The sequence below is a fragment of the Hymenobacter segetis genome (genome assembly GCF_038448715.1).
GTDB lineage: Bacteria > Bacteroidota > Bacteroidia > Cytophagales > Hymenobacteraceae > Hymenobacter > Hymenobacter segetis.
The window spans coordinates 114,844-172,181 of record NZ_JBCEVZ010000002.1 but is presented as its reverse complement, the minus strand read 5'-3'; the positions used below and the strand labels follow the sequence as shown (position 1 = coordinate 172,181).

The 57,338-nt window shown below is 61.6% G+C and carries 46 protein-coding genes and 1 tRNA gene (2 of these 47 only partly in view); 23 read left to right on the top strand and 24 right to left on the bottom strand.

The genetic code is table 11. The features are described 5' to 3' along the window. The 4 genes from araA to AAFH49_RS01710 all read left to right on the top strand — a co-directional run. Positions 1-509: the 3' end of an L-arabinose isomerase gene (araA, locus tag AAFH49_RS01725; protein WP_342295519.1), read on the top strand. Its footprint begins 979 nt before the window's first position; only the last 509 of its 1,488 coding nucleotides appear in the window; its start codon lies off the left edge, out of view; the stop codon is at positions 507-509. A gap of 84 nt (positions 510-593) precedes the next feature. Next, entirely contained in the window at positions 594-2,666 is a 2,073-nt protein-coding gene (locus AAFH49_RS01720; protein ID WP_342295517.1) for an alpha-L-arabinofuranosidase C-terminal domain-containing protein, read from the top strand. Between the two features lie 64 nt (positions 2,667-2,730). Further along, positions 2,731-4,560, top strand: a complete 1,830-nt coding sequence (locus tag AAFH49_RS01715; protein WP_342295515.1) for an NPCBM/NEW2 domain-containing protein — start codon at positions 2,731-2,733, stop codon at positions 4,558-4,560. An 11-nt stretch (positions 4,561-4,571) separates the two neighbouring features. Then, positions 4,572-6,620, top strand: coding sequence for a glycoside hydrolase family 127 protein (locus AAFH49_RS01710; protein WP_342295514.1), 2,049 nt, complete (start codon positions 4,572-4,574; stop codon positions 6,618-6,620). A gap of 147 nt (positions 6,621-6,767) precedes the next feature. Here AAFH49_RS01710 and AAFH49_RS01705 read toward each other — a convergent pair whose 3' ends face one another. Beyond that, on the bottom strand, positions 6,768-7,730 hold the full coding sequence (locus AAFH49_RS01705; protein WP_342295512.1) for a glycoside hydrolase family 43 protein: 963 nt from the start codon (positions 7,728-7,730) through the stop codon (positions 6,768-6,770). A gap of 173 nt (positions 7,731-7,903) precedes the next feature. Between AAFH49_RS01705 and AAFH49_RS01700 the strand changes: the two genes are divergently transcribed. Next, positions 7,904-9,166: a zinc dependent phospholipase C family protein gene (locus tag AAFH49_RS01700; RefSeq protein ID WP_342295511.1), complete on the top strand. Its 1,263-nt coding sequence runs from the start codon at positions 7,904-7,906 to the stop codon at positions 9,164-9,166. Positions 9,167-9,321: 155 nt separating this feature from the next. Continuing rightward, entirely contained in the window at positions 9,322-12,867 is a 3,546-nt protein-coding gene (locus AAFH49_RS01695; RefSeq protein ID WP_342295509.1) for a T9SS type A sorting domain-containing protein, read from the top strand. A gap of 100 nt (positions 12,868-12,967) precedes the next feature. Here the strand turns inward: AAFH49_RS01695 and eutC are convergent, their stop codons facing one another. The 4 genes from eutC to eat all read right to left on the bottom strand — a co-directional run bounded on the left by eutC (position 12,968) and on the right by eat (position 17,068). Continuing rightward, positions 12,968-13,714 carry an ethanolamine ammonia-lyase subunit EutC gene (eutC, locus tag AAFH49_RS01690; RefSeq protein ID WP_342295507.1) on the bottom strand — a complete coding sequence of 249 codons (747 nt, stop codon included), beginning with the start codon at positions 13,712-13,714 and terminating at the stop codon, positions 12,968-12,970. A gap of 19 nt (positions 13,715-13,733) precedes the next feature. After that, positions 13,734-14,213, bottom strand: coding sequence for a cupin domain-containing protein (locus tag AAFH49_RS01685; RefSeq protein WP_342295505.1), 480 nt, complete (start codon positions 14,211-14,213; stop codon positions 13,734-13,736). A gap of 37 nt (positions 14,214-14,250) precedes the next feature. Next, entirely contained in the window at positions 14,251-15,639 is a 1,389-nt protein-coding gene (locus AAFH49_RS01680; protein ID WP_342295503.1) for an ethanolamine ammonia-lyase subunit EutB, read from the bottom strand. An 82-nt stretch (positions 15,640-15,721) separates the two neighbouring features. Continuing rightward, a complete protein-coding gene (gene eat / locus AAFH49_RS01675) occupies positions 15,722-17,068 on the bottom strand; it encodes an ethanolamine permease (RefSeq protein WP_342295501.1) in 1,347 nt (448 codons plus the stop codon). Positions 17,069-17,307: 239 nt separating this feature from the next. Between eat and AAFH49_RS01670 the strand changes: the two genes are divergently transcribed. After that, positions 17,308-18,225: a T9SS type A sorting domain-containing protein gene (locus AAFH49_RS01670; RefSeq protein WP_342295499.1), complete on the top strand. Its 918-nt coding sequence runs from the start codon at positions 17,308-17,310 to the stop codon at positions 18,223-18,225. Between the two features lie 184 nt (positions 18,226-18,409). Here AAFH49_RS01670 and AAFH49_RS01665 read toward each other — a convergent pair whose 3' ends face one another. The 3 genes from AAFH49_RS01665 to AAFH49_RS01655 all read right to left on the bottom strand — a co-directional run bounded on the left by AAFH49_RS01665 (position 18,410) and on the right by AAFH49_RS01655 (position 24,444). Further along, on the bottom strand, positions 18,410-19,801 hold the full coding sequence (locus AAFH49_RS01665; protein WP_342295497.1) for a TolC family protein: 1,392 nt from the start codon (positions 19,799-19,801) through the stop codon (positions 18,410-18,412). Positions 19,802-19,996: 195 nt separating this feature from the next. Then, positions 19,997-23,104: an efflux RND transporter permease subunit gene (locus tag AAFH49_RS01660; RefSeq protein WP_342295495.1), complete on the bottom strand. Its 3,108-nt coding sequence runs from the start codon at positions 23,102-23,104 to the stop codon at positions 19,997-19,999. Positions 23,105-23,232: 128 nt separating this feature from the next. Then, positions 23,233-24,444, bottom strand: a complete 1,212-nt coding sequence (locus tag AAFH49_RS01655; protein ID WP_342295494.1) for an efflux RND transporter periplasmic adaptor subunit — start codon at positions 24,442-24,444, stop codon at positions 23,233-23,235. A gap of 199 nt (positions 24,445-24,643) precedes the next feature. Here AAFH49_RS01655 and AAFH49_RS01650 point away from each other — a divergent pair, with 199 nt between their 5' ends. After that, the gene (locus AAFH49_RS01650; RefSeq protein WP_342295492.1) at positions 24,644-24,997 is read left to right on the top strand and encodes an MGMT family protein; all 354 of its coding nucleotides are present in this window, start codon (positions 24,644-24,646) and stop codon (positions 24,995-24,997) included. Positions 24,998-25,016: 19 nt separating this feature from the next. On the opposite strand, the gene AAFH49_RS01645 is transcribed toward AAFH49_RS01650, so the two are convergent. Next, complete coding sequence (locus tag AAFH49_RS01645) at positions 25,017-26,393, bottom strand: hypothetical protein (protein WP_342295491.1); 1,377 nt, start codon at positions 26,391-26,393, stop codon at positions 25,017-25,019. 291 nt (positions 26,394-26,684) lie between these two features. On the opposite strand from AAFH49_RS01645, the gene AAFH49_RS01640 reads away from it, so the two are divergent. Further along, complete coding sequence (locus AAFH49_RS01640) at positions 26,685-29,417, top strand: TonB-dependent receptor (RefSeq protein ID WP_342295490.1); 2,733 nt, start codon at positions 26,685-26,687, stop codon at positions 29,415-29,417. Positions 29,418-29,503: 86 nt separating this feature from the next. On the opposite strand, the gene AAFH49_RS01635 is transcribed toward AAFH49_RS01640, so the two are convergent. The 6 genes from AAFH49_RS01635 to xseA form a co-directional block, all read right to left on the bottom strand. Beyond that, positions 29,504-29,920, bottom strand: coding sequence for a response regulator (locus AAFH49_RS01635; RefSeq protein ID WP_342295489.1), 417 nt, complete (start codon positions 29,918-29,920; stop codon positions 29,504-29,506). Then, a complete protein-coding gene (locus tag AAFH49_RS01630) occupies positions 29,917-30,720 on the bottom strand; it encodes a sensor histidine kinase (RefSeq protein ID WP_342295487.1) in 804 nt (267 codons plus the stop codon). The genes AAFH49_RS01635 and AAFH49_RS01630 overlap by 4 nt, the downstream gene beginning before the upstream one ends. A 189-nt stretch (positions 30,721-30,909) precedes the next feature. Beyond that, entirely contained in the window at positions 30,910-31,575 is a 666-nt protein-coding gene (locus AAFH49_RS01625) for a hypothetical protein (protein WP_342295486.1), read from the bottom strand. Between the two features lie 98 nt (positions 31,576-31,673). Next, a complete protein-coding gene (locus AAFH49_RS01620; protein WP_342295485.1) occupies positions 31,674-31,994 on the bottom strand; it encodes a hypothetical protein in 321 nt (106 codons plus the stop codon). A 101-nt stretch (positions 31,995-32,095) separates the two neighbouring features. Further along, positions 32,096-32,383, bottom strand: coding sequence for an exodeoxyribonuclease VII small subunit (xseB, locus tag AAFH49_RS01615; protein WP_342295484.1), 288 nt, complete (start codon positions 32,381-32,383; stop codon positions 32,096-32,098). 23 nt (positions 32,384-32,406) lie between these two features. Continuing rightward, a complete protein-coding gene (gene xseA, locus AAFH49_RS01610) occupies positions 32,407-33,798 on the bottom strand; it encodes an exodeoxyribonuclease VII large subunit (RefSeq protein WP_342295483.1) in 1,392 nt (463 codons plus the stop codon). Between the two features lie 175 nt (positions 33,799-33,973). Here xseA and AAFH49_RS01605 point away from each other — a divergent pair, with 175 nt between their 5' ends. The 3 genes from AAFH49_RS01605 to AAFH49_RS01595 all read left to right on the top strand — a co-directional run bounded on the left by AAFH49_RS01605 (position 33,974) and on the right by AAFH49_RS01595 (position 40,569). Then, a complete protein-coding gene (locus AAFH49_RS01605; protein WP_342295482.1) occupies positions 33,974-36,046 on the top strand; it encodes a M13 family metallopeptidase in 2,073 nt (690 codons plus the stop codon). 159 nt (positions 36,047-36,205) lie between these two features. Then, complete coding sequence (locus AAFH49_RS01600) at positions 36,206-38,311, top strand: M13 family metallopeptidase (protein WP_342295481.1); 2,106 nt, start codon at positions 36,206-36,208, stop codon at positions 38,309-38,311. Positions 38,312-38,469: 158 nt separating this feature from the next. Then, positions 38,470-40,569, top strand: a complete 2,100-nt coding sequence (locus AAFH49_RS01595; RefSeq protein WP_342295480.1) for a M13 family metallopeptidase — start codon at positions 38,470-38,472, stop codon at positions 40,567-40,569. 309 nt (positions 40,570-40,878) lie between these two features. Here the strand turns inward: AAFH49_RS01595 and AAFH49_RS01590 are convergent, their stop codons facing one another. Both AAFH49_RS01590 and AAFH49_RS01585 read right to left on the bottom strand, forming a co-directional pair. Then, positions 40,879-41,622, bottom strand: a complete 744-nt coding sequence (locus tag AAFH49_RS01590) for a peptidylprolyl isomerase (protein ID WP_342295479.1) — start codon at positions 41,620-41,622, stop codon at positions 40,879-40,881. Between the two features lie 126 nt (positions 41,623-41,748). After that, positions 41,749-42,954 (bottom strand): zinc dependent phospholipase C family protein, encoded by a 1,206-nt coding sequence (locus AAFH49_RS01585; protein ID WP_342295478.1) that lies wholly within the window; start codon positions 42,952-42,954, stop codon positions 41,749-41,751. A gap of 136 nt (positions 42,955-43,090) precedes the next feature. Here AAFH49_RS01585 and AAFH49_RS01580 point away from each other — a divergent pair, with 136 nt between their 5' ends. Beyond that, on the top strand, positions 43,091-43,672 hold the full coding sequence (locus tag AAFH49_RS01580) for a hypothetical protein (protein WP_342295477.1): 582 nt from the start codon (positions 43,091-43,093) through the stop codon (positions 43,670-43,672). An 86-nt stretch (positions 43,673-43,758) separates the two neighbouring features. Here AAFH49_RS01580 and AAFH49_RS01575 read toward each other — a convergent pair whose 3' ends face one another. Next, positions 43,759-45,057 carry a metal-dependent hydrolase family protein gene (locus AAFH49_RS01575; RefSeq protein ID WP_342295476.1) on the bottom strand — a complete coding sequence of 433 codons (1,299 nt, stop codon included), beginning with the start codon at positions 45,055-45,057 and terminating at the stop codon, positions 43,759-43,761. A 69-nt stretch (positions 45,058-45,126) separates the two neighbouring features. On the opposite strand from AAFH49_RS01575, the gene AAFH49_RS01570 reads away from it, so the two are divergent. The 4 genes from AAFH49_RS01570 to AAFH49_RS01555 all read left to right on the top strand — a co-directional run bounded on the left by AAFH49_RS01570 (position 45,127) and on the right by AAFH49_RS01555 (position 49,853). Beyond that, positions 45,127-45,384, top strand: coding sequence for an acyl-CoA-binding protein (locus AAFH49_RS01570; RefSeq protein WP_342295475.1), 258 nt, complete (start codon positions 45,127-45,129; stop codon positions 45,382-45,384). A gap of 161 nt (positions 45,385-45,545) precedes the next feature. Then, complete coding sequence (locus AAFH49_RS01565; RefSeq protein ID WP_342295474.1) at positions 45,546-46,586, top strand: hypothetical protein; 1,041 nt, start codon at positions 45,546-45,548, stop codon at positions 46,584-46,586. Positions 46,587-46,624: 38 nt separating this feature from the next. Continuing rightward, a complete protein-coding gene (locus tag AAFH49_RS01560) occupies positions 46,625-47,125 on the top strand; it encodes a GNAT family N-acetyltransferase (protein ID WP_342295473.1) in 501 nt (166 codons plus the stop codon). 82 nt (positions 47,126-47,207) lie between these two features. Next, the gene (locus AAFH49_RS01555) at positions 47,208-49,853 is read left to right on the top strand and encodes a hypothetical protein (RefSeq protein ID WP_342295472.1); all 2,646 of its coding nucleotides are present in this window, start codon (positions 47,208-47,210) and stop codon (positions 49,851-49,853) included. A 73-nt stretch (positions 49,854-49,926) separates the two neighbouring features. On the opposite strand, the gene AAFH49_RS01550 is transcribed toward AAFH49_RS01555, so the two are convergent. Further along, positions 49,927-50,157, bottom strand: a complete 231-nt coding sequence (locus AAFH49_RS01550; protein ID WP_342295471.1) for a CDGSH iron-sulfur domain-containing protein — start codon at positions 50,155-50,157, stop codon at positions 49,927-49,929. Positions 50,158-50,278: 121 nt separating this feature from the next. Continuing rightward, on the bottom strand, positions 50,279-50,806 hold the full coding sequence (locus AAFH49_RS01545; RefSeq protein WP_342295468.1) for a GNAT family N-acetyltransferase: 528 nt from the start codon (positions 50,804-50,806) through the stop codon (positions 50,279-50,281). Between the two features lie 117 nt (positions 50,807-50,923). On the opposite strand from AAFH49_RS01545, the gene AAFH49_RS01540 reads away from it, so the two are divergent. Continuing rightward, entirely contained in the window at positions 50,924-51,382 is a 459-nt protein-coding gene (locus AAFH49_RS01540; RefSeq protein WP_342295467.1) for a hypothetical protein, read from the top strand. Positions 51,383-51,476: 94 nt separating this feature from the next. Here AAFH49_RS01540 and AAFH49_RS01535 read toward each other — a convergent pair whose 3' ends face one another. Continuing rightward, positions 51,477-51,902 carry an STAS/SEC14 domain-containing protein gene (locus AAFH49_RS01535; RefSeq protein ID WP_342295465.1) on the bottom strand — a complete coding sequence of 142 codons (426 nt, stop codon included), beginning with the start codon at positions 51,900-51,902 and terminating at the stop codon, positions 51,477-51,479. A 125-nt stretch (positions 51,903-52,027) separates the two neighbouring features. Between AAFH49_RS01535 and AAFH49_RS01530 the strand changes: the two genes are divergently transcribed. Beyond that, positions 52,028-52,651 (top strand): deoxynucleoside kinase, encoded by a 624-nt coding sequence (locus tag AAFH49_RS01530; protein ID WP_342295463.1) that lies wholly within the window; start codon positions 52,028-52,030, stop codon positions 52,649-52,651. 85 nt (positions 52,652-52,736) lie between these two features. On the opposite strand, the gene AAFH49_RS01525 is transcribed toward AAFH49_RS01530, so the two are convergent. The 3 genes from AAFH49_RS01525 to AAFH49_RS01515 form a co-directional block, all read right to left on the bottom strand. Next, the gene (locus AAFH49_RS01525) at positions 52,737-53,414 is read right to left on the bottom strand and encodes a DUF2461 domain-containing protein (RefSeq protein WP_342295461.1); all 678 of its coding nucleotides are present in this window, start codon (positions 53,412-53,414) and stop codon (positions 52,737-52,739) included. Positions 53,415-53,504: 90 nt separating this feature from the next. After that, complete coding sequence (locus tag AAFH49_RS01520; RefSeq protein ID WP_342295459.1) at positions 53,505-54,329, bottom strand: MOSC domain-containing protein; 825 nt, start codon at positions 54,327-54,329, stop codon at positions 53,505-53,507. 75 nt (positions 54,330-54,404) lie between these two features. Next, positions 54,405-54,965, bottom strand: coding sequence for a hypothetical protein (locus AAFH49_RS01515; protein WP_342295457.1), 561 nt, complete (start codon positions 54,963-54,965; stop codon positions 54,405-54,407). A gap of 282 nt (positions 54,966-55,247) precedes the next feature. Here AAFH49_RS01515 and AAFH49_RS01510 point away from each other — a divergent pair. From AAFH49_RS01510 to AAFH49_RS01495, 4 genes are all read left to right on the top strand, one after another. Next, positions 55,248-55,323, top strand: a tRNA-Lys gene (locus AAFH49_RS01510). A 131-nt stretch (positions 55,324-55,454) separates the two neighbouring features. Next, the gene (locus AAFH49_RS01505; RefSeq protein ID WP_342295455.1) at positions 55,455-56,402 is read left to right on the top strand and encodes a hypothetical protein; all 948 of its coding nucleotides are present in this window, start codon (positions 55,455-55,457) and stop codon (positions 56,400-56,402) included. Between the two features lie 75 nt (positions 56,403-56,477). Continuing rightward, the gene (locus AAFH49_RS01500; RefSeq protein ID WP_342295453.1) at positions 56,478-56,804 is read left to right on the top strand and encodes a helix-turn-helix domain-containing protein; all 327 of its coding nucleotides are present in this window, start codon (positions 56,478-56,480) and stop codon (positions 56,802-56,804) included. Between the two features lie 370 nt (positions 56,805-57,174). Next, positions 57,175-57,338: the start of a VapE domain-containing protein gene (locus tag AAFH49_RS01495; RefSeq protein ID WP_342295452.1), read on the top strand. The gene runs 1,063 nt beyond the window's last position; the window shows 164 of its 1,227 coding nt (coding positions 1-164); the start codon lies at positions 57,175-57,177; its stop codon lies beyond the right edge, outside the window.

Genomic DNA, 57,338 nt, shown 5'->3' with positions numbered 1-57,338 from the left:
ACTCCTTCATGGAGGACTACACCTACCACTTCGAGCCCGGCAACGAGCAGGTGCTCGGCTCGCACATGCTGGAAATTTGCCCGAGCATCGCCGCCGGCAAAGTGAAGGTGGAAGTGCACCCGCTGGGCATCGGCGGCAAGGCCGACCCAGCCCGCTTGGTATTCAACTGCCCCGCCGGCCCGGCCCTGAACGCCACCATCGTGGACCTCGGCAACCGCTTCCGCCTGATTGTGAACGAAGTAGAAGCCGTGCTGCCCGCCGCCGACCTGCCCAAGCTGCCCGTGGCCCGCGTGCTCTGGAAAATCAAGCCCGATATGGCTACCGGCGCGGCTGCCTGGATATTAGCTGGTGGGGCCCACCACACCGGCTACAGCCAGAACTTGACCGCCGAGTACCTCGAAGATTTCGCCGAAATGGCCGGGATTGAATTCGTGATTATTGATGCTGATACCAAGCTGCGGACCTTTAAGAACGAGCTGCGGTACAACGAAGTAGCTTTTCGCGGGTAGGGGCGGAGCTTGCTAAAACAGGCCTTCATGCTGAGCGAAATCGAAGCATGACGTTCTTTTTGAGACTTACAACCCATTATCATCATGCGAATTCCTACCGCTGGCCTGCCCGCATTTCTGGTTCTGCTGGGCCTGTTGACCGGCCCCGCTGTCCTGGCCCAAACGGCCCCCGCCACCCTCACCGTGCAGGTGAACAAGCCCGGTGCACCGGTGCCCAAAAACATGTACGGCCTGTTTTTCGAAGACATCAACTTCGCGGCCGATGGCGGGCTGTACCCCGAGCTGGTGAAGAACAAGTCGTTTGAAACCGACGACCACCTCATTGGCTGGAAGGCCATTCGGGGCGCGGCCGGCCTGGCCGATTACCGCGTGTCGGGCGACCAGCCCATTGGCAACACCAACCGCCATTTCCTGCGCCTGAGCGTGAAAACCGCCAGCCCCGATGCCGGTTTTGTGAACGAAGGCTTCCGGGGCATGGGCCTGAAGCAGGGCGCGGAATACACCTTCTCGGTGTACCTGCGGCGCGGTCCCGGCAGCATATCGGCCCTGAACGTGGCGCTGGAGGAGCCCGGCCGCCGCGCCGGCGGCCCCGAAATCGCCGCATCAGGCCAGCCGCTGGCCCAGGCCCAAATTACGGGCCTCACCGGCGAGTGGAAGAAGTATAGCGTGGTGCTCCGGCCTACAGCCACGGCGGCCAAAGCCCGTCTCAAACTGACCGTGGAAGGCACCGGCACTGCCGATATCGACGTGGTTTCGCTCTTCCCGAAGGACACGTACCTGAAGCGTGAGAATGGCCTGCGGCCCGACCTCGTGCAGCTGCTCAAGGACATGAAGCCCGGCTTCCTGCGCTTCCCCGGCGGCTGCATCGTGGAGGGCATGACGCTGGATAACCGCTACCAGTGGAAGGAAACCATTGGCGAGGTAGCCAGCCGCCAGCCCATGATAAACCGCTGGAACAAAGAATTTAAACAGCGCTACACGCCCGATTATTACCAGTCGTTCGGGCTGGGCTTCTTCGAGTATTTCCAGCTTTCGGAGGACATTGGGGCTGAGCCGCTGCCTATTCTGAACGTGGGCATGGCCTGCCAGTTCAACTCGGCCGAGCTAGCCCCCCTCGGCAGCGCGGCCAAGGGGCCGAACGCGGCCGGGCCGGGCGACGAGCCCACGTTGGATACCTTCATTCAGGACGCGCTGGATTTGGTGGAATTCGCCAACGGCCCCGCCACCTCCACCTGGGGTGCCAAGCGCGTGGCCATGGGCCACCCCGCGCCGTTCAACCTGAAGATGATTGGCATCGGCAACGAGCAGTGGGGGCCGCAGTACCTGGAGCGCTACGAGCCGTTTGCCAAAGCACTGAAGGCCAAATACCCGACTATTCAGATTGTGAGCAGCGCCGGGCCGTCGCCGGAGGGCGAGCTTTTTGACAAAGCCACAGCCACGCTGCGGGCGCAGAAGGCCGAGTTTATCGACGAGCACTACTACGCCCGGCCGGAGTGGTTCCGTCAGCACGTGGACCGCTACGACAACTACCCACGCACCGGCTCCAAAATCTTCGCCGGCGAGTACGCCGCCCAGAGCGCCGGCATTGCCAGCCAGGAAAACAAGAACAACTGGGACTGCGCCCTCTCCGAAGCCGCCTTCATGACGGGGTTGGAGCGCAATGCCGATGTGGTAGCTATGGCGTCCTACGCGCCGCTGTTCGCCCACGTCGATGCCTGGCAGTGGACGCCGAACCTCATTTGGTTCGACAACCTGAACGCCTACGGCACGGTGAATTACTACGTGCAGCAGCTTTTCAGCCAGAACAAGGGCACCACCATGCTGCCCGTGCAGTTGCCCGCCAACGCCAAAAACGGCACCGATAACCTCTTCGCCAGCGCCGTGGCCGACGATGCGGCCGGCGACATCGTGGTGAAGCTGGTGAACTACTCCGCTACGCCCCGCGCTGTGAAAGTGAGCCTGACCGGGGCCAAAAAGCTCGGCAAAACTGGCCGCGCCCTGGTGATGGCCTCCGACGATTTAAACACTCAGAACAGCCTCCAGGAGCCGAAGAAACTCACGCCGCAGGAATCGAAATTCGCCGTGGCTGGGTCGGTGGTGAGTTATACGCTGGCCCCGAACTCGCTCACGGTGCTGCGCATTCCGGGCAAGCGCTAGGGGCGGGGGCAAGCCCTACCGGGTACGACCCCGCCCTTACACTGTCCGTAGCGACACATCATCCATGAAAAAAAATAAAACGCTATTGGCTGCCGGTTTGCTGCTGGGCATCGTTCCCTGTCACGCCCAAAAAGCCGCCTCGAAAACCGACTTCCACCAGTGGGCCGCCACGCCGCCCATGGGCTGGAACAGCTGGGACTGCTACGGCCCCACCGTGACCGAAGCCGAGGTGCGCGCCAACGCCGATTACATGGCGAAAAACCTCAAAAGCAGCGGCTGGGAATACGTAGTGGTGGATATCCGCTGGTACGTGGGCAACGACACGGCCCACGGCTACAACGAGAAAAACCCCGACTGGAACCTCGACGAATACGGCCGCTTCATCCCGGCCGTGAACCGATTTCCCTCGGCGGCCGGCGGCAAGGGCTTCAAGCCGCTGGCCGATTACCTGCACGCCAAGGGGCTGAAATTCGGCATTCACATCATGCGCGGCGTGCCGGTGGTGGCGGTGCAACGCCGGCTGCCCATCCTCGGCACCAAGCTGACGGCTGCCGACATATATAGCAAGGAAAGCCTAGCCCGCTGGCTGCACGATATGTACACGGTGAAAGCCGGGCCGGGCGCGCAGGAATACTACGATTCGCTGTTCAAGCTCTATGCCGCGTGGGGGCTGGATTTCGTGAAAGTCGATGACCTTTCGGAGCCCTACCACAAGCCGGAAGTGGAGATGATTCGGCGGGCCATTGATAAGTCGGGCCGCAAAATCGTGTTCAGCACCTCGCCCGGTGAAACCCCGATTGCGGAAGCCAAACACGTTGCTGCCAATGCCAATATGTGGCGCACCGTGGGCGACTTCTGGGACAGCTGGGAGCAACTCAAGGAGCATTTTGAGGTCTGTAACCGCTGGGCACCTTACATCCAACCCGGCGCTTTTCCCGATGCGGATATGCTGCCGCTGGGCCGCCTGGGCATCCGCGCCGAGCGGGGCGACGACCGCCAGACCCGCTTCACGCCCGACGAGCAGCGCACCCTGATGACGCTCTGGAGCGTATTCCGCTCCCCGCTGATGTTCGGCGGCGACCTGCCCAGCAACGACGCCGCCACGCTGGCTTTACTCACCAACAAAAATGTGCTGGCCGTGAACCGCAGCAGCACCCACAACCGCCAGCTGTTCCGCGGCGGCGACCTCGTGGCCTGGACCGCCGACGACCCCACCACCGGCGATAAATTCCTGGCCCTTTTCAACGCCCAGGACCAGGAGCTGGCCCCCGCCAGCGAAGCCGTGTGGGCCAGCGGACTAATAAATCGACAAACCCCAGGCAATGCGGCCGACGTGGACATCACCGGCGCCACCAAGCTCTACCTGAACGTGCGCGACGGCGGCGACGGCACCGCCTGGGACCACGCCGACTGGCTAAACCCCACGCTGAGCGGTGGCGGCAAAACGGTGGCTTTGACGACGCTGCCGTGGCGCAATGCCAGCGCCGGCTGGGGCAAGTCTACAGTAAACAAAAGCGTATCAGGCGCGCCGCTGCTGGTGGCCGGGAAAGCCTATGAAACCGGCATCGGCACCCACGCCAACTCCATCATCGAATACGACCTGCCGGCTGGCTCCACGCACCTCAGCACCACAGTTGGGCTCGATAATGCGGCGGCCGTGCAGAACACCGGCGGCACGCTCGATTTCCTGGTTTTCACCAAATCGCCTTACCGGCCGGCCCCCGCCGATTCGGTGCGCGTGCCGGTGCTGCTGAAGGAGCTGGGAATTGCCAGCGAAGCAACCGTAACCGACCTGTGGAGCGGCCGAAAAATTGGTGAATTCACAACGGAGTTTGCGCCTTATATCCGGCGGCACGGGGCGGCGCTGTATCGCATTTCTGCTCGCAAAAAGTAACAGCATCCATCATGATGACTTCGAAGCTATTCCTGTTGTTTTTGGGTTTGGGCGTGGCCGGCCCGGCCGTGGCCCAGCACACCGATTACCCCATTCAGGCCGTCCCCTTCACTAAAGTGAAGCTGACGGACAGCTTCTGGCTGCCGCGCCTCAAAACCAACACCGACGTCACCATTCCCGCATCCTTCGCCCGCTGCGAAGCCACCAATCGGGTGAAGAACTTCGAGATGGCGGCGGCAAAATCGGGCAAGTTTGCCACGGGTTACCCTTTCGATGATACCGATATCTACAAGACCATCGAAGGCGCATCATATTCCATGAGCGTGTACCCCGACGCCAAGCTGGACGCTTACATCGACGGCCTGATTGCCAAAGTAGGCGCGGCCCAGGAGCCCGATGGCTACCTCTACACGGCCCGCACCATCGACCCCGCGCACCCACACGCTTGGTCAGGCAAAGAGCGTTGGGAAAAGGAGCGCGAGCTAAGCCACGAACTCTACAATTCCGGCCACCTCTACGAGTCGGCAGTGGCTCATTACGAGGCCACCGGCAAGAAAACCCTGCTCAACATCGCCCTCAAAAATGCCGATTTGGTGTGCTCCGTTTTCGGTCCCGGCAAGCGCACCGTGGCGCCCGGTCACGAAATCGTGGAAATGGGTTTGGTGAAGCTCTACCGCGTCACGGGCAAGCCTGAATACTTGAGCACGGCGAAGTTCTTTATCGAGGCGCGGGGCCAGTACAAGGGCTACGACGCCAAGAGCCACGACCCATTCAAAAACGGCCAGTACTGGCAGGACGACAAGCCGGTGTACAACCAAAAAGAAGCCGAAGGCCACGCCGTGCGCGCCGAATACCTCTACTCGGCCATGGCCGATGTGGCCGCCCTCACCGGCGATAAGAAGCTGCTGGCCGCCGTGGATACCATCTGGAATAACATGGTGGCGAAGAAATTATACGTAACGGGCGGCACCGGCGCGGTGCCCGGCGGCGAGCGGTTTGGGGCCAACTACGAGCTGCCCAACGCCACGGCCTACAACGAAACCTGCGCCTCGGTGGCCGACGTGTACTGGAACCAGCGTATGTTCCAGCTCCACGGCGATGCCAAGTATGTCGACGTGATGGAAAAAGTGCTCTACAATGGCCTGATTTCCGGCGTGGGCCTCGATGGCAAAAGCTTTTTCTACAGCAACGCGATGCAGATTAAGAGCAGCGCCAGCTTTCCCCAGACCGAGCCGGCGCGGGCGGGCTGGTTCGAATGCTCGTGCTGCCCCACCAACCTGGCCCGCCTAATGCCCGCTCTGCCCGGCTACGTCTACGCCCAGAACGGCCGGGATTTGTACGTGAACCTCTTCGTGAGCGGCACCAGCAACCTAAGCATCGGCAAGCAAAAAGTTAGCATCATTCAGCAGAACAACTACCCATGGGACGGCGGCCTGAAATTCACCGTGAACCCGGCTGCCACCACCGATTTTACCCTGCTGCTGCGCATTCCCGGCTGGGCGCGCAACGAGGCCATGCCCTCGAATCTGTACACCTTCGCCACACCTTCCGGGCAGGCGGCCACCCTCAAAATCAACGGCAAGCCCGTGGCCTACACCCTACGCAACGGCTACGCCGTGCTGGCCCGCAAGTGGCACAAAGGCGACGTTATTGACCTGACTTTGCCCATGGAAGTGCGCCGCGTGCTGGCCAATGCCAAGGTGAAGGACGACCTCGGTAAAGTGGCTTTGCAGCGTGGCCCGGTCATGTACTGCGCCGAGTGGAAGGACAATAATGGCAAAACCAGCAACCTCATCGTGCCCGTCGGCGCGGCTTTCAGCACCATCTACCAGCCCGGCCTGCTCAACGGCATGATGACCCTGACGGCCACCGTTCCGGCGGTGGAGGTAGATGCCAGCGCCACGGCCATCCGCACCGTGCCGCAGACGCTCACGGCCATCCCGTACTACGCCTGGGCCAACCGCGGCAAGGGCGAAATGACCGTCTGGTTCCCCGAGCGCATCACCGATGTGGACCTGCTGAGCCAGCCCGCCACCACGGAGGCGACGGTGGGGAAATAGGGTCTGATGTATAGAACAAAAACGAACGTCATGCAGAGCGCAGCGAAGCATCTTTACCGCAGCTACTAATCCCATTGATTGGATTGCGTTGCGCGGGCAAGATGCTTCGCTGCGCTCTGCATAGCGGTCAATTCCCTGACATAAAGGCTACCTCGCCGCCTTCACGCCCTCCGTCGTCATCACCACGCGCTTCAAGGTGCCGTCTTTGTTATAATACAGGCTATCGATGCAGACTGAGCGGCGGAAGCTGCCGCCGTCGGTATTGGCTCCGCCGTTGTGATAGATGAAGTAGGACTGGCCTTTGAAGTCAATGATGGCCTGGTGGTTGGTGTTGGAATTTCCCGCCAGCTCGTTCAGAATGCCCTTGTATTCCCATGGGCCTTCCAGGCTGCGGCTCATGGCGTACACTATTTTTTCGGGGAATTCGGAGGCGTAGCTCAGGTAATACCAGCCGTTGTGCTCGTGTACCCACGGGGCCTCGGTGTAGCGCGGCAGGCCTTTCACGGTCTGGATGGGGCCGTCCAGCTCCGTCATATTGGCTTTGAGCTTGGCGTAATAACAGGTAGTATTTCCCCAGAATAAATAGCCCTGGCCCTTGCTGTCGACGAAAACCGTGGGGTCGATATCGGCCCAGCTAATCTTGTCGTCGGGCGTCGCGTCGGGCGTAATCAGGGCCGAGCCCCGCGCATCTTTGAACGGCCCGGTGGGGCTGTCTGATACCGCCACGCCGATGGCCTTGCCGTGAATGCAGCCGTGCTCCACGGCTGCGTACCAATAGAACTTGCCGTTGCGGGCAATCACCTGCGAGGCCCAGGCATCGTCTTTGGCCCAGGCAAAGTCCGACACTTTGAGCGGCACCGGATGCTCGGTCCAGTTCACCATATCGGTGCTGGAAAAGCAGAGCCACTCGTGCATCACGTAGCGCTCCTGGCGGGCGGGGGCTTCGTCGTGGCCGGTGTAGAGGTACACGGTGCCTTTTTGCACCATGGCGCTGGGGTCGGCCGTGTACTTGTGGCGGAAGATGGGGTTGCCGGCCGGGGTGGGAGCGGGGGCAGTTTGGGCGGCGGCTGTAGCGGCCAACAGGAACAGCGCGGGAAGAAACAGCTTCATGTTACATTCAAAATGAAAGGGCGAATCCGGGCTTACACAATCGTTTGTGCAATGTACATGCAAATTGACGGTCCCGGCAATGCGGCAGCCTATTGCCGGGGGCGGCAACGCGGCCAGGGTGTTTGCCGTTGCAAGCAACCAACGTTGTGCTTACCTTCTTCTGCACCTTTTTCATGCTCCGTATCTATTCATTTCTGCTGGTTGTGCTGCTGGCCCTGGCTGCCCGCCCGGCGGCCGGCTACGCCGTGCTGACGCATCAGGCCAACATCGACTCGACCTGGGAGCGCTGCCTGGTACCGGCCATCCTGAAGCGCTACCCGGCCTCCACGCCCGAGCAACTGGTTGATGCCAAGGCGTATGCCTACGGCGGGGCCATCATTCAGGACATGGGCTACTATCCCTTCGGCTCGGTGCTGTTCACCAACCTGACGCACTACGTGCGCTCCGGCGACTTTATCCGCAACCTCATCAACGAGTCCCGGGACCTCAACGATTACGCCTTCGCCTTGGGCGCATTGGCCCACTATTCGGCCGACCTCAACGGCCACGCCGAAGGCACCAACCGCGCCGTGCCGCTGGTGTACCCCGACCTGAAAGCGAAATTCGGCGACGTGGTGACCTACGAGCAAGGCCCCAAGCAGCATGGGCAGCTGGAGTTTTCCTTCGATGTAGTGCAACTGGCCAGCGGCAAGTACCACAGCCAGGACTACCACCAGAAAATCGGCTTCAAGGTGAGTAAGTCGCCGCTGGAGCGGGCCTTTCTGAAAACCTACGGCCTGGAGCTGGGCCAGGTGATTGTGAACGTGGACCTGAGCATTGCCAGCTACCGCTTTGCCGTGAGCCAGCTCATTCCGACGGCGGCGCGCGCGGCCTGGCACTACAAGCGCAAGGACATCGTGAAACTGAGCCCCGGGGCCCGGCGGCGCGATTACATGGCCCGCAACCACCCCAAGGCCTTCCGCAAAGAATACGGCAAGGAGTATAAGCGCCCAGGTTTCGGGGCGCGCATCATCTCGTATTTCATCCGGGTGTTGCCCAAAATTGGGCCGCTGAAACCCTTCGCTTTCAAACTGCCCACGCCGGAGGCCGAGAAGATTTTCCGGGCCAGCTTCCGCAAGGTGATGGCCAGCTACTGCGCCAACGTGGCCCGCCAGCCCGCCGACACCGCCGCCGCGCCCCTCACCCTGTCCAATGCCGACTTCGATACCGGCAAGCCCACCCACGCCGGCGAATACGGCCTGGCCGATGAAACCTACGGCGAGTGGCTGCGCAAGCTGGCCGGCAAGAAGTTCGAAAACCTCAGCCCCGTGGCCCGTCAAAACATCCTCGCCTTCTACGGCAGTACGCCCAAAACCCCGGCCTCGCAGGAAGAAAAAGAGGGCAGCAAGCAGCAGGAAACCCAGGCCGCGCTGGAGCAGCTGAAGACGCTGCGCTAGAAAAAACGTGGCCCTGCCGAAAATTGAGGTATGTGAAGAAGCTAGTGCTTGTAAGGCTGGCTTTTTTACATACCTTTCTTTTTTTAAGACTGTTTTGCCTGCTCCTGAGACTTTTGTTTACCTAACCCATCCATTCACTCATTAGTCCTTTTCCTATGTTGAAACGTTACTCGAGGGAAATGCCACTGCTACGCTGGGCGTGGCTATTGGTCTTGTTGGTGCTGCTGCCCGTGCTGGGCCAGGCCGCGCCGTTTACTCCTGGCAATCTGGTGGTGGTGCGCGTCGGCGACGGCACGGCGGGGCTTACTAGCGCTGCTACTGTGGTGGTTTTACTTGAATACACGCCGGCCGGTGGACTGGTGCAGTCCATCTCCCTGCCAACAACAGTGTTGGGCACCAATCGCATTTTGACGGTAGCGGGCTCATCGACTACCGATGCGGGCCTGACGCGCTCAGCCGACGGTGCCTATCTGGTGATAACCGGCTACGACGCCGCGCCTGGTGTGGCTGCCGTATCTGGTACGGCCCCGGCTACCACCAACCGCATAGTAGGCCGCGTGGCTGCCGATGGCTCCGTCGACACCAGTACGCGCCTGACGGATGCCACGGGCAACCTGCGCGCCGGCACTACGGCAAACGGCACCAGCTTCTACACGGCAGGTTCGTCGGGTGGGGTGCGCTACGTGCCATTCGGCAACAACGGCACCTCAACCGTCATCAGCAGCACGCCCAGCAACCTGCGCTATGTCAATACGTTCGGGGGCAACCTCTACGTTAGCAGCGCCTCCTCGCCTTTCATTGGCGTTAGCCAGGTAGGTAGCGGTTTGCCCACCACCAGTGGCCAGACGACCGTACTGCTGCCCGGCTTCCCAGCCAACAGCGCTGTAAGCCCGCTGGCCTTCTACTTCGCCGACCTTAACCCTTCGGTACCGGGAGTTGATGTCGTCTACGTGGCCGACGACGGTAACACCTCAGCCGGAGGGGGCATTCAGAAATTTAGCCTGGTCGGCAGTACCTGGACCTACAACGGCACCATTACCGGGGGCACGGGCTTGTCCATTCGCGGCCTCGATGGCCAGGTGAGTGCTGCCGGCGTCGTTACGCTGGTGGCCAGCGGCAGCGGCTTATTCTTTCTCAACGATAACAGCGGCTACAACGCTGCTCCCAGCACAGCTACCCTGCCGGCGGCCATTGCTACTGCCGGCACCAACTATTCCTTCCGCGGTGTGGCCTTTGCCAATGCGGTACCCACCATCACCAATATCGCGCCTGCCAGCGGGCAAACCGGTACGCTGGTTACGATTACGGGCACCAACTTCACGGGCGTAAAGGCCGTGACCCTGAACGGCGCGGCCATCACCGGTTACACGGTGGTAAGCGCCACGTCCATCACCTTCAACGTGCCCACGGGGGCCACCAGCGGCACCATCACCGTGACCACGCCCCTCGGCACGGCTACCAGCCCCGGCACGTTTACCGTGCTGCCCGACAACCCGGCCCCCACCATCAGCAGCCTCTCGCCCAACTCGGTGACGGTCGGGGCGGCGGCCCAGACGCTGACGGTGAACGGCACCAACTTCATTGCCTCTTCGGTGGTGAATTTCAACAGCGCAGCCCGCACCACTACCTACGTGTCGGCCACGCAGCTCACCATTCAGCTCACGGCGGGCGACCAGGCCACGGCCGGCAGCTACAACGTGACCGTGACCAACCCTGCGCCCGGCGGCGGCACCTCGGCGGCGGCCACCTTCACCGTGAATCCGGCCGCGTTGCCCAACCTGGTGGTTTCCTCCGGCACGGCGACTGCGCCCACGCCCATTACGGGCAACTACAACAACGTAACCATCAACCCCAATGCCTTCGCGGTGCTGGTAGGTCCGCTCACGGCGGCTGGCACGTTCACCATTCTGGGGGGCGGGGGACTGGCCCAGAACTGCCAGCTGCTGAGCGGCACCGGCAGCTTCGACCTGCAGGCCGGCGGCACGCTGGCGATTTGCGACCCGGCCGGCATCGCGCCCACGGGCGTGCCCACCGGCGCCGTGTTGCTGGCGGGCACCCGCACCTACAGCCCGCTGGCCAACTACATCTACAACGGCACCGCTGCTCAAGCAACGGGCCTGGGCCTGCCCACTACGGTGCTGGCCGTAGGCGTGGCCAACCCGGCCAGCGTGACCCTGAGCCAAGCCCTGAGCCTGACGCAGGGCCTGAACCTGCAGGCCGGCAACCTGATTACCGGGGGCCAGCCGTTTACCCTGCTTTCGTCGGCCACGGGCACGGCCGGCGTGGTGAATGCGGGCGGCGTGGTAGTGGGCACGGCTACCGTGCAGCGCTACATCGACAATGCCAACCCCATCGGCTACCGCCACTATTCGGCCCCGGTGAGCAACACCACGGTGAACGACCTGGCCACGGCGGGCTTCACGCCCATCTTTAATACGGCTTACAATAGTAGCCCCACGCCAGGAGCCATCCGGCCGTTCCCCAACGTGTTTGGCTACGACCAATCCCGCATTACCACCGTCACCTCCACCTATGGCCCCTTCGACAAGGGCTGGTTCGTGCCGGCCTCGGGCAGCCCCATGACGGTGAACCGCGGCTATACCGTGAACGCGCCCAACACGGCGCTGGTCGATTTTGTGGGCTTGCTAAACAACGGCAGCCAGAACTCGGGCACCCTGAGTTGGGGCACCAGCCCCGACGGGGGCTGGCAGTTGCTGGGCAACCCTTACCCGTCCCCGCTCGACTGGAGTACCGTGACCGCCACCCAACGCCCCGGCGTGGATGGGGCCATGTATGTGTTCCAGAGCAGCGGGCAGTACGGCGGCACCTACCGCTCGTATTCCAATGGCATGGGCACTTCGCCCCTCATTCCCACGGCTTCGGGCTACTTTGTGCGCCTGCAACTGCCGGTCAGCAACGGTGCCGTGAACCTGACCAACAACAACCGCGTGACCACCTTTGGCGCGGTGCCCGCCTTCGGGCGGGGGCTGGCCGATACCCGCCCGCAGCTGCACCTGGAGCTAAGCAACGCCAGCGCTGGCCGCGACGAAGCGTACGTGTACTTTGAAGCCGGTGCCACCGCCAGCCACGACGCCGAGTATGATGCCGCCAAGCTGGCTAACCCCAGCGGCCTGAACCTGGCCTCACTGGCCGCCAGCAACGAGGAAATGGCCATCAACGGCCTGCCCGTGCTGGGCAATACCGCCGTGCTGGTGCCGCTCACGGTGCAGGTGCCGCAGGCCGGCCGCTATACCTTCGAGGCCGCCAATGTGGCCAATTTCGTCGGCACTGCCACGCTGGTTGATGCCCTGACCGGTACCCGCACGGTGCTGAGCACCGGCACCAGCTACGCCTTTAGCCTGAGCGGTACCACGGCCGCCGGCCGCTTCGCCGTGGAGTTCCGCCCGGCGGGGGCGCTGGCCACCACGCCCGCCCAGGCGCTGAGCGCCCAGACCCAGCTGTTCCCGAATCCGGCTTCGGGCTCGTTCCGGGTGCAGCTGCCGGTGCTGGGCAGCAAGGCCGCAGTAGCCGCCACGCTCACCAACGCCCTCGGCCAAACCGTGCTGAGCCGCTCGCTGAGCGCCCCTGCCGGCCAAGCCATCGACGCGGAGTTTGATGTGCATGCCCTCGCGGCCGGCGTGTATACCCTGCGCCTGACCGTAGACGGCACCCTGCTGGTGCGGAAAGTGGTGGTGGAATAATGATTTTCCGCTAACAATTTTCCACTGACAATGAAGAAGGCCGGCCCCAACAGGGTCGGCCTTCTTCATTTGAAAGCAACGAAGTGGTTTCGTTAGTAAATTACTCAAGCAGCAAATCCGACTCATCCTTCAGCCCTACGCCCGACAGCTGCCGCCGTAGCGCCTCCTGCAAGAGGTGCAGCAGCCGCGCCGCCGCCGCCGGATACGCCAGCCCTTCGGGCCGGATGTTGGATACGCAGTTGCGGGCTTCATCTGTGAGGCCCGGCCGGGGTGCGTAGGTGAAGTAGGCCCCGAGGCTATCGGGCGAGCTCAGTCCCGGCCGCTCACCGATGAGCACCAGCACGAGGCGCGCCCGCAGCAGCTGGCCGATTTCGTCGCCCAATGCTACGCGGGCCTGTTCGGCCAGCACCAGCGGCCCCAGGCGAAAACCCATATGTTGTAGTTCGGGCACCAGCAGTTGCAGCAGGGGCAGGGCGTGGGTATTTATGGCCGTGGCCGAAAGACCATCGGCCAGCACGATGGTCAGGTCGCATTCCCCGTTCGCCAGTTCCGCCAGCTGCTCCCTCGAATCGTCATCCAACACCCGGCCCCAGTCGGGACGCTGCAGGTATTCCTCGCGGCTGGTGGCCAGGCTGTGCACCTGGCATATGGGCAGCTTCAGCTCCGGCAGTTCGGTCAGCAGCGCCTCTGTATTCAGGGCCGAATACACGGCGTCGCGGGCGTGGGCGTGGGCCAGCCGGAAAGCCAGCGCCTCCTGCAAAGGCACGCTGATGCCGGTGCGGCCCAGCGCAATGCGGGCGGCCGTGAAGGCGCGCAGCCCGGTCCAGGGGTCGGCAGATGGATTCATGGATGACGGGCGTGATGCGCTAGGTGAATTGTTCGATAACTGCGGCTTGCTCCGGAAACTCATTAGTTAGTCGGGCGCGGTCGGCCAGTTCGAAATCAGCAAAATCGAAGCCGGGGGCCACTGTGCAGCTCACCAGCGAAAAGCCCGTACCCGACTTCACCCGCGCCCCAAACCACGTATGAGCCGGTACCACGGCCTGAGGCAATTCGCCCCGCGCCACGTCATGACCCAGCGTCAGAACGGTGAGTTGGCCGTTTTCCAACAGCAAGACCTCCAGGGGCTGTCCCTGGTGAAAAAACCACAATTCATCGGACTGAATTCGGTGGAAATGCGACCGGTCGTTGTTTTCCAGCAGGTAGTAGATGGCCGTGCTCACGTTCCGCTGCACGCCGCTCGCGGCCGTGGTGTGCAGGGCAGCCCGGTAGGTTTCGCGGTAGTATCCGCCTTCGGGGTGGGGCTGCAGGTGCAGCTGCTGAATAAGGTCCTGGGCTGTCATCATAGCGCCGAAAGTAAACAGCACTTGGGCAAAGCGGGAGCTACGACGGGTTTTGTAGGAGCCCCATGCCCAGCAGCTGGTGCTGCGCGGCCGGCAGCTGCCGGCCGCGCTCATCAAAAATGCCCTGCTGCCGCAACCAGGCCTCAAACTCGGGCGCGGGGCGCAGGCCCAGCACTTGGCGCAGGTACAGCGCATCGTGGAAGGACGTGGACTGGTAGTTGAGCATGATGTCGTCGGCCCCCGGGATGCCCATGATGAAGTTGCAGCCCGCCACGCCGAGCAGCGTGAGCAGGTTATCCATGTCGTCCTGGTCGGCCTCAGCGTGGTTGGTGTAGCATACGTCCACGCCCATGGGCAGGCCCAGCAGCTTGCCGCAGAAATGGTCTTCCAGCGCCGCCCGGATGATTTGCTTGCCATCGTAGAGATACTCAGGGCCGATGAAGCCAACCACCGTATTCACTAGCAGCGGCCGGAACCGGCGGGCCACGGCGTAGGCCCGCGCCTCGCAGGTTTGCTGGTCGAGGCCGTGGTGGGCGTTGGCCGAAAGGGCGCTGCCCTGGCCGGTTTCAAAGTACATCACGTTGTCGCCCAGTGTGCCCCGGTTCAGGGCCAGCGTGGCATCGTGGGCTTCGCGCAACAAGCTCAGGCTGACGCCGAAGCTGACATTGGCCGCCTCGGTGCCGGCGATGGATTGAAACGTCAAATCCACCGGGGCTTTTTGCTCGATGAGCTGGAGCGCAGTGGTGACGTGGCAGAGCACGCAGGTCTGGGTGGGAATGGCGTATTGCTCGCGCACCGCGTCCAGCATGTGTAGCAGCTGGCTCACCGCTTTGGGACTGTCGGTAGCTGGGTTGATGCCGATAACCGCGTCGCCACTGCCGTAGAGCAGGCCATCGACAAGGCTGGCGGCGATGCCGCGCGCGTCATCCGTGGGGTGGTTGGGCTGGAGGCGGGTGGCCAGGTGCCCGCGCAAGCCCAGCGTGTTGCGAAACTTCGTGACGACTTCGCAGCGCCGCGCCACGCCAATCAGCTCCTGGTTGCGCAGCAGTTTGCTCACGGCGGCCACCATTTCGGGCGTGAGGCCGGGGGCCAGGGCACGCAGTGTCTCGGCATCGGCCGCTTCCGAAAGCAGCCAGTCGCGCAGCTGGCCCACCGTGAAATGGGCGATGGGTGCGAACGCCGCCGTGTCGTGCGTGTCGATAATCAGCCGGGTGACTTCATCCTGCTCATATGGCACCAGTGCTTCATGCAAAAAAGTGCGTAGCGGCACATCGGCCAGCGCAAACTGCGCCGCTACCCGTTCCTCGTAAGTGGCGGCGGCCACGCCGGCCAGCACATCGCCGGAGCGCAGGGGAGTGGCCCGCGCCAGCAGCGTTTTCAGGTCGTCGAAAACGTAGGCTCGCTGGCCGATGGTGTGGCGGTAGGGCATTGGGTATGGGTAATTTGAACGGTCATGCAGAGCGCAGCGAAGCATCTTTACCGCGCAACGCAATTCAATCGCAAGAAAATAATTACTGCTGCGGTAAAGATGCTTCGCTGCGCTCTGCATGACGGTCTTCCTGCGGCAGTTCTTTCCGATGCCGGCCCAGCAACAAATACACCGCAAGCAGTGCCAGCAGCCCGCCCAGAAAAATCCCGCTCAGCAGTAAGTTATAGTAAACCAGCGCCGCCAGGCTCACCAGGCACAGTGCCAAGGCCAGCAGCGGCACATACGGGTAGCCCGGCACGGCGAAGGGCCGAACCAAATCCGGCTCGCGGCGGCGCAGCACAAAAAGGCTGAGCAGGCTCACTACGTACATCACCAGCGCCCCCAGCACCGAGAGGATAATAACCTGGGCCGTAGTACCCGTGAGCAGCGCCAGCATGCCCACCGCGCCGCCCGCCACCAAGGCCCAGTGCGGCGTTTGGCGGCCGTTGAGGCGGGCCAGAAAACCGGGCAGATAGCTGGCCCGCGCCAGGGCAAATACCTGCCGCGAATAGCCGATGATGGTGCCGTGAAACGACGCTACCAGCCCAAACAGGCCGATGCTGGCGAAGAACTTCGTCCAGCGGCTGTCTTTGCCCAGCACCATGCTCAGGGCTTCGGGCAGCGGGTGGTCGAGATGGCTTAGCTGCCGCCAGTCGCCCACGCCGCCGCTCAATATCATCACGCCCAGGGCCAGGGCCACCAGCGTGAGCAGGCCGTAGCCATAGCCGCGCGGAATGGTCCGGCGCGGGTTTTCCACCTCCTCGGCCACCATCGCCACGCCCTCAATGGCCAGGTAAAACCAGATGGCAAACGGCAGCGCCGCAAACACGCCGGGCAGCGTGACCGGCACCGGGTACGCCAGAAAATTGGCGGTGCGGAAGTGCGGCGTGAGCAGGCCCATAAACAGCAGCAGCTCGCCCACGGCCAGCACCGTGACTACCAGCGAAAAGTTGGCCGATTCCTTAATGCCCAGCAGATTAATCAGCGTGAACACCACGTAGCAGCCCAGCGCCGTGCCCAGCACCGGCACCGCCGGCCACAGAAAATGCCCATAGCTGCCCAGTGCAAACGCAATGGCCGGCGGCGCAAACAGAAACTCGACCAGCGTGGCGTAGCCGGCCACGAAGCCGCCAATCGGCCCCAAGGCCCGGTGGGCGTAGGCAAATGGCCCGCCCGCGCTGGGAATGGCCGTGGTAAGCTCCGTAAAGCTGAAAACAAACGTGACGTAGAGCACCGTGACCACCAGCGTAGCCACCAGAAAGCCCACCGGCCCGGCCACCGCCCAGCCGTAGTTCCACCCAAAATACTCGCCCGAAATAACCAGGCCCACAGCAATGGCCCACAGGTGCAGCGGCGTCAGCGCTTTCTTCAGGACGGGGGCGGTGCTCATGCGCGGGCGGGCTGGGTTTCAGCCGTTAAGGTAATGCCGGTTTGGGTTTGGTTTCAGTGAGTTGGAGCACTGCACAGATGGACTACCGGTATCGTTTGTGAGGATTTAGTGGCCCAAACCAGCTTGGTATTGGTGAGCCACGCTGGGTAAGAAAGCCAGGACCGCGCTTAAACCCCATGGCAGCCACGCAGTCTATTGAGAGTAAACTCTGGTAATCCATCCTTTCTTCCTAAATCATTATGAAATCGAACGCACCCAAAATCCTGGCTTTGCTGCTGCTGGTCATTCTGTCGGCTACGGTAGTGGGCGTGGCCCGGGGCGGCCGGCACCGCCAGCACGAAAACCGGCCCATGCGCCGCGAAATCCGCGCCTATTTTCAGGCCAACATCCTGCCCGTGCTGCAACAGCAGCGCCAGAAGCTGGAGCCCCAACTCTCCGCCGAAGACCGTACCCAGCTGGCCACCTACCGCACCCAGCTGGCCACCTACCGCACCCAGCTCAAAGCCTTAAAGGAGCAAGGCCAGGCCCTGCGCCGCAGCGTGGTGCCCGAGGGCACGGAAGCCCCCGCCACCCGCCCCACCCTCACCGAGGCCCAGCAGAAGCAGGCCCACGACCTGCGCTTTCAGGCCCGGGGCATCATGCTGAACGTGGCTCAGATGGCCCAGAAATACGATGCGCCCATCGCGCAGCTCACCCAGGAAGTAGCTCCGCAGAAAGAGAAATGGGCCACCGACATCAAGGCCATTGTGGCTAGAAATGCCACGCCCGAGCAACAGCAAAAAATGGCCGCATTCCAAGGCCGGCAGCGTGAGCGGGGTGGTCTACGCCGCTTCTTCAAGCCCGCCATGTTTCTGCTGATGGACCCCAACGCGCCCGCTGCCAACAAAGCTGAACCCAGCGTGGGCAACACCAGCTTATACCCGAACCCTGCCGCGCCTACCAGCCAGCTCGACTACGAGGTGAAAAAAGCCGGCCCCGTAACCATCGACCTGCTCGACAAAGACGGCAACAAGCTGCGCACCTTGGTATCAGCAGCCAGCCAGGAAAAAGGCCCGCAGACCCAGCAGCTCGATTTGCACGACGTGCCGGCCGGCACGTACTTCTACAAAATCACCACCAAAGGTGGCACCCAGACCAAGCGTTTTGTGAAGGAATAAGACGCTTGTCATTGCGAGGCCGAAGCAATATGTCCTCTCAAACCCAGACCCTTTTTCAACAACAGAAAGCCCCAATACTTCGCGGTATTGGGGCTTTCTGTTGTTGAAAAATGCTTTGTCACAACTCGGGGTTGGTCGCTCATGCGAGGACGGATTGCCGCGGCCTGCGGCCTCGCAATGACAGTTACGGCGCCTGCACCAGCCCGCCGCTCAGCCGCCGCAACGCAATCTCGGCTTGCTTGGCCGAGTAGCGGATGTCCAGCAGGCGGGTTTCGGCAGCGAGCTCATTGCGCTGGGCCTCGCGCAGGGCCAGGGGCGTGAGCAGGCCCAGACGGTAGCGCTCCAGGGCAATGTCCACGTTCTGGCGGGCCAACTGGATGTTGGTTTCTTCGAGGTCGAGCAGCTGGATAAAGTTCTGGTATTGGGCAAATGCCGTGGCCGCGTTGGCATCGAGCTGTAAGTCGGTTTGGGCCAGGCTGAGCTTGCTTTGCTCCTCCACTACGCGGGCGTTCTGCTCCTGCCGGCGGATGTTGAAGCCGTTGAAAATCGGCACCGACGCGGTGATGCCATAGTTCAGGCCTACCGTGTTGTTGATGCTCGTGCTCAGTACCGGGCCGGTGGGCAGCGTGATAAACTGCGCGTTGTTGATGTTGCGGTTGATGCCGTAGCCCGTCACCAGCCCGATTTGGGGGAAGCGCGAGGCCGTTATCAGCTTGCGGTCGTAGGTGGCCACGTCCACGCCCAGGCGGGCCTGGGCCAGGCGCGGGTTGTTGGCCTTGATGCCCGCCGTAATCACGTCCTCGCGCAGGTCGCGGGTCACAGTCAGGCTGTCGCTGGGCTCGAAATCCTGGCGCGGCGTGCGGCCCAGCAGGTTGTTGAGGGTGATTTTGGCTGCCGCCAGGGCCTGCTGCTGTTGCAGAAATAGGCTGCGGTCGGCGTTGTAATCCACGCGGGCGGTCAGCACTTCCACCTTGGCGCTCACGCCCACATCCACCTGCGCCTGGGTGAGGTCGATGCGGGCCTGACCGATTTTCAGGGCTTCTTCCAGCGAGGTGATTTTGCCGGCCTGCCGCACCACGTCGTAGTAGGCGTTGGTCACGTTTTCCACGGTTTCCTCCACCGTAGCGCGCGTGATTTGCTGCTGCTGCTGGCGCAGGGTTTTCAGTCGGTCGTAGGCGATGAACATCCCGAAGCCATCGAAAATCGTCCAGCCCAGCGTCACGTTTGAATTCAGCAGGTTCGACGTGCCGCCGTTAATAACGCGGGGCGCGTTATCGCCCACCGTTGAGGTGATATTATTGTGGTTGAACGTCCGGGTCAGGTTGGCGTTGATGTTGGGCAGCTGGCCGGCGTTGCCCCGGGTCACGTTGTTCTCCGCAATCTGCACATCCTGACGCGAAAGCAAGATGCCATAGTTGTGCTGCAACGCCTCGGCAATGGCTTCCTGAAGCGAGAGCGCCGGGGCCGTAGCCACCGAAGCCGGCCGCGCCAGCTGGTTGGGCCGGGCCTTGGGCACCTGCTGGGCCATCACGCCGAAGGGGAGGAGGGAAAGGAAAAGAAGCTGAGGGAATTTCATGAAAGGAAAATCAGAACATCAAACTCCCCTCCTTACCAAGGAGGGGACGCTGGCGCGAAGCGTCAGCTGGGGTGGTTGTGGGCGTTGGGATTGACTGAACGAATATTCCGCACCGTTCAACGCCCACAACCACCCCCGTCCGAGCCTTCGGCTCGAACATCCCCTCCTTGGTAAGGAGGGGAGTTAGCGGCCATGCTAAGCCACTACTGCTTCTGGCTCAGTCTCCGCCACTTTCGGCTTATGCTTCCTAGCTGTAGCGAAATACGAGTACATCACCGGCACCACGAACAGCGTGAGGCCCGTGGCAAACAGCAGCCCGCCCACCACGCCAATGCCCATGGCCCGGCGGCCCAGCGCGCCCGCCCCCTGCGCCATCGCAATGGGCAAAATGCCGAGCACGGCGCACAGGCTGGTCATCAAAATAGGCCGGAAACGAGCCGCCGAGCCTTCAATCAAGCCGGTCATGTAATCAGCGCCTTTCTCCACGCTCTGGTTGGCGAATTCCACAATGAGAATACCATTTTTCGTCACCAGACCCACCAGCATGATGATGCCGATTTGCGAGAATAGATTCATGGTCTGGTTGAAATACCACAGGCTGAACAGCGCGCCTGAAAGGGCCAGCGGCACCGTCACCATGATGATGCCGGGGTCGCGGAAGCTTTCAAACTGCGCGGCCAGAATCAGGTAAATCAGCACCAGCGCCAGGCCAAAGGCGAACAGCACCGATGACGAGCTTTCAGCAAAGTCGCGCGACTGGCCCGAGAGTGAAGTCGAAAACGAGTCGTCCAGGTTTTTATCGGCGATGGCCTGCATAGCGGCGATGCCTTCGCCCAAAGTTTTGCCCTTGGCCAGCGAGGCCGAGAACGTGGCCGCGTTGTAGCGGTTGAAGCGGTAGAGCTGGGGCGGCGTACTCTTTTCTTCGAGGCGAATCACGTTGTCGAGCTGCACGAGCTTGCCGCTGCGGTTTTTCACGTTCAGGGTGCGCACGTCGAGCGGCTGGTTGCGGTCTTCGCGGGCCACCTGGCCGATAATCTGGTACTGCTTGCCGTTGCGGATAAAGTAGCCGTAGCGCTGCCCGCTTAGGCCGGCTTGCAAGGTCTGCGAAATGTCCTGCACGCTCACGCCCAGGCTCTGGGCCTTTTCGCGGTCAATCACCACGCGCAGCTCTGGCTTGTTGAATTTCAGGTTGACGTCCACGAAGCTGAAGGTTTTGTCGGCCAGCGCGGCTTCCAGAAACTTGGGCACGGCGGCCGTCAGTTTCTCGAAATCCTGGGTTTGCACCACAAACTGCACCGGTAGGCCGCCGCCTTTACCGCCGCCCCCGCCAGAGCTAATGCTCTGGTCCTGAGAAACTGACACGCGAGCTCCGGTGTATTTTTTCACCGTCGCGGTGAGGATGTCGGCCAGTTGCTGCTGCGAGTGCGGCCGGTCCGTGGGGTCCTTTAGCAGCACGCGGGCGATGGCCGAGTTCGCCGCGCCGCCGCTGCTGCCGCCGCCGGGCGAGGTCACGGTCAGAATGTTATCGGCATCCTCCCGCGAGCTGTCCTGCAGCACCTTGGTCAGCTCGCCCATGTAGCCGTCCATGTACTCGAACGATGCGCCTTCTGGAGCCGTGGCGTTGATGCTGAGGCGGTTGCGGTCTTCCACTGGGGCCAGCTCGGTGGGCAGGGTTTTCATGAAAAACCAGATGCCCACGCCCGTCAGGGCCACCATGCCCCAGGCCAGCCAGCGCCGGTCGAGGAAAGCGATGAGGGCGTTGCGGTAGCCATTGGTGAGGCTTTGGAAAAAGGGTTCGGTCTTGCGGTACAGCCAGTTGTGGTCGCCGCCCTTTTTCAGCAACTTTGAGCACATCATCGGGGTAAGCGTGAGCGACACGAAGGCCGAAATCAGCACCGAGCCGGCCAGCACAATCCCAAATTCGCGAAACAGCTTGCCCGTGATGCCCGACAAAAACACTACCGGCAGGAACACCGCCGCCAGCACGATGGTGGTGGAAATAACGGCCATCAGAATTTCTTCCGAGCCGTTTTTAGCCGCTTCGAGCGGGCTTTCTCCTTCCTCAATTCGACTGTAAATATTCTCCAGCACCACAATGGCATCATCCACTACCAGGCTGATGGCCAGTACGATGGCCAGCAACGTGAGCACGTTGATGGTGAAACCCATCACGTCCATCACGAAGAAAATGCCAATCAGAGACACCGGAATGGCCACCACCGGAATGATGGTGGAGCGCCAGTCGCGCAGGAACAGGAAAATCACGACCACCACCAGCACAAATGCCTCGATAATCGTGTCCTCCACCTCCGCAATCGAAGCCCGGATAAACACGGAGTTATCAAAACCAGTGCTGACCTTCAAGTCCTTGGGAAGGTCGTTCTGGTATTGCTTCATCCGCTTGTTAAACTCGTCGGTGATGGCAATCTGGTTCACGCCGGGCTGCGGAATGGCCATCACGGCCACCATCGGGATGCCGTTGCGGCGCAGGATGGTCTGGTCGTTTTCGGGGTAGAGCTCGGCGTAGCCCACGTCCGTCAGGCGCACCAGCGAGGTGGGGTCGTTGCGGATAATCAGGTTATTAAAGTCCGCCACCGATGCCAGGCGGCCCATGGTGCGGAGCGAGAGCTGGGTGCTCTGGCCCTGCACCGCGCCACTGGGCAGTTCCACGTTTTCGCGGGCCAGGGCCTGCTGCACATCCACGGGCGAGATACCGAGGGCGGCCATTTTCACGGGGTCCAGCCAGAGACGCATGGAGTATTTGCGCTCACCCCAGACCCGGATTTCACTCACGCCGGGAATGGTCTGCAGGCGCTCTTTGAGCACGTTGTTGGCGTAGTCCGTTAGCTCCAGCAGGGTGCGGGAGGAGCTGCTCAGGTAGCTGAGGATGATGGGGGAGGAATCGGCGTTGGCCTTGCTTACAGTGGGCGGGTCCACGTCGCGCGGCAGGCGGCCTTGAGCGCTCGATACCTTGTCGCGCACGTCGTTGGCGGCGGCTTCCAGGTCCACGCCGAGGTCGAACTCGACCGTAATAGTAGACGCCCCGTCGCGGCTGGTGCTCGACAGGTTCCGGATGCCCGCGATGCCGTTGATGCCCTCTTCGAGCGGCTCAGTTATCTGGCTTTGAATAACATCGGCCGAAGCGCCGGTGTAGCTTGTCTGCACCGTGATGATGGGCGGGTCGACGCTTGGGTACTCGCGGATGGCGAGCGAACGGAAGCCGATAGCGCCGAAAATCACAATGAGCAGACTCATCACAATGGCGAGGACCGGCCGGTTGATACTGACGGAGGAAAGGCTCATAGGTTAAATGGAATTAACAGAACGTCATGCCGAGCGTAGCCGAAGCGTCTCGCGTGCAACACGTAACTCAATTTTTGCAACGATGCGAGCGAGATGCCTCGGCTGCGCTCGGCATGATGTTCCTGCAATTACTTCTGAATGCTCACCCGGTCACCCGCCTTCACCGACAAAATGCCGGTGCGGATAATGGTATCGCCCACAGCCAAGCCTTTGGTAATCTGGATGACCTTATCCGAACGCACGCCGATGTTCACGGGCTGAATGGCGGCCTTGCCGTTCTTCACCGTGAACACGGTGTAGCCGCTGGCCACGGGCACCACCGCCTCGGTGGGGATTTGCAGGGCCTCGGCAGTTTCGCCCAGCTCCAGGTTCACTTTCACGAAGCCGCCGGGGCGCAGCTCCATATTTTTATTGGCGTAGATGGCCCGCACCGGCAACGTGCGCGACACCGGGTCAATCTGCGGGTTGATGGCGTAGACTTTGGCTTCGATTTTTTTGGTCGTGGCTTCGTCGGTCACGAGCACCGGGTCGCCCACCCGCACCGATTGCGCGAAGCGACTCGGCACGTTGAAATCGACTTTCACCGGCTGCACCCGCGAGAGCGTGGTGATGGCCGTGCCCGGCGACACATACGCGCCCACCGAGGTATTGCGCAGGCCCAGAATGCCGTCGAACGGAGCCCGCACGTAAGCTTTTTGCAGCGTCACGCGCAGAGCAGCTAAGTCGGCCCGAGCCGTGAGCAAGGCGTTGTTGCTCTGCTCGTACTCCTGCTGGCTGATGTACTCCTTTTGAAGCAGGGTACGCTGGCGCTTCTCCTGGTCCTGGTAGAGTTTGATGTTGTATTCCTGCTTTTGCAGCTGAGCCTGTACGTCGGCCGCGTTGATGGTGAACAGCAACTGACCCTTGCGTACCGGCTTGCCTTCCTGAATGTTGAGGCTGGTAATCTTGCCCGAAATCTCGCTCTGAATGGTCACCGACTCGTCGGCGATGATGGAGCCGGTGGCGGCCACCTGGTCGGAGAGGCGCGTGGCCGCCACCACGTACACCTGCACCGGGACTTTGGCTCCGGGGCCGCCCGCACCGCCGCCCTTGCCGCCTTTGGCTCCGGCTGCGCCGCCTTTGCCGCCGCCCTTTTCGCCGGCCGTGGGGCTGGGGAAATATTTCATTTTGGCCCAGGCCATGCCGCCGATGATGAGGACGGCTATCAGCCAGCCCAGCCAGCCGCGTTTGCCCGAGGGGGCCGGGCGCGGCGCAGGCTCAGGAGCCGGGGCCGACGGGGGCGTGGTGGTGGTAGTATCCCAGGTTTTGGGTGGGGCAGCGGTGTTGGTTTCCAATGGCATAGTAAGCAAGAACGTGCGGCGGGGGGCAGATGTTCGGGGAGGGCCGATGACTTGAAATCAACCCGTGAGGCATCTGTTTAGCAGGTGTGCACCCGCCGCCCCGAAAGGACATAGTGCAAATTTCGGCCAAAAGGTTGCTTGCCTGTCCTATAAATAGACGTAAGCTGGCATCACCCTGACCGAAACTATCTTCGTCCCGATGAAGCCAACTGCCTCCGCCGCGCCCGAGCCGCGCAATTTTTTCCAGGACGTGCACGAAGTGGTGCGGCTCATTCCGGCGGGCCGGGTGAGCACCTACGGCACCATCGCGCACTACCTCGGGGCGCGGCACGGGGCCCGCACCGTGGGCTACGCCATGATGGCCGCCCACGCCGATGCCAGTATCCCGGCCCACCGTGTGGTCAACCGCTTGGGCCACCTCACCGGCCGGATGCACTTTGCCACGCCCACCGCCATGCAGGAAGCCCTGGAAGCCGAAGGCGTGCGCGTGGATACCGACCGCGTGCTGGATTTCGACAAGCTGTTCTGGGACCCGGCCGTGGAGCTGGGGTAGCGCCCAGAGCCCGCGCCGGTTACTTGCGCGGCTTTTCCAGCGCATCTACCTCGGCCTCGCCCTGGCGCGTGGGCATGGCCTGCCACGGCGTGAGGGCTGTGCCCGACGGTACCAGCTTGAGGTAGTTGGCACTGGCGGTATTGGGCACGAAATAGAAAGCCGGGCCGCTGGCCGTGCCCGCGCTCAGGCGCACGGCGTGCGCAAAGTGTGGCGAAAAAAGCTCCAGGTACTGCCCGGGCCGCAGCTGGCCGGCTTCGCGGTCATTCATGAAAACGCGTAGCGCTTCCGGGCTCCCGCCCAGCGGCCGGTACACGTACATAAAAGCGGTGTCGGCCCGCTGGGCCTGGCCGGGCAGCGGGTAGGGAATGGGCTCACCCGAGTGCATGTCGAGGGCGAAGACCATGGGCAGGCCGCTGGTGTCTTCGGCACCGGTGGAGGGCAAGGTATTGCCGGTAGCCGGGGTGCGCGTGCCCATGCCGTTGGCGCGCGGCACGTTGTAGCCCCAGGCGCGTTTGTTGGCAGCCGCCATGTCAAATGGGGCTGGGCCGACGAAGGTGAAAAAGCTACCCTGCCGGTGCAGCGGCCGGTAGTGGTTGCGGTAGCGCACGTAGAGCTGCTGCCCATCCGAAAACCCCCAGGCTTTAGGCAAGGCCGTGTGGCCCCCGTTGAGGTTGCGCACGCTGGGCCGAATCAGCACGGTGCCTTCCCAGCCAGCCGTGTGGGCACGCACGGTGTCGAAAGCCAGCGGAATGGCCTCGGGCTGGTTGGCCAGAAACTGCTCGAAGGTTTTGTAAGGCCCGGCTTTGGGCGTGGCCGTGCGCAAAATGGCGGGCTTGGCGGCGGCTGGCAGCTGCTCGGTGGGCAGCTGCGCCAGGGTGCGGGCCGGGCGTTGCGCGGCCTTCGCCCAGTCGGCATCGGCCAGCTGGGCCAGGCACTGTTGCAGCAGCCCGGCCAGGTGGTGCGCGTGGCGGCCCGTGGTTTCGAGGGCGCGCTCGTCGATGTGGCTGGCCACGGTGCGCACAAAATGGTAGCCATCGGGCAGGTGGGCATATACATCGGCCGAGACATCGGCGCTGGCCGTTTCGGCAAAGGCGCGCATCATTTCATTCACCACCAACTGCCGCACGCACAGCACCACGGCGTGGTCGGTGGCGCGGCGGGGGAACTGTTGTTGGAGGTATTCCGTGAGCGTGGGCTCCAGGCCTTTTCGGAAAATCACGGCCTGCTGCTGGTTTTGCAAGCCCCGGTACACCGTGCCAATGGCCGGCTTGCCCGGCCGTCCGTCCACCACCTGCTCCACATACACGGCGCGGTCGGGCAGGCTCAGCGTCTGTTGGCTGAGGTCGAGGTAGTAAAACTGGGCCTGTGCCGGCCGGCCCCAAAGGGCAAAAAGCAACAGACTAAAAACAGGGTGAAACCGAACGAGTCGGTACGAAAACGGTAACTGGAAAGACATGCGGAAAGGAGGATACTAAGGGTGGGCAGAAGTAGTAGCCTACAAACCTAGCGCCCCCGGCCAACAATCCGGCATGCCTGGCCCTGCTGCTGTGGCTGGCCCTTGCCGGATTCGGGTTGGGAGCATACTTTTTTTTCTTCATCAAACCTTTACGGGCAGGACACTACTGCCGGCCCCGGCTAATCTGTATATTTGTTGTCCCGGAATGTGCCGGGGAGTATTTAAATAGGTATGAAGCACTTCGTTACTGCTTTTTTAGTCATTCTGCTTACCCTGCCCGCCCTGGCCCAAACCACGTTCTCCATTCGCGGGCGCGTGCTTGATAAGGTGACCGGCGAAACCCTGCCCGGCGCCACCGTGCAGGTAACCGGCAACGGCAAAAGCACCGGGGCCGGGGCCGATGCCGACGGTAGCTACAAAGTGAGCAACCTGCCCGCCGGCAGCTACACGGTGCAAGCCAGCTTCATCGGCTACAAGCCCACTACCCAAACGGTCAAAATCTCGACCCAAAGCGTGGTGGCCTCTTTCACCTTGGCTTCCGACAACGCCAGCCTCGACGAGGTGCAGGTGGTGGCCAGCCAGGCCCAGGAGCGCGAAACGCCCGTGGCCTTCGCGGCCGTGAACGAGGTGAAGCTGCGCGAAACCCTATCCAACCGCGACCTGCCGATGATTCTCAACGAGACGCCCGGCGTGTACGCCACCCAGGGCGCGGGCGGTGGCACCGGCGACTCCCGCATCAACGTGCGCGGCTTCGACCAGCGCAACGTGGCCGTGCTTATCAACGGCGTGCCCGTGAACGACATGGAGAACGGCCAGGTGTACTGGTCGAACTGGGACCTGGGCGACGTGACCAAATCCCTGCAGGTGCAGCGCGGCCTTTCGGCTTCCAAAATCACCGTGCCCTCCGTAGGCGGCACCATCAACGTGCTCACCAAGGGCTTCGACGACAAGCGGTCCGTGGTGGCCCGCGTGGAAGGCGGCTCGAACAACTACCAGAAATACTCGCTCATGCTCAGCAGCGGCCAGCTCAAGGGCGACTGGGCCGTGACGGCTTACGGCGCGCGCCGCACCCAAGACGGCTGGGTGGACAAGACCTTTGATGATGCCTGGACCTTCTTCGGCACCGTGAGCAAGCGCATCGGCAAGCACACTTTTTCCCTCACGGGCATGGGCTCGCCCCAGAGCCACGGCCAGCGCATTCCGTTTGGCGAGAAGATTGGGACGTATTCTAATGACAAGGCCCGGGAACTTGGCGCTACCCCCGTATTGCCCGGCGATAAGGGCTTTAAGTACAACAAAGGCTGGGGCTACCTGGACCGCTACACGCTGGATGCCAGTGGCAAACGCATCAGCAACGGCCAGGAAGTGGTGAACGAGCGGGTAAACTATTTCTTCAAGCCCCAGGTCAACCTCAACCACTTCTGGAACGTGACCGACCGGCTGTTCGTCTCCACGGTCCTGTATGGTTCCCAGGGCACGGGTGGGGGCTCGCAGGGCGCGGGCACGTCGAGCACGCTGCCCGTGGACGCGGCCGGTCAGGACGATATTCAGAAAGTGTACGACACCAACTACAAAAACCTGAAGGCCGACGGCCAGCGCCAGTCTACGCAGTTTCTGGCCAATAACGTGAACTCGCACAGCTGGTACGGCGTGGTTTCCGGGTTCGACTACCTGCTCAAGCCCAGCCTCACGCTATCGGCCGGCGTGGATGCCCGCTACTACTACGGCAAGCACTACCGCGAAGTGCGGGACCTGCTGGGCGGCGATTACGCCACGGGCACTGGCAACAGCATCAACCGCAACGTCGACGCCAGCACCCGCCTGCGGGTGGGCGACAAATTCGGCTTCTACAACGACAGCAAAACGGGCTGGCTGGGCGGCTACGGCCAGCTCGAATACAAAACGCCGCTGCTCTCGGCGGTGGTCAGTGGCACGGTTTCGCGCATCAGCTATGCGCGCATCGACTACTTCCAGGCCAAGCAGGTGACCGTGGATGGCAAAAACTACGACGTGCCCTACGGCGCCGCCCCCGTGGTGGTGAACGGCCAGCGCTACACCAACGCCGACGGTCATTACCAGGAAAATGACTGGGTGAACATCACCGGCTACAGCGTGAAGGCCGGCGCCAACTACAACCTGACCGAGCACGATAACCTGTTTGCCAACGTGGGCTACAACAGCAAGGTGCCGTTCTACCAGTTTGTGTTCAGCAACACCGGGCAGAAGTATAACGACATTCGTAACGAAGGCATTACCTCGCTGGAGCTGGGCTATGGCATTAGCTACCCCAGCCTGAAGGTGACCCTGAATGCCTATTACACTTACTGGACCAACAAAACCAGCAACTCCATCAGCGGCACCGGCGATGCGGCCGTCACCAACAACGTGCGCAACGTGGATGCCCGTCACATGGGCATCGAGATGAGCGTGGCCCAGGAAATTAGCCGCCGGCTGCAGCTCAACGCCGCCATCAGCCTCGGCGACTGGCGCTGGGCCGGCAACGGTGTGGTCAACCAGTTTGACGTGAACAACGTGCAGGTGGGTGCCGTCGACCAGCCCATCTACCTCAAAGGCGTACACGTGGGCGATGCCGCCCAGAACCAGTTCCAGATTGGCCTGCGCTACGAGCCGTTCAACAACTTCTACGTTCGTCCCTCGTTCCTGCTCTTCACCAAGTATTACGCCGGCTTCGACCCGGTGACCCTGCTCAACGAAGCCAGCCGCACCGATACCTACCGCGTGCCCACCTCGCGCAACCTCGACCTGCACCTGGGCTACGACCTGCCCAAGCGCCTGTTCGGCGACAAAATCCGCCTCGGCATCAAAGGCTCCATGCTCAACGTGCTCAACGAGTTCTACATCACCGATGTGCCCGCCAGCACCTCGGCCACCAACCCATCGCTGCTACAGGGCTTCTTCAACCGCGGCCGGACCTTCACCGTGGGCCTCTCGGCCACGCTGTAGTCCTCCGCGAAGCATTTCAGCGACCCAAAAAAAGCGCGCTCCCTGCCTGGCAGGAAGCGCGCTTTTTTATTGATAATCGGAGCCGTTTAGGCTCGCGTGCCAGCTGCGGCGGCGGCCAGCACGGCGCTACGCATTTCCTCGGGCGAGGTGTTTTTGACCAGGTAGCTGTGCGCGCCCTCGGCCAGCACGGTGCTCACCAGGGAGGGGTCGTCGTGCATGGAGATGATGACCACGCGCACCCCCGGAAACTGGGTGCGCAGCAGGCGGGTGGTTTGCAGGCCGTCGAGAATGGGCATTTGCATGTCCATGAGAATCACGTTGGGGTTGCTGCCCTGGTCCAGGAGTTCAAGCAGTTCCTGGCCGTTGCCGGCCTCGCACACCACTTCAATGCCCGCGTAGCCGCTGAGCAAGGCCCGCAAGCCTTTGCGGAAGAGAATGTGGTCGTCGACAATGGCCAGGCGCACGGGCACGGGCCCGGCGGCGGAAGCGGAGATGGCGGTCATGAGTTAAGGGAAAAAGAAGGGGTTGGCGTGCCCGCCGGCAACAGCGTGACGGGCAGTACGGCCTCGACGCGGGTACCCACGCCGGGCTCAGAATGGTAATGCAGCTGGCCGCCCAACACCGCCACGCGGCTGCGCAGGTTAATGAGGCCCATGCCCACGGGCTGGCCGTGGGGGCCGGGGGGCGGCAGCTCTTCCAGGGCCGCGAGGTCGAAACCCTGGCCGTCGTCGGAATAAGTAAGGGTGAGCAGGCCCGGCACGGTGGCTACGTGCAGCACGATGTGCGCTGCCTCGGCGTGTATCAGGCCATTGGTAAGGAGCTCCTGGGCAATGCGGTACACCATCAGCTCGTGCGGCGGAATGAGCCGACCCAGCGGGCCTACCTGTTCCAGGCGCACGTCGGGGCCATTGTCGGTGGGCACGGCCTGCACCAGCGCCCGCAGCGCCTGGGCCAGGCCCAGCTGCTGGAGCGTGGCCGGCTGGAGGTTGCGCGAAATGCGGCGCACCTCGGCCACCGCCTGGTCAATAAGCGCGCTGGCCTCGGGCGAGGGCTGGCTGCCGGGCGCGTACAGGTGCAGCTTGGCCAGGGCCAGAATGGTGCCCACGCCATCGTGCAGCTCGGCGGCAATGCGCTGGCGCTCGTCTTCCTGGGCCACCAGCGCGGCGGCCAGCGCCTGTTGCTGCGCGGCCTCCTGCACCTGCGCCAACTCCTGCTGCTGGCGCAGCTGCCCTCGTTGGTACCGTACCACAAACCACACCAGCCCAAGCACCAGCAAGAGCAAAGTAGGAGTGAGGAGTAACAAGGGTAGAAGATTTGTCACGTGAGGGCACCTGGCAGAGGAGGCGCGCAAAAAAAAGAAAAAGGAGACTCCGGGTCAGATACTCAAGAGCAGCAGGAGTGTAGCGTAGAGCAGACGGTTCAGGTTACGGGGGTTAGAAACAAATGGCAGGCAGGCATAGTAGGTTGTTTTGAGGCTTTGGGCTGTGCGAATTCAGGAAACAACCAGCCGGCCCCCAGCCACGGCAACTGCGGCCGGGGCCGGAATATCGGGGGTGGCCCGCAAAAAAGCCAGCGTCAGAAAGTAATTAAGAGCCAGGCCGGCACTCGCCATAAAGATGTCGGAAAACAGGTGGAAAACGGGCCAGGAATCCTGGATTGCTACCTCGAGGCTGAATACCGACACCGTGGTGGCCGAATAGATGAGTTGGCCCAGGCTCAGCAACCCCAGGGAGTCCTGGCTCAGCCTTCTATTATCGGCCCGGTTCAGGAGCTGCTCCAGGTAGGCCAGGGCAAAGCCCGCCAACAGGGCACATTGCACTACCCGGCTCACGGGCAAGGCTTGTGCCGCCCCGAAGGCCAGCGCTCCGGCTACCGTGCAAAGGGCCACTACAGTGGCTATGGTCAGCACCCGTCGCATTCTTGGAGACGTAAGTACCAGCCGGTACACTGCCGCAAAAAGCAGCATCTTCGTCACATTGAACCCGGTTAGAAAATACAAGTTGTTGTGCAGGTAAATTGCTGCTAAACGGGCGCTTATTACAAAGAAAGCCGATATGTACACGTACCAGCTCAGCAGCTTCACGGGCGGCGGAAAATGCTTCCGCCGCTGCCATACCACCACCATCGGCACCAGAATGCTGAGTTGCATGAACGTCATTAGCCACGACGTTAAAACATGTACTTGCGCAATTCCCATATAAAGGAGGATGGCCGTTGGGAAAATGAAAAGCGTGCTAAGAAAGCTGGAAAGAGGGGCTATTCCCTGCCATTAAGGATGTTGGGCTGGCTGCAGCTGCTTGGGCAGGCGTGGGCTTCGTCGGCCACAATGTGGTTTTCGTCCAGCTGGTCGTTTTCGTTTTCATCGGCTCCCACGGCTATCAGCTGTGCCACACCCCCATCGGAGCCGTAGTAGAAGCGGATGCCCCGGCAGCCTTCCTGGTTGAGAATGTCCGTCAGGATATCGCGGCCAAAAAAATGCGCAATGGTTTTGTTGGGATTTGCCTTGCGAAAGCTGCTGGTCCACTCACCGGCTTTGTCGTGGTCAATGGACTTGCCCTCGCTTCCAAAAAATGACATAAGGTATTAGTGGGGAAAATTGAAAAAAAAGAAGTTTGTATTGGATGGAGATGTCAAATATAGCGGTGTGCCCGAATAATGGCATCACCATCCAAAAATATTTACCAGCCCCGGCCGGGGCCGCCGGGCAGGTGGTCGTGGTCATCCTCGTCGTCGGTTTCTTCCTCATCGTCCTCCTGGTCGGCGGGCTCCTCGGTTTCTTCCTCTTCGTCCAGCGTATCAAATACGCGGTCGAGCGAGGCTTCGGCGTGGCGCAACTTGTGGCGGCATAGGCGGATAAGCTCCGCCGAGCGCTCTACGCGGGTGGTGAGGTCGTCCACGTCCACGGCATCGGTTTCCAGGGCGCGGAGAATGGTTTCAAGCTCCTCAATGGCTTCGCGGTAAGTCATGTATTTCAGTTATCAATAATAAATTAGCGTTTGTTGGGTTGGCCAGTCACGGGCTGGTTGGGGAGCTTTATCCTGGCCAATAGCTCATTGCTGGCAGCTAACTGGCAGAGCCGCAGCTCGGCGCGATGCAGCTGGCGCTCCATAGCCAGCTGCAGCTGGTAGCGCTGGCGCAGCAGGGCCTCGCGCCGTCGCTGGTGGTGCCGCCCGAAGCGCCGCAGCAGTACCCGGCCGCGCTGGCGCAGGCCGCGCTGCTCGCGGGCCAGGGTGCGGCGGGCGGCGCGGGGCAGCTGGTGCCGGAAGCGCCCAAGGCCCACGGCCAGCTGCCGGAGCTGCTCGCGCGGGGCTTGGGTGGCTTGGTGGGCACGGGCGCGCAGGGCATCGCGGGCAGCGTCGAGCTGGCGGTGGGCGGCGTAGCGGCCCCGGCCACTGAGCTGGTCGAGGCGGGCGTGGTTCTGGCTGAGCTGGCGGCGGGCCAGGGCCACCACCTGCTCGCCCAGGCCCAGCACGGCCGCTTCCAGCCGGGCCAGGCGCTCGACCAGAAAGACGGCCACGGCGGTGGGCGTTTTCAGGGCGCGGTGGGCGGTGAGGTCGACCAGGGCTTCGTCGCGCTCGTGGCCGATGCCCGTGAGTACCGGCAGCGGAAACGCGCCCACGGCCGCCGCCAAGCCATATTCATCAAAAGCCAGCAAATCGGTGCGACTGCCCCCGCCCCGGATGAGCACCACGGCATCGAACTGCCCGCGCCGGGCGCGGATGCCGTCCAGCGCCGCTCGGATGCTGGCCGGAGAGTCGTCGCCCTGCATAACGGCCGGGAACAGCGTGAGCGCAAAGTCATAGGGCGCTTCCTGTAATTGCTGCACAAAATCCTGAAAGCCGGCCGCCGTGGGCGAGGAAATAACGGCCAGCCGCTGCGGAGCCAGCGGCAGCTGGAGCTGCTTCTGGCGCTCCAGCAGGCCTTTTTCTTCCAGCTGGCGCAGGGTTTTCATCCTTAATAAGGCCAGCTCGCCCACGGTGTAGCTCGGGTCGATGGCCACTACGTCGAGGCTCAGGCCATACTGCTCGTGGAAGCGCACATGCACCCGCAGCAGCAGCTTGAGTCCGGTGCGCAGCGGCTGGCCGGTGGCGCGCTCAAACGCGGGGGCCAGCTGCTGGTAGCGCTGGCTCCAGAGCGTGGCGCGGGCCTGCGCCTTCATGGGCATGCCGCGGCTGTCGGTGCCCTGCTCCGTGAGGGTGAGGTAGCAGTGCGCGCCGGCAAAGCGGGGCAGGGTGAGGTCGGAAACTTCGGCCACCACCCAGTAGGATTCGGCCAGCTGCTGCTGAAGAGCCAGGCGCACATAGCTCAGCAGCTCGGCCAGGCCCAGGGGGGCCGGGGCGGGCGGGGGCGCTAGTTCGGGACGGCGGTTGTAGAGCGGCATAGAGCGCAAGTTACGGGTAGGGGAGGGTGCGGCGCGACAATTTTCCCGGCTGATTGCAGCCCGTGCTAATATTCCGGAACCTGTGCCAATCTTTGCGGCATTGGTGCAACCGCCCTTATTGCTCCGTGTCTGTAACTTCACGGCCTCAACTCCCAACCCAACAATTTCACACTTCATGTTTTCAACTTCTCTTGTGCGCCGGCTGAGTCTGGCCGCCCTCGGCCTGGGCAGCCTGGCTGCTACGGTAGCCGCCGGCCCACCCACCAAAACCGGCCCCACGCCCCCCCAGAAAGGCGTCGGCATCAACATCGCCAACATCGACCCGTCGGTGAAGCCCTGCGAGGACTTCTTCCACTACGCCTCGGGCAACTGGCTCAAAAACAACCCGATTCCGGCCGCGGAGTCGCGTTGGGGCTCGTTCAACGAGCTGGCCAACAACAATAACGCCACCCTGCGCGCCATTCTGGAGCAGGCGGCCAAGAATGCTCCGAAAGCCACCAAGGGCTCGAATGCCCAGAAAGTAGGCGACTTCTACGCTTCGGCCATGGACTCTGCTGCCATTGAAAGCGCCGGCCTGAAGTACCTCAAGCCGCACCTCGACCGCATCATGGCCATCAACAGCCTGGCCGACGAGCAGAAATTCCTGGCCGACCCCAAAGCCCACGCCGGTAGCGTGTGGTTTGGCTCGGGTGTGGGGCAGGACGAAAAAATCAGCACCCAGTATGCCGTGTACCTCGGCCAGGGCGGCCTTTCGCTGCCCGACCGCGACTACTACCTAAAGGACGATGCGCGCTCGAAATCCATTCGCGCCGCCTACCAGAACTACCAGGTCAACATCTTCAAGATGCTGGGCGATGACCAGGCCACAGCCGAGAAAAACGCCGCCGCCGTTACCCGCATCGAAACCCGCTTGGCCAAGGCCAGCAAGAGCCGCGTGGACCTGCGCGACCCCTACGCCAACTACAACAAGATGACGGTGGCCGATGCCAACGCCGCCTACCCCAACCTGGCCCTGCCCATGTTGCTGAAGGACGGCGGCCTGGGCGCAGCCAAGGAAGTCATCGTGGGCCAGCCCGAATTCATGAAAGAGGTGAGCGCCGCCCTGAAGGACGAGCCGCTGGCCGACCAGAAGCAGTACCTGCGCTGGCACCTGGTGAGCAGCGCCACAGCGGCCCTGCCCAAGGCCTACGGCGACGAAGCCTTTGCCTTTAGCAAAGTGCTGAGCGGGGCCAAAAAGCAGCAGCCGCGCTGGAAGCGCATGCTGGGCTCGACGGACCGCGCCCTGGGCGAGGCTTTCGGCCAGCTCTACGTGGACAAGGCGTTTTCGCCCGCTGCCAAGGCCCGCGCCAAGCAGATGATTGAGAACCTGCGCGTGGCCTACGCCGAGCGCATTCAGGCCACCGACTGGATGAGCGCCGCCACCAAAAAGGAGGCCCTGACCAAGCTCAACGCCTTCACGGTGAAGATTGGCTACCCCGACAAGTGGAAGGACTATTCCAAGCTGAACATCAGCCGCGAGAGCTACCTGAATAACCTGTTTGCCGCTCAGGAGTGGGCCAACCAGGAGGAAATCAGCAAGTTTGGTAAGCCGATTGACCGAAACGAATGGGGCATGACCCCGCCCACGGTGAACGCCTACTACAACCCGCCGATGAACGAGATTGTGTTCCCGGCCGGCATTCTGCAGCCGCCCTTCTTCGACGCGAAGGCGGATGATGCGGTGAACTACGGCGGCATCGGCGCCGTGATTGGCCACGAGATGACCCACGGTTTCGACGACCAGGGCCGTCAGTATGACTCTAAGGGTAACCTGAAAGATTGGTGGACCAAGGAAGATGCCGAGAAATTCAACGCCAAAGCCGCTATCGTGGGCAAGCAGTTCGATGCTTTCTCGCCCCTCGATTCGGTGCACGTGAACGGCAAGCTGACGATGGGCGAGAACCTCGCCGACCTCGGCGGCCTCACCATCGCCTACCAGGCTTTTGAGAAAACTCCGCAGGCCAAAGCGCAGCAGAAAATCGACGGCTTCACGCCCGAGCAGCGCTTCTTCCTCGCCTACGGCCAGATTTGGCGCACCAACACCCGCGACGAGTACATCCGCCAGCAGGTGCAGACGGACCCGCACTCGCCGGCCATGTACCGCACCAACGGCCCGCTGATGAACATGCCGGAGTTCTACAAAGCCTTCGGCTGCCAGGACGGCAACAAGATGATGCGCCCCACGGCCGACCGCTCCAAAATCTGGTAAGCCGGCTGATTTGAGCGAAAACCTTAGAACGTCATGCTGAGCAAAGTCGAAGCATCTCTACCGCAATAGTAAAATTGATTACTTGCGCGGTAGAGATGCTTCGGCAAGCTCAGCATGACGTTCTTTTTTGTTTCTAGTTCTTTCTCTTTTCAATTAATTATGTCCAAATACTCCTTTACAGGCCGTGTTGCGCTTTCGGCAGCCATGCTGAGTTTGGCCGCCGCCGGTGCGGCGCAGGCCCAGACCAAAATCAAAACCAAGTCGAGCAGCGACGGCAAGCACAAAACCACCGTGCCGGCCAACGTGGGCCAGACGGGCACGGGCATCTCGCTGGCCAACATGGACAAGTCGGTGTCGCCCTGCGACAACTTCTTCCAGTTTGCCTCGGGTACCTGGCTGAAAAACAACCCCATCCCAGCTGCCGAAACCCGCTGGGGCGCTTTCAATGAGCTGGCCGACCACAACCAGGCCATCGAGCGCCGCATTCTGGAGAAAGCCGCTAATGACCGCATGGCCAAGCCCGGTACCAACCTCCAGAAAGTGGGCGACTTCTACGCCGCCGCCATGGATTCGATGGGCATCGAAAAAGCCGGCCTGAAGTATTTGCAGCCGCGCCTCAACCAGATTGCGGCCATCAACGACCTGCCCACCATGCAGCACTACCTAGCCGACCCGCGCTCGTTCGGGACCGGCTGGTACGGCTTCGGCGTGAGCCAGGACAGCAAGAACAGCACGCAATACGCCGTGCGCATGGGCCAAGGCGGCCTCACGCTGCCCGACCGTGACTACTACCTGAAGGATGATGCCCGCTCGAAAGCCATTCGCACCGCTTACCAGACCTATCAGGTGAACGTGTTCAAAATGCTGGGCGACGACCAGGCCACGGCCGAGAAAAACGCCGCCGCCGTTACCCGCATCGAAACCCGCCTCGCCAAAGCGTCGCGCAGCCGCGTGGCTTTGCGCGAGCGCGAGAAGAACTACAACAAGATGACCGTGGAGCAGGCCGCGGCCGACTACCCGAACCTGAACATCCCACTGGTCCTCAAGGACAGCGGGCTGAACGGCGTGAAGGAAATCATCGTGGGCCAGCCCGAATTCCTGAAAGAGGTGAGCACCATGTTTAAGGAAGAGCCGCTGGCCGACCAGAAGCAGTACCTGCGCTGGCACCTGGTGTCGGGCGTGACCTCGGCCCTGCCGAAGGCTTACGGTGACGAGAGCTTCCATTTCTCGCAGGTGCTGAGCGGCGCCAAGCAGCAGCAGCCCCGCTGGAAGCGTGCCCTGCGTGCTACCGATGGCGCATTGGGCGAGGCTTTCGGCCAGCTTTATGTGGATGAGGCCTTCAGCCCCGCCGCCAAGGCCCGCGCCAAGGTGATGGTGGAAAACCTGCGCACCGCCTACGCCGAGCGTATTCAGGCCACCGAGTGGATGAGCGCCGAAACCAAAGCTGAGGCACTAAAAAAGCTCAACGCTTTCGCCGTAAAAATCGGCTACCCGGATAAGTGGAAGGACTATTCAGCCCTGAAAATCTCGCGTGAAAGCGCGCTGAACAACCTGTTTGCCACGGCCGAATGGGCTTCGAAAGACAACCTGAGCAAGTTTGGCAAGCCGATTGACCGCGGTGAGTGGGGCATGACCCCGCCCACGGTGAATGCCTACTACAATTCGAGCATGAATGAAATCGTGTTCCCGGCCGGCATTTTGCAACCCCCGTTCTACGACCCCAAGGCCGATGACGCGGTGAACTACGGCGGCATCGGCGCGGTGATTGGCCACGAGATGACCCACGGTTTTGACGACCAGGGCCGCAAGTCGGACGCCAGCGGCAACCTGCGCGACTGGTGGACCAAGGAAGACGGCGAGAAATTCATGGCCAAAGCGGCCGTGGTGGGCAAGCAGTTCGATGCTTTCTCGCCGATGGACTCGGTGCACGTAAACGGCAACCTGACGATGGGCGAAAACCTGGCCGACCTCGGCGGCCTCACCATCGCGCACCAGGCCTTCCAGAAAACGGCGCAGGCCAAGGCCGGCAAGTCGATTGATGGCTTCACGCCCGAGCAGCGCTTCTTCCTGGGCTACGCCCAAATCTGGCGCTCAAACCAGCGCCCGGAGGCTATGCGCCAGCAGATTCAGACCGACCCGCACTCGCCCGGCCAGTACCGCACCAACGGCCCGTTGCAGAACATGCCGGAGTTCCACCAGGCTTTTGGCTGCAAGGACGGCGACAAGATGGTGCGCTCTGCTGCCGACCGCGCCAAAATCTGGTAAGCTGATAAACGCCTCCTGAGAGGTTGAAAAGGAAGAATAAGGGGGTTGGCACTATTGCTACTCCTTTATTCTTCCTTTTTGTTTTGGCCATTTTCTATTGATATCACATAATTGTCTACCTTGCCCGCATTAATGGTTTTGTCCCTTTTTTTCAATTTATGAAACAATTATACTTTGTGCGGTGCGCGACTATGTCGGCGACCATGCTTGGGCTGTTGGCTGGCACGGCCCAGGCCCAAACCAAGATTAAAACCAAGTCCAGCGGTGCGGGCAAGGCAAAAACCACGGTGGCGGTGCCCACCAGTGGCACGGGCCTGTCGTTGGCGAACCTGGACAAGTCGGTGTCGCCGTGCGACAACTTCTACCAGTACACCTCCGGCTCCTGGCTGAAAAACAATCCCATTCCGGCGGCTGAAACCAGCTGGGGCTCGTTTAACACGCTGGCCGATAACAACCGCACCATTCTGCGCCGCATCCTGAACCAGGCCGCCGCCAACCGCACGGCCAAGCCGGGCTCGAACGCCCAGAAAGTGGGCGACTTCTACGGCGCGGCTATGGACACGGTGGCCATTGAAGCTGCGGGCCTGAAGTACCTGCAGCCGCACCTGGCCAAGATTGAGGCCGTGACCGACCTGGCGGGCATGCAGCAATTGCTCAACGACCCCAAATCCCACGTGGGGAATTCCTGGTACGGCTTCGGGGTGCTACAGGACCTCAAGCAGAACGACGTGTACATGGCCTTCTTCAACCAGGCGGGCCTGGGGCTGCCCGACCGCGACTATTACGTGAAGGACGATGCCCGCTCGAAAGGCATCCGGACGGCGTACCAGGCGTACCTGACGAATACATTTAAGCTGCTGGGCGACGCCCCAGCTACTGCCGAAAAGAATGCGGCCACTGTGCTGCGCATCGAAACCCGTCTGGCGCAGGCCAGCCGCACCCGCGTGGCCATGCGCGACATTCCGGCCATGTACAACAAGCGCACCCTCGCGCAGCTCGCCCAGGACTACCCCAACATCAACTTCCCGCTCATCCTGAAAATCAACGGCCTGACTGCTGCCAAAGACCTGGTGGTGGCGCAGCCCGAGTTTGCCAAGGAAGTGAACACCATGCTGGTGGCCGAGCCGCTGGCCGACCAGAAAACCTACCTGCGCTGGCACCTGGTCACGTCGGCCACGCCGGCGCTGCCCAAAGCGTATGTTGATGAAGCCTTCCGGTTTTCGCAGGTGTTGAGCGGGGCCAAGCAGCAGCAGCCCCGCTGGAAGCGTGCCCAGGCCGCCACCGACGGTGCCTTGGGCGAAGCTTTCGGCCAGCTCTACGTGGACGAAGCCTTCTCGCCCGAGGCCAAAGCCCGCGCCAAGGTGATGGTGGAAAACCTGCGGGCCGCCTACGCCGAGCGCATTCAGGCCACCGACTGGATGAGTGCCACCACCAAAGCCGCCGCCCTCAAAAAGCTCAATGCCTTTACGGTGAAAATCGGCTATCCCGATAAGTGGAAGGACTACTCCAAGCTGAACGTGAGCCGCGAGAGCTACCTGAACAATCTGTTTGCCGCCCAGGAATTTGCCGGGCAGGAAAACCTGAACAAGTACGGCAAGCCCGTGGACCGTACCGAGTGGACCATGACACCGCCCACGGTGAATGCCTACTACAACGCGCTGGTGAACGAGATTGTGTTTCCGGCCGGCATCCTGCAGCCCCCGTTCTACGACCCCAAAGCGGATGACGCGGTGAACTACGGCGGCATCGGGGCCGTGATTGGCCACGAAATGACCCACGGCTTCGATGACCAGGGCCGGAGGTTTGATGCCCAGGGCAATATGAAGGACTGGTGGACCAAGGAGGACGCCGACAAGTTCAACACCAAAGCCGCGGTGGTGAGCAAGCAGTTCGATGCCTTCACGCCGCTCGACTCGGTGCATGTGAACGGCGCGCTGACCATGGGCGAAAACCTCGCCGACCTCGGCGGCCTCACCATCGCCTACCAGGCCTTCCTGAAAACCCCGCAGGCCAAAGCCGGCAAGAGCATCGACGGCTTCACGCCCCAGCAGCGCTTCTTCCTGGGCTACGCCCAAATCTGGCGTACCAACATGCGCCCGGAAGCCATGCGGATGCGCGTCCAGACGGACCCGCACTCGCCCGGCCAGTTTCGCGCCAACGGCCCGCTACAAAACCTGCCGGAGTTTCACCAGGCCTTTGGCTGCAAGGACGGCGACAAGATGGTGCGCTCGGCGGAGGCCCGCGCCAAAATTTGGTAAGCTGTTTGCATAAGGTTTGTTGAATCACGCACGGAAAACTGTTTCCGCGCCAGATACGAAAAGGTCCGCTCCCCCTGGGGGCGGGCCTTTTTAATTGCTTTAGCTGGAGCCGCGGGTGTAGCCGCCGGCGGGGACCCCTGCTGCCCTCCTGGAAATCCAAACTCGGTGGCAGGGACCCCTGCTATCGAGTTGGAACTCCAAACTGCCCGGCAGGGACCCCTGCTGCCGAGTTGGAACTCCAAACTGCCCAGCGGGGACCCCTGCTGCCGAGTTGGAATTCCAAACCGCCCGGCGGGGACCCCCGCCGGGCTACTTCACCACTTCCACCTTCATGGTGATGTCCTTCACGGGCCACTTATCAGACTCCACGGGCTCGTTGGAAATCTTGTCGACCACATCCTGGCCTTCAATTACTTCGCCGAACACCGTGTACTGGCCATCGAGCGAGGGCACGCCGCCCACGGTGGCGTAGGCCTTGATTTGGGCGGGCGTGAGCTTGCGGCCGGCCATGGCCTGCGATTGGAACGGAGCCATTTTTTCGCCCACCACGAAGTAAAAATCGGTGTTGGAGGACAGGCGACCGGGGTTCTGTTCGTCGTCGTAGCGGGCCATGCCGAGGGCCCCTTTGTGGTGGAAGTGCTCGGGGCGGATTTCGGGGGGCAGGCGGTAGCGCTTCAGCCGGATGGTGCGGGCGTTGTAGGTCTGGCCGCCCTGCACGGCGAAGTTTTTCACCACACGGTTGAACATGGTTTCGTCGAACACACCCTTGCGGGCCAGCAGCAGGAAATTGGCCTTGTGAATGGGCGTGTCGTCGTAGAGCCGCACCCGGATGTTGCCCAGCCGCGTTTTCACCAATACCTCGGAGCCGGGGTATTGCTTACCGTAGGCCAGCAGGGCAGCCGGCGCGGCGCTGTCGGTGAGGGTGGCCAGGTCGGGGCCGGGCACCACGGGTTTGGTGGCGGTGGGGGCGGTGGCCGGCGGGGCCTGGTTGCAGGCGGCCAGCAGGCCCAGGCCGAGCAGCAGTCGGCAGGCAGAAGAAACGGATATACGCATAGCGGTGGGGCCGAAAAGTGGCCCAAGGTAAGACGGCCAGCCGGCCCCGCCGGTTGGGTTCAGGCCCAAAAAAAGCCCGCGCTGCGGGGCGCGGGCTTTTAAAGCGGAGCTAATTCCAGGCGGGGCTTACCACGCCGGGGCGCTGGTTTTCTGCTTGGTTTTCTCGCTGCCGGCCTTGGTTTTTACCTTCACTTTCACCTTTTCCACGGGTGCGGCGGGGGGAGGCGTAGCAGCGGCGGCTGGGGCGGCTGTAACCGGGGCCGGGGCCGCTTCGGCTTCGGCGGGCGGCTCGGCCATGTCTTTGGCCGATTTGATTTCGTCCACGGTTTCCACCTTTTTCGCCTTTTGCTGGGCCAGCAGGAGCTGGTCCTGGGCCAGGGTGTTCTTTTTCCAGGCCGAAACTTCGGTGTTCAGCTTCTCCTTTTCCTCCTTGGTGGGCTTGCTGGGCGTCATCATGCCGCCGAGGTCGGGCTTGCCCGCATCCTGCCAGGCCGAGAGCCAGAGCGACGACACCAGGTTGGGCGCGCCTTTAAGGCGGTAGTCGACCATGCCGCCCACGGCCTTCTCGTACTCGGCCGCGAAGGCATCGGAGTAGCGGCGCGAGGTTTTGCCGTACTTGTGCGAGAACGTGTAGCGCACCTCGGGCTTCATCACCTTCTCAATCTTGCTGGCCCGGTCAAAGGTTTCGCCCAGGAAGCCGTAGCTCTGCGCCAGCACGCCCCACACGGCGGCCAGCGGGTCTTTCACGTACTTGGCGGGCTCGCCGTCCAGCTTGTAGTCGTTGATATATTTCTCGGGCAGCTGGCTTTCCCAGAGGCTGTGCAGGCCCTTCTGGTCGGTGAGCTGGCCGTCGTAATTCACGGTGGTGTGCAGCGGCACGAAGGCATCGCCCACGTAGTGGCTCAGCTCGGCCGAATACTTCACGATGTTCAGCGTGTCGCGCTGGCGGAAGGCCTCGGTCAGGTTGTCCTTCATCTCCATAATCACCCACGGCACGGTGCCGTACTTCTTGAGCGTATCGGCCGAGAACTTGGCCACGGCCTCGTCGTACTGGCGCGGCATCTTTCCGAAAGGGTCGTTTTCGGAGTAATGGTCCATGTCGATGTAATGCTTGGGGGCCTCGGTGGGGTCGTCGTTGCGGCGCTCATCGGGGGCCGTGCTCAGGCGCACCACCTCAGCCATGTGGCGGAAATAGAAGGCCTGCATGGTGGCCGGCAGCTCGTATACGGCAATCTGGGTGATGGTGCGGTGGCCGAAGAACCCCCAGCCGCTCGCGGTGCCGTGGGCCAGAATGAGGGCCGCAAGCAGCAGCGGCAACAACGTTTTTTTCATGAATGCGGAATGATTACGGGGCCAGGGATAGTTCCCCTGGCCAAAGTTCGGCAATGGCCGCCACATTCAGAAACCCCGGCTGTAGCCGCGCCATGGGGGCGGGGCGGCCCGTACCTTCACGGCTCAAATAGCTGATATGAATCTTCCGCGTCGCTTGTTACTAGGGGTATTGAGTTTGCTGGCCGGCCCGGTCGCTGCCCAGACCTTTACCATTCCGCCCGGGGCCTACCGCACGGGCGCGGCCTACCACCGCAAGCAGCCCCAGCCCGCCGGCTTGGATGCCTTTTACCCCGACAAGCGCGGCCAGCTAGTAGTAGTGGTGCCGCGCGGCACCAAAACCGCCAAGCTGCGCGTAGCCCCCGACAGCGTGTGGGGCTACGTGTCGGAGAAAGGCCGCACCTCACGCCTGTTTCGCAACGAGGAGTACCGGCTCGAATACGCCGATACGCTGTGCGTGTACTCCCAGAATTCCACCAACGTAAACGGCGCGCTGGGCGGCACCAACGGCACCGGCACCCGCTATTTCTTCAGCCGGGGCCTCACGGGGCTTATTTTTCCGCTCACGCCCCGCTACCTGCGCGAAGCCTATGCGGCCAGCAGCCCGGGGTTTGCCGCCGCCGTGGGCCAGCTGCGCGTCGACAAAAGCCTAGTCGACTTTGACCGCAAAACCGGCTTGTTTCGCGTTACCACGCTCTACCGCGAGATGGCCGGGAAGTAAGCTAATAGTGAAGTAGGGTGCGGGGCTTGCCCCCGCCCGTCGTTCAACGACGGGCGGGGGCAAGCCCCGCACCCTACATTTCATAGCTACTCCTGCCGGTAGGCCACGCCCGCTTTCATCACAAATTTTGGCCGCATCAGGGCCGAAATATCCTGGAGTGGGTCACCGTCCAGCGCCACGATGTCGGCCAGCTTGCCGGCTTCGATGGCTCCCAAATCGGTGGTTTCGCCCAGTAGCTCGGCGGCGTTGAGGGTGGCCGTGCGGATGGCGTCGAGTGGCGACATCCCGGCCTCGGTCATGTAGCCGAATTCCCGGGCGTTCTGGCCGTGGCGGTACACGCCCGCATCGGTGCCAAACGCTACCCGCACGCCCGCTTTGGTGGCGCGGGTGAAAGTGCCCTGCATTTTGGTGCCTACATCGAGGGCTTTGCGGGCGATGACGGGCGGAAAGTAGCCGGGTCGCAGCCGCGCGGTATCGGCCACCGACTTGCCGGCGATGAGCGTGGGCACGTACCAGGTGCGGCTTTTGGCCATGAGCCGGATGGCCTCGTCGTCCATCAGCGAGCCGTGGTCGATGCTGGTCACGCCGGCCCGCACGGCCCGCTTGATGCCCTCGGCCCCGTGGGCGTGGCAGGCCACGCGCATGCCGAGGTCCTTCGCGGTTTCCACCACGGCACGGATTTCTTCCTCGGTGTACTGCGCGCCGGTGCCGTCTTTGCTCAGGTCGAGCACGCCGCCGGTGCTGGCTATTTTGATGAGGTCGGCCCCGCGCTTGAACTGTTCGCGCACGGCCTGCCGGCACTGGTCGGGGCCGTTGGCGAGGTAGATGGGGTGGCCGGCCTTAGTGAGCTGGTCTTCGTTCAGCCCGTCGCTCTCGTCCATGTGCCCGCCGGTGGCCGAAATGGCCATGCCCGCCGAGAAGATGCGCGGGCCCGGCACCAGGCCCTGAGCCACGGCATTGCGCAGGCTGGTGTTCACGCCCGAGCCGCCGCAGTCGCGCACCGTGGTGAAGCCCGCCCGCAGCGTGGTGAGGGCGTAGCCTTGGGCGCGGTAAGCCACATCGGCGGGGTTAAGGGTGAACTGCTCACGGAAATTATTGCGGCTCGACTGGGATTCGAGGTGCACGTGGCAGTCGATGAGGCCAGGCAGCACGGTGCGGTTTTCGAGGTTGATGACTTGGTCCTGGGGGCCGCTGGCGGCGGTATAGCCGGATTGCACGGCCGTAATCCGGTCGCGCTCAACCACGATGGTTTGCTGGGCCAGCAGCTTGCCGCTGCGCACATCCAGCAGATGCCCGCAGTGCAGGTAGGTTTTCTGGGCGAAGGCGGTGGGGCCGGCCAGCAGAAACATGGCCGTGGCTAAAGCGGGAATAGATTTGCGCGTCATACGTTTGTGTGAATGAGCCGCCAAGGTAAGCGGCGCATCCCGGTTAAACCCACTGCATTTCTCCCTTTTATGACCACCACGCAAGAAGAATTCGACGCCGCCAGCCAGCGCGCCCAGCAGCTGCCCAGCAAGCCCTCCAACATGATTCTGCTCCAGCTCTACGCCCTCTACAAGCAGGCCACCGAAGGCGATGTAACCGGCGACCGCCCCGGCGGCTTCGACTTCAAAGCCATTGCCAAGTTCGATGCCTGGAACAGCCTGAAAGGCACCAGCCAGGAAGCCGCCCGCCAGCAGTACGTGGAGCTGGTGAGCGAGCTGGCAGGGTAGGGACTAAGACTGCCCAAATCAAAAGAACGTCATGCTGAGCGCAGCCGAAGCCTCTCTACCGCGCAACTAATCCAATCAAAAGGGTTACTCCTGCGGTAGAGAGGCTTCGGCTGCGCTCAGCATGACGTTCTGGTTTTCCCTCTACTACCAACCTGCCCCCCATGGACATCTCCCGCAAAAAGCCGCCGTACCCCATCACGCCGGCCCTGCGCCAGTACCTGCGCGCCTACGACCGCGAAACCCAGCTGCCCGTGACGTATGCCGACTTGCGGCAGTTCACGGGCTCGTTTCCGCTGCTGGACCGGGCGAGCAAGGACACGCTCTGGCAAACTGTATTCTTCGAGCCGCAGACCTTGCGCGAGCTGGGACAGGGCCTGACGGAGGTGTACGCGCTGCTGAAAACGGCCGGCGACCTGTCGTTCTCCCAGCACCTCGTGGCCGACCGGATTGACTACTGCGAGTTTGGCAACTCGCGGCCGTTTCGGGTGCGCATCGTGAACCAGCTCAACGACAACTACGACTACTTTTATGTGAAGCAGGCTGATGCTTCGCGCCTGTATGGGCTGGAACTGGAGCACCTGCTCTCGCCCAACTCGATGAACTTCCTGGTGAGCGGCGACACGCTGATTGAGGAACACATTGTGGGCATTCCGGGCGATGATTTTATTCGAAAACACCTGAGTTTGCCCCACCTCAACCAGGTGCGGCTGGCCAAGGAGTTTGTGAAGTTTAACGAGCGCTGCTTCGTGCGGCTGCTGGGCGATATGCGGGCCTACAACTACGTCATTGCCGTGACGCCCGACTTCGAGAACGAGCAGTACCGGGTGAAGGCCATCGACTTTGACCAGCAGAGCTACGAGGGCCGCCGCAGCATGTACCTGCCCCAGTTTTTCAAAGATAATGCCGCCGTGGTGGCCATGTGCGCCCGCCACCTCAAGCCCGAGGCCATCCGGCAGTACCAGACCGAGGAGCGTGCCCTGATGGCCCGCCGCGCCCGCGCCGAGCGCCACCGCCTGCGCGACCTGCTGGAGGCCATGCGCCGCCACGAGCTGGCCCCGCCCGAAAAAGTGGCCCAGCTTAAGGCCGAACTCAACCGCTACCACCACACCGACGCTTTCGACCCTTGCGACTCGATGGGCGACATCGTGCGCCAGAACCTGTGGCTGATGCTGGGCGGTAGCGTGCGGCCGGGCGTGGGGTAGGAGCGTTTGCTTTAAGCAATTGACCTCAATAAACTGCCATGAACCTGCCTCCTTACCCCGTTTTCCCGGTGCTGGCCTCGGCCACCGTGCGGCTGCGTCAGGTGGTGCCAGCGGATAGTAGCAGCCTGCTCGAAATCTCTTTCTACAATGCCCGGCCGGCTCAAAACGCGCCGGAAGCGGCCGAAATGCAGGAAAAGATAAACGCCGACTACCGCAACGGCTCCTCCATTCACTGGGCCATTGTGAGCGTCGCGACCAATGAAGTGGTGGGCACGCTGGGCTTTTACCGGGGCTTTGCGGACGGGACCGGGGAACTGGGCTGCGTGCTGAAACCCGCCTTCCGGGGCCGGGGCCTGATGGCCGAGGCCATGCGGCTGGCCATCGAATTCGGCCGGCGCGACATGCAGCTGGCCCGCATCACCACCATCACCACCCGGCCGAACGGCCCGGCCATCCGCCTGCTCGAAAGGCTTGGCTTCCGCAAGTCAGCCGACTTACCGGACGATGAGCTGTGCTACCGCTTGCAGCCACAGCACTAAGTGCACCGGCCGGCACGGTGCTGCTCCACTGGGTGGTGTATCTTCCCCGTTTACTTTAACTCCTTTCCATTTCTCGCTACCGATGAAGAAAAATCTACTGCCCGCGCTGCTTTCGCTTCTCCTGTTACTAAACTTGTGCGGTCCGGCCCGCGCGGCTACCCCGCCGCTCGCTCCCGGCCGCCCCCTGGCCGAAGCCCTCAACCCCGACGGGACATTAAAAGCTGGAGCCAATGGCTCGTTTGATGCCCGCGCCTTTCGGATGCAGACCGCGCCGGACGGACGGCCGGTGTTCCGGCCAGCCGGCGTGGCCGGGACGGGCGATGAGCGGTGGCAGAACGGGTTTGGGTTGCCGAATGGAGCCGATAGTCAAGTACAGGTGGTGGTACGGGCTGGCAACAACATTTACATCGGCGGTGCTTTCACGGTAGTTGGCACCATATCGGCCAACCGGGTAGCTAAGTGGGATGGCACTTCCTGGAGTGCTCTGGGCGCTGGTATTCCTGGCAACGGGGTATTTGATATCTATGTGCACGCGCTGGCGGTGGCGAGTAATGGCGATGTATTCGTGGCCGGACGGTTTTCGCAGGCGGGCGGGGTAGCGGCTAACCATGTGGCCAGGTGGAATGGCACGGCTTGGAGCAGCCTGGGCACCGGGACGGCCAACGGGGTGAGTGCTGGCAGCGGCTATGAAGTGAGCGCGCTGGCTATAGCTGACAATGGGAATGTGTACGCGGGCGGCAACTTCGCCCAAGCCGGCGGCGTGGCAGCCGCAAACGTGGCCTGTTGGAACGGCACTGCCTGGAGCGCATTAGGACTGGGTATCCCCAACGGGGCCGCCAGCTATGTGCTGGCCCTGGCCGTAGCGGCCAACGGAGATGTCTATGCGGGCGGTCAGTTCATGCTGGCCGGAGGCGCATCTGCCAATAATGTGGCCAAATGGAATGGCACAACGTGGAGCTTGCTGGCTTCAGGAGGGACCAATGGCACAAATAGCGCCGTTGGCTCTTTGGCTGTGGCTGGCAACGGGGACCTGTATGCGGGCGGAATTTTCAGCCAAGCCGGTGGTGTTTCGGTCAACAGAATAGCCCGCTGGAACGGTACTGTTTGGAGCCCCCTGGGCACGGGTGGTGTCAATGGTGCCAACGCCACAGTGGGGGCACTGGTGGTGGCCAGCACCGGCGACTTGTACGTGAGCAGCAGCTTCACGCCGGCTGGCGGCGTTTCGGCCAACCAAGTGGCCCGTTGGAACGGCACGGCGTGGAGCGCGGTGGGAAGCAGCTTTGCGGATGGGTATGTTGCGGGCTTAGCCGTTGATGCTGCCGGCGAAGTATTTGTGGGGGGTAATTTCACGCTGGCCGGAGGCACTTCCGCCAATCGGCTCGCTCGCTGGAATGGCTCGGCGTGGAGCCCCTGGGCGCTTGGCAGCGGCATTGCCAATGGGATAAACGGCTCGGTGTATGCCCTGGCCGTGGCCGCAAATGGCGATGTCTACGCGGGAGGAAAATTCACGCAGGCCGGCGGCGTGTCGGCAAACAACATAGCCCGCTGGAATGGCACGGCCTGGGCGGCGCTGGGCACCGGCACTTCAACGGGCATCTATCCGAGCTGGGTGAATGCGCTGGCCGTGGCTGCCAATGGGGATGTGTACGTCGGCGGCAACTTCACCCAAGCCGGCAGCACTCCGGCCAACAACGTAGCACGCTGGAGTAACGGAACCTGGAATTCTTTGGGTTCCGGCCCTGCCAACGGGGTCAATAGCTACGTTTATGCGCTGGCCATTGCCAGCAACGGCGGCGTATACGCGGGTGGTGGCTTCACGCAGGCCGGTGGAGCCAGCGCCAACCGTGTAGCTTGCTGGAATGGTACCGGCTGGAACAGCTTGGGAACCGGGCTGGACAGCTACGTATCGGCACTGGCCCTCGCTGCCAACGGAGACGTATATGCCGGCGGGGATTTTACCCACGCCGGTAGCATCACAACCCGTTACATAGCCCGCTGGAACGGTACTGGTTGGAGTGCCTTAGGCACGGGTACAGGCGTAACCAATGGCGTTGGGGCCAGCGTGTTTAGTATGGCCATAGCGGCGACTGGCGACTTGTATGTGGGCGGAACGTTAAGCAACGCTGGTAGCATTTCAGCCAACAGCGTAGCCCGCTGGAACGGTAGCAATTGGAGTATTTTAGGTACGGGAGCCGCAAATGGGGTGGGCAGTCCCGTCTTAAGCCTAGTCGTGACAGGCATAGGGGAGGTATATGTTGGCGGTACTCAATTCAGCCAAGCCGGTGGCGTACCTGCCAGCCGGGTAGCCAAATGGAACGGTGCCACGTGGAGCGGTTTGGGAACCGGCACCAACGATGTTGTATGGGCGCTGGCTCTTGGTGCCAATGGCAAACTCTATGCGGGTGGAGATTTTACGACTACTGGCGACGGTAGCAAACACCTGGCCCACGTCGGCATCTACGACTCCAATGCCCTACTAGCCACCAAAGCAGCCACCGCGACGCCGGCCGCGCAGCTCTTCCCCAACCCGGCCCACGGCACGGCCACGCTGCGCTTGCCCGCCGGCGCGGCGCGCCAGCCCCTGCTGCTCATCGATGCGCTGGGCCGCGCCGTGCGCCGCTACCCCGCCCCGGCCGCTTCGGATGTTGAACTGGACCTGCGCGGCCTGCCCGCCGGTACCTACGTGGTGCGTTGCGGTCAGTTCTCCCAGCGCCTGGTGGTGGAGTAAAGCCTGATTCGTCTAAAGCTAAAAAAGCCCGCTGGCCAAATGGTCAGCGGGCTTTTTCATTAAGAGAATCAGCTTATACAGCCGGCTTGGGTGCGGGCAAATCGAACGCCACGGCGGCGTGCTCGAAGTGGCCTTTGTGCGAACCGTCGCAGAAGGGCTTCTGCTTGGAAAGGCCGCAGCGGCAGATGCTGATGCGCTCGCGGCCGCCGAGGCCGTAGGGCTGGCCCTGGGCATCCACGAGTTCGATGTCTTCGCCCTCTACGCGGAGGGAGCCATTGGAAAGGACGGTGAGTTTGGTGGCCATTTTGGGAGGGTTGAGTTTTAAGGGTTGAATGTTGAGTTTGGGAATGGTTGAGTTTTGAGGGTTGAATGTTGAGTTTTGGTGCTGAAAATAACTCAACATTCAACCCTCAAAACTCAACCATTCAAAGCGCCTTGCGCATGATATAATCGTTCATGAAATACGGCCCAATCGGCACGTCTACCTCGCTCTGGCGCACGAAGCCGCGCCGCTCGTAGAAGGCAATGGCGGGGTTGTAGCGGTTCACGTTCAGGTCCAGAAACTGGCCGCCGGCGGTGCGGGCCGCGTTTTCCACCGCCTCAATGAGGTGCACGCCCAAGCCCTGGCCTTGCCGCGTGGGCAGCACGTAAATCTTATGCAGCTTGTAGCCGGTACCATTGCCGTCCTCGGCCGGCAGCGGGCCGAAGGAGGCGAAGCCGGCCGGCTCGCCATCAATCTGCGCAATCAGGAATACGTGGTGCTGCTCCTCCATCTGCCGCTTCAGGGCAGCCGGCGAGTATATCACCCGGTACATATATTCCAGCTGCTCCTCCGAAATGATGAAGCGGTAGGTCGGCTCCCAAGTAGCCTCAGCCAGCTGAATAATGGTCGGAATGTCGTTGAGCGTAGCAGGCTCAATGCGCGGCGGCGCGGTAGGGGCGTCAGAAGTCATAAGCGGTAAAACACGAAATTGCGGCGAAAAAACCGAAACCGGGCCGCCCACTCTGATACGGTTGGCCCATTCCTTGCGTTTAACCCCGCAAACCTCCGTTTTTTCTTCTTCCCGACTATGAAATCTGCATTCATTCTGTTCCTCGCCGGCTTGCCCTTCGCCGGCCACGCCCAAGCCACCTCCCAGGCCGAGCTGCTGCGGCGCGGCGAACTCACCGGCTCCCGCCAATCCACCTCCGCCCGCAGCCAGGCCCGCCAAACCGCCACCCGCGCCACCAATAATTCCTCCGACCCCGTGCAGCAGCACCTGCTGCAAACCGATGTGAACCTGGCCCAGGCCAGCGCCGACCAGCTCCCCAACCTCTACGAGCGGTTCATCGCTACCACCCGCGACGAGCGCCGCGCCTGGACCTACGCGCAGTGGGACGCCGCCGGCCAGGTTCTGGCCCGCCTCAACCAGCGCTACGAACAGGTGCGCACCACCCTGCCGCTCGAAGAGCGCATCCGCATTCGCTCCTTCCAGGGTGAGTTTCACACCCTGCGCGGCGCGCGGCAGGTGAAGGAAAAGCTTGACTAACGCAAACCTGTCATTCCGACGCAGGAGGAATCTGGGAGAAACCGTTTGAACGGATTAACTCAGATTCCTCCTACGTCGGAATGACAGGTTTTAACTACTTCGTTTCGAGCCACTCCTGGGCGTCTTCTTCGTTGGTAAACAGCGAAATCTGAATTTGACCCCGCACCGCTTCCACGAATTCCTGGCTCACAATCTGGGCATCCAGGCTGGGCGATAGGATGTAGGCAATGGCCCGCAGGCCGGCCGCCACGGCCTTGGGCAGCCATTCGTATTCGAGCCAGGGCAGGGCCTCGCTCCAGTCGCCACCGGTGTCGCGCTTGTCGTTGAGCACCCGCTCAAAACGGTGCTCTTCCAGCAGGCGCGTCCCTTCCAGCACCCCCCGAATTACCTCGGCGGCGGTGAGCTGGCCGTGCCAGCGGATGTAGAGCAGCGCATTGTCCGGAAAAAAATAATATTCGGCCAACGGTGCCCCGTAGCTGTCGGCCAGCGTGGTCAGATGAACGGCTTCGGCGGTTAGCATGGCAGATGGAGAGTATTGTATATCAAACATACTACATAATATCGGCCCCAAATAATGGAGCCAATGCGGGCCGCGCTGCTACCTTTGGGGTTCTGCTTTTCTCTCGTCTTTTTCGTTCGTAGCGCATGCACATTGCCATCGTCGGCAACATTGGGGCCGGTAAAACCACGCTGGCCCATAAGTTGGCCCAGCACTTCCGCTGGGAAGTATTTCTGGAAGATGTGGACGACAATCCTTACCTCAAGGATTTTTACCACGACATGCCCCGCTGGGCCTTTCACCTGCAGGTGTATTTCCTCAATGGCCGCTTCCGCCAGACGCAGCACATCAAGGAGCTGCAAAAAGCCGGGCGTGGCATCATTCAGGACCGCACCATCTACGAAGATGCCCACATCTTCGCGGCCAACCTGCACCAATCGGGCCTGCTCGAAACCCGCGACTACAACAACTACTACGCCCTGTTCGAGTCGATGGTAGACCTCGTGGCCCCGCCCGACCTGCTGCTCTACCTCCGCGCCGACCTGCCCAAACTCATCGGCCAGATTGAGAAGCGCGGCCGCGACTACGAGAACACCATCAGCATCGAGTACCTCAAAAACCTCAACGAGCACTACGAGAAATGGATTAGCACCTACGATGCCGGCCGCTCTCTTATCGTGGACGTGAACGAACTCGACTACGTGCGCAACCCGGAGGACCTGGGCACCATCATCGAGAAGATTGACAATACGCTGTTTGGCCTGTTCTAAGTCCTGAACCAAGCCAACTAAATTAAAGCGCCCCGCCCTCCACTATGGAGAGCGGGGCGCTTTGGCGTGAAGCAAACCCAAAGCCCTAAGCCGGCTCCGGAATAGCCGCGTTGAAAAAATCAACCAGCGGCCGGGCCGCCGCAATGCCCGCCACCACCTCGTCCACAAAGCCCGGAGCCAGCACTTCCGCGTCGGAGTAAAAACGGCCTACCCCAAACGTCTTCAGCCGCAGCCAAGCCACATCCGAGTCGGTGGCCGCATAGCCGCGCGGCGGCCGCGTCAACTGCGGACCGGTGGTGTCGATACCATCCGGGAAGTAGCGCAGCAGCTCCGGCGCCTGCCGCAGCCGGTGAAACTCGTCGCCGCTGTAGTGGATTTCCTGCCGGATGGCCGCCAGCAGTTCCGGAGTAGGGTGGAAAGTGCCCGCCCCCAGCCAGCTGCGCCCCTCCGGCTGAATGGCCAGGAAATAGCCCGCCCGGGGCGCGTGACGGCCCCCACGCTTCAGGCCCGCGCCCATGCGGCGCTTATAAGGCTCGGGGTCGCGGTGTGCCCGGTCATTTTTGTGGAGGCGAAACATCACATCCGTAGTAGTGAGATTGGCCAAATCAGGGTCAACGGCGGCAACGCGGGTTAGTACCTGACGCACCAGCTCGGTGCAGGCGGCGCGGGCGCGCTGGTAGTCGGGCCGATGTTCAGCCATCCAGGCCGTGGTATTGTTGGCCGCCAGGCGGGCCAGAAAATTCAGCAGATACTCCAGTTCCATAAAAAAAGCCGGGCAGCAGGCCCGGCTTTCTTCCAACGCACTAGTCGGAACAGGAGTTGCAAAATATTCAGCCAGTGAACCCCAGCAGCATTATTTCCGGCTGAGTACCGTCACGGCATCGCCCACGCGCAGGTGGCCCTGTTTCGGTCCGGTCACATTTTGGCCAAACAACGTGCTGTTCTCGGCCTTCCGGTAAGTAGCCAGCGTGCGCAGCGGGTCGCCCACCGGGCTTTTGATGGCGGTAGCTTGGTCTATGGTCGTGAGTACGCACCGCCCGCAGCCCCGCACCGCCCGAAACGGCACCTCGCCAATCTGAAACTGCTCCCAGGCATCATCCTCATACGCCTCGCCGCCGCCAAACACCAGGTTGGGCCGAAACCGGTTCATCGGCACCGACTCGGCCAGGCGGGTGTTCAGGTCGGCCAGCGCGGCCTCGCCGGCCAGCAGGTAGGGATAACCATCAGCGAAGCTCACCAGCTTGCCTTCGGGGTTTAATTCCGGCTCCACGTCACGCCGCACCATGTCCGACATGTACACCAGCCGGCAGGGGCGGCCCAGCGCCTCGCCCAGCCATTCGTCGGCCTCGGGCGTGCCGCGCCAGGCCCACAGAATATCGTCCCACACGGTCACGAACAAGGTCCGGTCAGGCGTGGCCTCAAATGGAGTGAATAACGGCAGCAAATCAGGCCGCTGGCGGTGCGAAATCAGGAAGCCATTGTAGGCCGGGGCCACGGTCAGCAGGGCCAGTTCGGGCTGCTGCCGCTGCGTCATGAAGCGGTTGCGCTCATCCACCAGCAGCCAGCGGCGGTCGTGGCGCAGGCCGCGGGTGGTCACCTCGGCTTCATCCACAGCATACCCACCGAGGGATTTTACAGGGTACAGAAAAAGGCCGGTGAGGGAAAGGGTAGCAGACATAGCCGCAAAAATAGGCCGGTTAGGGAAGTGGTGGAGTAAAAAAGAAATCCACCAATTCGCTACCCACCACTCCGCTTACTCCACCACCAGCAAATCGGCGGCCCGCACAAATGCCACGCGCTGCTGCCACTGCACCCGGTACCAGATATCCTGGCGGCCCAGCACGGGCAGCCGGTCGCCCATAGCCGCCGTGCTCAGCCAGGCCGCGCTGGCTCCCGGCCCATCCATTAGCGCCGCCCCGGAGCGGGCCACCAGTCCTGTCGGCGTCGGCCGCAGAAAGTGCAGGTAAGCTCCAAGCAACGCGACGTATGCCGCATAGCCCACCCAGGCCCCGCGCGGGCTCCGCCGCCACAGCAGGGCCATTGCGCCCACCACCGCGCCCGCTAGCAACGCCTGCAAGCCCGGATAGAAATACCGCTGCGCCTGCACCCGCAGCTCCTGCTGCCAGGTAGCAGGGTAGCCCACCAGCCGGTGCTGGGTGGCCAGGGCCACCAGCTGCCGCCACGTGCGCACCCGCGGCTGCCGCGCCTGGGCCATGCTCAGGTAGAGCAGTGCCGCCGGATAGTGCCCGAGTTGCTGCTGCGCATAAGCCATTTTCAGCAGCAGCTCCGGCGAAACGCGCCGCTGCTGCCACACTTGCTGCCGAAAATCAGGAAAAGAAGCCTCGTATTGCCCCGCTGCGAAAAGCGAATCGGCTCGCCGCAGGTCTGCAGGCGCACTGGAAAGGTTACTTGCTAAATTTTTTTTTGCCGGCGAATTTGCACTCAAGGCACAGATAGGCAGGAAGATTAGAAAGAAGAAAAGGATGCGCACAGCAATGAGGGTGACTTTTTTTTAAAGTCAGGGTTGTGTAGTTCCGAGGGCTATAGTACTTTTGTACCACCAAAGAAGGAAACGCCCTTCCAAGGTAAAGGTACCGATTCTGTAGCTCAGCTGGTAGAGCAGTACACTTTTAATGTACGGGTCCTGGGTTCGAATCCCAGCGGGATCACCAAAAACCCTCTCTGCAATGTGCAGAGAGGGTTTTTTTATGATTGGGACCGTAAGTGGGACCGTGCTCTTCACATAGTCTTGTCGTAGATTGGCTGTTCGTGGTAAAGTCAGGTAAGATAAAGCAAGCAAAATATGGCCAGTCGCTGTAAACACCCTTTTGTCTTTATTCAAGAATCAGCTAAAGTTTGGGTAAGTGACGACTCGGTGCCAGAGGCAAAGTTGGAAGTAGGGAGTAGTGGTTATCAAAGGCGAGTTCTGCCGCGGCCGGTCGGGGAACTAGATAATCCTTTGGCTTTTCCACTGTATATGGTGCGTGATAAGAAGGGGAAGAACACGCCCGCTAAGGCGGAAGTATGGGATTCTATGCTCCTCCAACGGCTGTTACGTGGAGGGGACTATGAATACCACACTGGAATGGTCAACCCTTCCAAAACCTATTGTCGGCAATTACTCAATTTTCATTACGCCCGGCTTGACAGTTCCACACAGTACAAATTTGCTGCTTACCTACGCCCCATTCTGGAAGCTGAACAGGCAGACCTAGACGAAAAGATTTACGCTTCCCAGAACATGAGCGGCAAGAAAGCAATCGCGGAAAATGCTTGGCAAGTCTGCCAAGACCAAGCCGATGTTCAACGTGGGCTAGTTGACGCATGGGAAATCAGCTACGACCTGCTGCAATTTTGTCTTGACTGGCTCAGTAAAGAAAGCAAACAGGTAAAGACTCAATTACTAAATGCGAAGAAAAAAGGAAGTGGTACTACTCGGGTTACGGGCAAGGTTAAAACCCTGGCTTATCTTATCCTCATTAAATCCGGTTTAGCGCCTCCTCTCAGCCAGGAGGCTGCAAGTGACACTCAGAGGGAATACATCGTGGAAAAAACGGGTTTGGGTTCTAGAACAGTCGAGCTATATATAAAATCTTCGCTATCTAATCGGCCCAATTATTTTATATATTCTAGGGATAATAAGGCTGATGCTCTTGACTACATTTTAACATTAATACCAAATGTGGATATAAGTGCGTTGGAATTCCCTTTTGCATTACGAGGTGCGGTACAGCATGGGAAAGCAGAGTAAAATTTTCATTAAAGACTACTTACCGCCGCTTTAACGCGGTCTTTATTTTGGCCTATACTTAAACCCTATAGTGCCATGGGAAATCTACCCTTTTCCGAAACGTCAATGGTCCTGTTAACCGTCCCGCAGTTGCGTGGAATGTTAGACAGCATCTTTGACGAAAAAATCACCCTCATGCTTGATGCCGTAGGCAAAGGGCAAAAACGTGGAGAGGTCGAATACCTTACCACCCAGCAAGCGCTGGATTTTATCCATCTCTCCAAGCCAACTTTAAACAAGTTGCGCCGAGAAGGTCGCATCACGGCGTTGAATTCGTCGGATAAGCGGGTACTCTACAAACGCAGCGAATTAGTTGCGTATTTGGAGACCTCAAAGCAGAAAGGGGGGAAGTCATCATGCTAAATCAGCTGATAACACTAAACCGCTGGGTTCTGCACCTAATCAATCGGCTGAATAGCTGGGAGGCGGAGAGCCAAAGGAAATCACGCTCATCTATCGCATCGGAAAGACTCTGCTATGTGCTCAAGTGCCTTCGCTCCATCCTGCGGTTGTCAAGTGAAATCATGGATGGTATTTCAGCAAATGAGGCTGAAGCCAAACAGCAGCAGCCTAGTTTCTGGTTGGGCGCTGAAACGAGTACTCGCTTCCTCTATCAGCAGGATTCGGAGCTAGATGGAGTTTGGATACTGGTTCAGAAGGACCGAGCCATAGGAAAAGCCAATCCTAATTATGGCCGAATCGCTGATATGGTACCAATGAAGGATTTGGTCCTATGAAAAAGCCCACTTCCTCATCATCTGTCCCGCCGCAAAACTCGGTAGAAGGCGATCAAAAGCTGTTAGCTGTCGAAGGTTACTTGAAAAAACGATTCGAGGTGCGGTTTAATGTCGTGAAAGAAGTGGTTGAGTGGCGTTCTAGCGGCGACGCCACTCCTTT

What these genes read in the sequence shown, in the direction of transcription:
- AAFH49_RS01720 (WP_342295517.1), top strand. Translation starts at nt 594, where the DNA reads ATGCGAATTCCTACCGCTGGCCTGCCCGCATTTCTGGTTCTGCTGGGC.
- AAFH49_RS01715 (WP_342295515.1), top strand. Translation starts at nt 2,731, where the DNA reads ATGAAAAAAAATAAAACGCTATTGGCTGCCGGTTTGCTGCTGGGCATC.
- AAFH49_RS01710 (WP_342295514.1), top strand. Translation starts at nt 4,572, where the DNA reads ATGATGACTTCGAAGCTATTCCTGTTGTTTTTGGGTTTGGGCGTGGCC.
- AAFH49_RS01705 (WP_342295512.1), bottom strand. Translation starts at nt 7,730, where the DNA reads ATGAAGCTGTTTCTTCCCGCGCTGTTCCTGTTGGCCGCTACAGCCGCC.
- AAFH49_RS01700 (WP_342295511.1), top strand. Translation starts at nt 7,904, where the DNA reads ATGCTCCGTATCTATTCATTTCTGCTGGTTGTGCTGCTGGCCCTGGCT.
- AAFH49_RS01695 (WP_342295509.1), top strand. Translation starts at nt 9,322, where the DNA reads ATGTTGAAACGTTACTCGAGGGAAATGCCACTGCTACGCTGGGCGTGG.
- eutC (WP_342295507.1), bottom strand. Translation starts at nt 13,714, where the DNA reads ATGAATCCATCTGCCGACCCCTGGACCGGGCTGCGCGCCTTCACGGCC.
- AAFH49_RS01685 (WP_342295505.1), bottom strand. Translation starts at nt 14,213, where the DNA reads ATGATGACAGCCCAGGACCTTATTCAGCAGCTGCACCTGCAGCCCCAC.
- AAFH49_RS01680 (WP_342295503.1), bottom strand. Translation starts at nt 15,639, where the DNA reads ATGCCCTACCGCCACACCATCGGCCAGCGAGCCTACGTTTTCGACGAC.
- eat (WP_342295501.1), bottom strand. Translation starts at nt 17,068, where the DNA reads ATGAGCACCGCCCCCGTCCTGAAGAAAGCGCTGACGCCGCTGCACCTG.
- AAFH49_RS01670 (WP_342295499.1), top strand. Translation starts at nt 17,308, where the DNA reads ATGAAATCGAACGCACCCAAAATCCTGGCTTTGCTGCTGCTGGTCATT.
- AAFH49_RS01665 (WP_342295497.1), bottom strand. Translation starts at nt 19,801, where the DNA reads ATGAAATTCCCTCAGCTTCTTTTCCTTTCCCTCCTCCCCTTCGGCGTG.
- AAFH49_RS01660 (WP_342295495.1), bottom strand. Translation starts at nt 23,104, where the DNA reads ATGAGCCTTTCCTCCGTCAGTATCAACCGGCCGGTCCTCGCCATTGTG.
- AAFH49_RS01655 (WP_342295494.1), bottom strand. Translation starts at nt 24,444, where the DNA reads ATGCCATTGGAAACCAACACCGCTGCCCCACCCAAAACCTGGGATACT.
- AAFH49_RS01650 (WP_342295492.1), top strand. Translation starts at nt 24,644, where the DNA reads ATGAAGCCAACTGCCTCCGCCGCGCCCGAGCCGCGCAATTTTTTCCAG.
- AAFH49_RS01640 (WP_342295490.1), top strand. Translation starts at nt 26,685, where the DNA reads ATGAAGCACTTCGTTACTGCTTTTTTAGTCATTCTGCTTACCCTGCCC.
- AAFH49_RS01635 (WP_342295489.1), bottom strand. Translation starts at nt 29,920, where the DNA reads ATGACCGCCATCTCCGCTTCCGCCGCCGGGCCCGTGCCCGTGCGCCTG.
- AAFH49_RS01625 (WP_342295486.1), bottom strand. Translation starts at nt 31,575, where the DNA reads ATGACGTTCATGCAACTCAGCATTCTGGTGCCGATGGTGGTGGTATGG.
- AAFH49_RS01620 (WP_342295485.1), bottom strand. Translation starts at nt 31,994, where the DNA reads ATGTCATTTTTTGGAAGCGAGGGCAAGTCCATTGACCACGACAAAGCC.
- xseB (WP_342295484.1), bottom strand. Translation starts at nt 32,383, where the DNA reads ATGACTTACCGCGAAGCCATTGAGGAGCTTGAAACCATTCTCCGCGCC.
- xseA (WP_342295483.1), bottom strand. Translation starts at nt 33,798, where the DNA reads ATGCCGCTCTACAACCGCCGTCCCGAACTAGCGCCCCCGCCCGCCCCG.
- AAFH49_RS01605 (WP_342295482.1), top strand. Translation starts at nt 33,974, where the DNA reads ATGTTTTCAACTTCTCTTGTGCGCCGGCTGAGTCTGGCCGCCCTCGGC.
- AAFH49_RS01600 (WP_342295481.1), top strand. Translation starts at nt 36,206, where the DNA reads ATGTCCAAATACTCCTTTACAGGCCGTGTTGCGCTTTCGGCAGCCATG.
- AAFH49_RS01595 (WP_342295480.1), top strand. Translation starts at nt 38,470, where the DNA reads ATGAAACAATTATACTTTGTGCGGTGCGCGACTATGTCGGCGACCATG.
- AAFH49_RS01590 (WP_342295479.1), bottom strand. Translation starts at nt 41,622, where the DNA reads ATGCGTATATCCGTTTCTTCTGCCTGCCGACTGCTGCTCGGCCTGGGC.
- AAFH49_RS01585 (WP_342295478.1), bottom strand. Translation starts at nt 42,954, where the DNA reads ATGAAAAAAACGTTGTTGCCGCTGCTGCTTGCGGCCCTCATTCTGGCC.
- AAFH49_RS01580 (WP_342295477.1), top strand. Translation starts at nt 43,091, where the DNA reads ATGAATCTTCCGCGTCGCTTGTTACTAGGGGTATTGAGTTTGCTGGCC.
- AAFH49_RS01575 (WP_342295476.1), bottom strand. Translation starts at nt 45,057, where the DNA reads ATGACGCGCAAATCTATTCCCGCTTTAGCCACGGCCATGTTTCTGCTG.
- AAFH49_RS01570 (WP_342295475.1), top strand. Translation starts at nt 45,127, where the DNA reads ATGACCACCACGCAAGAAGAATTCGACGCCGCCAGCCAGCGCGCCCAG.
- AAFH49_RS01565 (WP_342295474.1), top strand. Translation starts at nt 45,546, where the DNA reads ATGGACATCTCCCGCAAAAAGCCGCCGTACCCCATCACGCCGGCCCTG.
- AAFH49_RS01560 (WP_342295473.1), top strand. Translation starts at nt 46,625, where the DNA reads ATGAACCTGCCTCCTTACCCCGTTTTCCCGGTGCTGGCCTCGGCCACC.
- AAFH49_RS01555 (WP_342295472.1), top strand. Translation starts at nt 47,208, where the DNA reads ATGAAGAAAAATCTACTGCCCGCGCTGCTTTCGCTTCTCCTGTTACTA.
- AAFH49_RS01550 (WP_342295471.1), bottom strand. Translation starts at nt 50,157, where the DNA reads ATGGCCACCAAACTCACCGTCCTTTCCAATGGCTCCCTCCGCGTAGAG.
- AAFH49_RS01545 (WP_342295468.1), bottom strand. Translation starts at nt 50,806, where the DNA reads ATGACTTCTGACGCCCCTACCGCGCCGCCGCGCATTGAGCCTGCTACG.
- AAFH49_RS01540 (WP_342295467.1), top strand. Translation starts at nt 50,924, where the DNA reads ATGAAATCTGCATTCATTCTGTTCCTCGCCGGCTTGCCCTTCGCCGGC.
- AAFH49_RS01535 (WP_342295465.1), bottom strand. Translation starts at nt 51,902, where the DNA reads ATGCTAACCGCCGAAGCCGTTCATCTGACCACGCTGGCCGACAGCTAC.
- AAFH49_RS01530 (WP_342295463.1), top strand. Translation starts at nt 52,028, where the DNA reads ATGCACATTGCCATCGTCGGCAACATTGGGGCCGGTAAAACCACGCTG.
- AAFH49_RS01525 (WP_342295461.1), bottom strand. Translation starts at nt 53,414, where the DNA reads ATGGAACTGGAGTATCTGCTGAATTTTCTGGCCCGCCTGGCGGCCAAC.
- AAFH49_RS01520 (WP_342295459.1), bottom strand. Translation starts at nt 54,329, where the DNA reads ATGTCTGCTACCCTTTCCCTCACCGGCCTTTTTCTGTACCCTGTAAAA.
- AAFH49_RS01505 (WP_342295455.1), top strand. Translation starts at nt 55,455, where the DNA reads ATGGCCAGTCGCTGTAAACACCCTTTTGTCTTTATTCAAGAATCAGCT.
- AAFH49_RS01500 (WP_342295453.1), top strand. Translation starts at nt 56,478, where the DNA reads ATGGGAAATCTACCCTTTTCCGAAACGTCAATGGTCCTGTTAACCGTC.